The sequence below is a fragment of the Novosphingobium guangzhouense genome (assembly GCF_002896965.1).
GTDB lineage: Bacteria > Pseudomonadota > Alphaproteobacteria > Sphingomonadales > Sphingomonadaceae > Novosphingobium > Novosphingobium guangzhouense.
This window is the reverse complement of record NZ_LYMM01000022.1, coordinates 57,214-112,229: the sequence shown is the minus strand read 5'-3', so window position 1 is coordinate 112,229 and position 55,016 is coordinate 57,214. Positions and strand designations below refer to the sequence as shown.

At 64.2% G+C, this 55,016-nt stretch carries 63 protein-coding genes and 1 tRNA gene (2 of these 64 only partly in view); 37 read left to right on the top strand and 27 right to left on the bottom strand.

The features are described from left to right. The 19 genes from A8V01_RS06120 to A8V01_RS06035 all read right to left on the bottom strand — a co-directional run. On the bottom strand, nucleotides 1-1,204 hold the 5' portion of the coding sequence (locus A8V01_RS06120) for a hypothetical protein (RefSeq protein ID WP_103095046.1). 53 nt of this gene lie to the left of the window's left edge; only the first 1,204 of its 1,257 coding nucleotides appear in the window; its start codon is at nucleotides 1,202-1,204; its stop codon lies beyond the left edge, outside the window. Nucleotides 1,205-1,207: 3 nt separating this feature from the next. Further along, nucleotides 1,208-1,498 (bottom strand): helix-turn-helix domain-containing protein, encoded by a 291-nt coding sequence (locus A8V01_RS06115; protein ID WP_103095045.1) that lies wholly within the window; start codon nucleotides 1,496-1,498, stop codon nucleotides 1,208-1,210. A gap of 84 nt (nucleotides 1,499-1,582) precedes the next feature. After that, entirely contained in the window at nucleotides 1,583-2,434 is an 852-nt protein-coding gene (locus A8V01_RS06110; protein ID WP_103095044.1) for a hypothetical protein, read from the bottom strand. A 52-nt stretch (nucleotides 2,435-2,486) separates the two neighbouring features. Next, nucleotides 2,487-2,936 carry a hypothetical protein gene (locus A8V01_RS06105; RefSeq protein ID WP_103095043.1) on the bottom strand — a complete coding sequence of 150 codons (450 nt, stop codon included), beginning with the start codon at nucleotides 2,934-2,936 and terminating at the stop codon, nucleotides 2,487-2,489. An 88-nt stretch (nucleotides 2,937-3,024) separates the two neighbouring features. Further along, nucleotides 3,025-3,927 (bottom strand): DHH family phosphoesterase, encoded by a 903-nt coding sequence (locus tag A8V01_RS06100; protein WP_103095042.1) that lies wholly within the window; start codon nucleotides 3,925-3,927, stop codon nucleotides 3,025-3,027. After that, nucleotides 3,924-4,481: a hypothetical protein gene (locus tag A8V01_RS06095; RefSeq protein ID WP_146037201.1), complete on the bottom strand. Its 558-nt coding sequence runs from the start codon at nucleotides 4,479-4,481 to the stop codon at nucleotides 3,924-3,926. The genes A8V01_RS06100 and A8V01_RS06095 overlap by 4 nt, the downstream gene beginning before the upstream one ends. Nucleotides 4,482-4,650: 169 nt before the next feature. Next, the gene (locus A8V01_RS06090) at nucleotides 4,651-4,875 is read right to left on the bottom strand and encodes a hypothetical protein (protein ID WP_146037200.1); all 225 of its coding nucleotides are present in this window, start codon (nucleotides 4,873-4,875) and stop codon (nucleotides 4,651-4,653) included. After that, nucleotides 4,875-5,156, bottom strand: a complete 282-nt coding sequence (locus tag A8V01_RS06085) for a hypothetical protein (protein WP_146037199.1) — start codon at nucleotides 5,154-5,156, stop codon at nucleotides 4,875-4,877. Before A8V01_RS06085 ends, A8V01_RS06090 begins: the two co-directional genes overlap by 1 nt. An 11-nt stretch (nucleotides 5,157-5,167) precedes the next feature. Next, nucleotides 5,168-5,395, bottom strand: a complete 228-nt coding sequence (locus tag A8V01_RS06080; RefSeq protein ID WP_146037198.1) for a hypothetical protein — start codon at nucleotides 5,393-5,395, stop codon at nucleotides 5,168-5,170. After that, nucleotides 5,379-5,879, bottom strand: coding sequence for a hypothetical protein (locus A8V01_RS06075; protein WP_103095037.1), 501 nt, complete (start codon nucleotides 5,877-5,879; stop codon nucleotides 5,379-5,381). Before A8V01_RS06075 ends, A8V01_RS06080 begins: the two co-directional genes overlap by 17 nt. Further along, entirely contained in the window at nucleotides 5,879-6,115 is a 237-nt protein-coding gene (locus A8V01_RS06070; protein WP_103095036.1) for a DUF2312 domain-containing protein, read from the bottom strand. Before A8V01_RS06070 ends, A8V01_RS06075 begins: the two co-directional genes overlap by 1 nt. A gap of 121 nt (nucleotides 6,116-6,236) precedes the next feature. Then, entirely contained in the window at nucleotides 6,237-6,644 is a 408-nt protein-coding gene (locus A8V01_RS06065) for a hypothetical protein (RefSeq protein WP_146037197.1), read from the bottom strand. Nucleotides 6,645-7,014: 370 nt separating this feature from the next. Then, nucleotides 7,015-7,200, bottom strand: coding sequence for a hypothetical protein (locus A8V01_RS06060; protein ID WP_103095034.1), 186 nt, complete (start codon nucleotides 7,198-7,200; stop codon nucleotides 7,015-7,017). Then, nucleotides 7,197-7,487 carry a hypothetical protein gene (locus A8V01_RS06055; protein ID WP_103095033.1) on the bottom strand — a complete coding sequence of 97 codons (291 nt, stop codon included), beginning with the start codon at nucleotides 7,485-7,487 and terminating at the stop codon, nucleotides 7,197-7,199. The genes A8V01_RS06060 and A8V01_RS06055 overlap by 4 nt, the downstream gene beginning before the upstream one ends. Then, nucleotides 7,484-7,726, bottom strand: coding sequence for a hypothetical protein (locus tag A8V01_RS06050; RefSeq protein ID WP_103095032.1), 243 nt, complete (start codon nucleotides 7,724-7,726; stop codon nucleotides 7,484-7,486). The genes A8V01_RS06055 and A8V01_RS06050 overlap by 4 nt, the downstream gene beginning before the upstream one ends. Next, the gene (locus A8V01_RS06045; protein ID WP_103095031.1) at nucleotides 7,723-8,022 is read right to left on the bottom strand and encodes a hypothetical protein; all 300 of its coding nucleotides are present in this window, start codon (nucleotides 8,020-8,022) and stop codon (nucleotides 7,723-7,725) included. The genes A8V01_RS06050 and A8V01_RS06045 overlap by 4 nt, the downstream gene beginning before the upstream one ends. Then, the gene (locus A8V01_RS06040; RefSeq protein ID WP_103095030.1) at nucleotides 8,022-8,393 is read right to left on the bottom strand and encodes a hypothetical protein; all 372 of its coding nucleotides are present in this window, start codon (nucleotides 8,391-8,393) and stop codon (nucleotides 8,022-8,024) included. The genes A8V01_RS06045 and A8V01_RS06040 overlap by 1 nt, the downstream gene beginning before the upstream one ends. Nucleotides 8,394-8,457: 64 nt before the next feature. After that, complete coding sequence (locus A8V01_RS28080; protein ID WP_146037196.1) at nucleotides 8,458-8,841, bottom strand: hypothetical protein; 384 nt, start codon at nucleotides 8,839-8,841, stop codon at nucleotides 8,458-8,460. Further along, a complete protein-coding gene (locus tag A8V01_RS06035; protein ID WP_103095029.1) occupies nucleotides 8,838-9,188 on the bottom strand; it encodes a helix-turn-helix domain-containing protein in 351 nt (116 codons plus the stop codon). The genes A8V01_RS28080 and A8V01_RS06035 overlap by 4 nt, the downstream gene beginning before the upstream one ends. A gap of 92 nt (nucleotides 9,189-9,280) precedes the next feature. Here A8V01_RS06035 and A8V01_RS06030 point away from each other — a divergent pair, with 92 nt between their 5' ends. After that, on the top strand, nucleotides 9,281-9,484 hold the full coding sequence (locus A8V01_RS06030; RefSeq protein ID WP_103095028.1) for a helix-turn-helix domain-containing protein: 204 nt from the start codon (nucleotides 9,281-9,283) through the stop codon (nucleotides 9,482-9,484). 425 nt (nucleotides 9,485-9,909) lie between these two features. Here A8V01_RS06030 and A8V01_RS06025 read toward each other — a convergent pair whose 3' ends face one another. Beyond that, a complete protein-coding gene (locus A8V01_RS06025) occupies nucleotides 9,910-10,167 on the bottom strand; it encodes a hypothetical protein (protein ID WP_103095027.1) in 258 nt (85 codons plus the stop codon). A gap of 87 nt (nucleotides 10,168-10,254) precedes the next feature. On the opposite strand from A8V01_RS06025, the gene A8V01_RS06020 reads away from it, so the two are divergent. The 27 genes from A8V01_RS06020 (at nucleotide 10,255) to lysC (ending at nucleotide 40,474) form a co-directional block, all read left to right on the top strand. Then, nucleotides 10,255-11,388, top strand: coding sequence for a DUF7146 domain-containing protein (locus A8V01_RS06020; RefSeq protein WP_103095026.1), 1,134 nt, complete (start codon nucleotides 10,255-10,257; stop codon nucleotides 11,386-11,388). 150 nt (nucleotides 11,389-11,538) lie between these two features. Then, nucleotides 11,539-11,610: transfer RNA gene (locus A8V01_RS06015), tRNA-Met, on the top strand. A 68-nt stretch (nucleotides 11,611-11,678) separates the two neighbouring features. Then, nucleotides 11,679-12,128 (top strand): hypothetical protein, encoded by a 450-nt coding sequence (locus A8V01_RS28075; protein WP_146037195.1) that lies wholly within the window; start codon nucleotides 11,679-11,681, stop codon nucleotides 12,126-12,128. Continuing rightward, nucleotides 12,125-14,110 (top strand): hypothetical protein, encoded by a 1,986-nt coding sequence (locus A8V01_RS06010; protein ID WP_103095025.1) that lies wholly within the window; start codon nucleotides 12,125-12,127, stop codon nucleotides 14,108-14,110. Before A8V01_RS28075 ends, A8V01_RS06010 begins: the two co-directional genes overlap by 4 nt. Nucleotides 14,111-15,358: 1,248 nt before the next feature. Continuing rightward, complete coding sequence (locus tag A8V01_RS06005; RefSeq protein WP_103095024.1) at nucleotides 15,359-16,030, top strand: hypothetical protein; 672 nt, start codon at nucleotides 15,359-15,361, stop codon at nucleotides 16,028-16,030. Further along, a complete protein-coding gene (locus A8V01_RS06000) occupies nucleotides 16,027-17,583 on the top strand; it encodes a hypothetical protein (RefSeq protein ID WP_103095023.1) in 1,557 nt (518 codons plus the stop codon). Before A8V01_RS06005 ends, A8V01_RS06000 begins: the two co-directional genes overlap by 4 nt. Nucleotides 17,584-17,587: 4 nt before the next feature. After that, a complete protein-coding gene (locus A8V01_RS05995; protein ID WP_103095022.1) occupies nucleotides 17,588-17,836 on the top strand; it encodes a hypothetical protein in 249 nt (82 codons plus the stop codon). Between the two features lie 15 nt (nucleotides 17,837-17,851). Next, entirely contained in the window at nucleotides 17,852-18,625 is a 774-nt protein-coding gene (locus A8V01_RS05990) for a hypothetical protein (RefSeq protein ID WP_103095021.1), read from the top strand. Nucleotides 18,626-18,669: 44 nt separating this feature from the next. Continuing rightward, entirely contained in the window at nucleotides 18,670-20,316 is a 1,647-nt protein-coding gene (locus tag A8V01_RS05985) for a portal protein (protein ID WP_103095020.1), read from the top strand. Beyond that, nucleotides 20,316-20,654: a Bbp19 family protein gene (locus tag A8V01_RS05980; RefSeq protein WP_103095019.1), complete on the top strand. Its 339-nt coding sequence runs from the start codon at nucleotides 20,316-20,318 to the stop codon at nucleotides 20,652-20,654. The genes A8V01_RS05985 and A8V01_RS05980 overlap by 1 nt, the downstream gene beginning before the upstream one ends. Further along, entirely contained in the window at nucleotides 20,638-21,639 is a 1,002-nt protein-coding gene (locus A8V01_RS05975) for a hypothetical protein (RefSeq protein WP_103095018.1), read from the top strand. The genes A8V01_RS05980 and A8V01_RS05975 overlap by 17 nt, the downstream gene beginning before the upstream one ends. 229 nt (nucleotides 21,640-21,868) lie before the next feature. Then, a complete protein-coding gene (locus A8V01_RS05970) occupies nucleotides 21,869-22,786 on the top strand; it encodes a phage capsid protein (RefSeq protein WP_103095017.1) in 918 nt (305 codons plus the stop codon). Between the two features lie 4 nt (nucleotides 22,787-22,790). Next, nucleotides 22,791-23,228: a hypothetical protein gene (locus tag A8V01_RS05965; protein WP_103095016.1), complete on the top strand. Its 438-nt coding sequence runs from the start codon at nucleotides 22,791-22,793 to the stop codon at nucleotides 23,226-23,228. A gap of 111 nt (nucleotides 23,229-23,339) precedes the next feature. Then, a complete protein-coding gene (locus tag A8V01_RS05960; protein WP_103095015.1) occupies nucleotides 23,340-23,540 on the top strand; it encodes a hypothetical protein in 201 nt (66 codons plus the stop codon). 19 nt (nucleotides 23,541-23,559) lie between these two features. Continuing rightward, nucleotides 23,560-24,183: a phage connector family protein gene (locus tag A8V01_RS05955; protein ID WP_103095014.1), complete on the top strand. Its 624-nt coding sequence runs from the start codon at nucleotides 23,560-23,562 to the stop codon at nucleotides 24,181-24,183. Then, nucleotides 24,183-26,444 carry a phage tail protein gene (locus A8V01_RS05950; RefSeq protein WP_103095013.1) on the top strand — a complete coding sequence of 754 codons (2,262 nt, stop codon included), beginning with the start codon at nucleotides 24,183-24,185 and terminating at the stop codon, nucleotides 26,442-26,444. The genes A8V01_RS05955 and A8V01_RS05950 overlap by 1 nt, the downstream gene beginning before the upstream one ends. Further along, on the top strand, nucleotides 26,437-26,961 hold the full coding sequence (locus A8V01_RS05945) for a hypothetical protein (protein ID WP_146037193.1): 525 nt from the start codon (nucleotides 26,437-26,439) through the stop codon (nucleotides 26,959-26,961). The genes A8V01_RS05950 and A8V01_RS05945 overlap by 8 nt, the downstream gene beginning before the upstream one ends. Next, entirely contained in the window at nucleotides 26,954-27,400 is a 447-nt protein-coding gene (locus tag A8V01_RS05940; RefSeq protein WP_103095011.1) for a hypothetical protein, read from the top strand. The genes A8V01_RS05945 and A8V01_RS05940 overlap by 8 nt, the downstream gene beginning before the upstream one ends. Next, nucleotides 27,400-29,397, top strand: a complete 1,998-nt coding sequence (locus tag A8V01_RS05935; protein ID WP_103095010.1) for a hypothetical protein — start codon at nucleotides 27,400-27,402, stop codon at nucleotides 29,395-29,397. The genes A8V01_RS05940 and A8V01_RS05935 overlap by 1 nt, the downstream gene beginning before the upstream one ends. Continuing rightward, complete coding sequence (locus A8V01_RS05930) at nucleotides 29,370-32,036, top strand: transglycosylase SLT domain-containing protein (RefSeq protein WP_146037192.1); 2,667 nt, start codon at nucleotides 29,370-29,372, stop codon at nucleotides 32,034-32,036. The genes A8V01_RS05935 and A8V01_RS05930 overlap by 28 nt, the downstream gene beginning before the upstream one ends. Next, entirely contained in the window at nucleotides 32,033-34,468 is a 2,436-nt protein-coding gene (locus A8V01_RS05925) for a hypothetical protein (RefSeq protein ID WP_146037191.1), read from the top strand. Before A8V01_RS05930 ends, A8V01_RS05925 begins: the two co-directional genes overlap by 4 nt. Nucleotide 34,469: 1 nt before the next feature. Continuing rightward, nucleotides 34,470-37,619 carry an FAD-dependent oxidoreductase gene (locus A8V01_RS05920; protein WP_103095007.1) on the top strand — a complete coding sequence of 1,050 codons (3,150 nt, stop codon included), beginning with the start codon at nucleotides 34,470-34,472 and terminating at the stop codon, nucleotides 37,617-37,619. A gap of 11 nt (nucleotides 37,620-37,630) precedes the next feature. After that, nucleotides 37,631-38,767, top strand: a complete 1,137-nt coding sequence (locus tag A8V01_RS05915; RefSeq protein WP_103095006.1) for a hypothetical protein — start codon at nucleotides 37,631-37,633, stop codon at nucleotides 38,765-38,767. Between the two features lie 23 nt (nucleotides 38,768-38,790). Then, nucleotides 38,791-39,486: a glycoside hydrolase family protein gene (locus A8V01_RS05910; RefSeq protein ID WP_245892347.1), complete on the top strand. Its 696-nt coding sequence runs from the start codon at nucleotides 38,791-38,793 to the stop codon at nucleotides 39,484-39,486. A gap of 13 nt (nucleotides 39,487-39,499) precedes the next feature. Next, nucleotides 39,500-39,868 (top strand): phage holin family protein, encoded by a 369-nt coding sequence (locus tag A8V01_RS05905; RefSeq protein ID WP_103095004.1) that lies wholly within the window; start codon nucleotides 39,500-39,502, stop codon nucleotides 39,866-39,868. Continuing rightward, a complete protein-coding gene (locus A8V01_RS05900) occupies nucleotides 39,865-40,254 on the top strand; it encodes a hypothetical protein (RefSeq protein WP_103095003.1) in 390 nt (129 codons plus the stop codon). The genes A8V01_RS05905 and A8V01_RS05900 overlap by 4 nt, the downstream gene beginning before the upstream one ends. Then, complete coding sequence (gene lysC, locus A8V01_RS28070) at nucleotides 40,184-40,474, top strand: Rz1-like lysis system protein LysC (protein ID WP_146037190.1); 291 nt, start codon at nucleotides 40,184-40,186, stop codon at nucleotides 40,472-40,474. Before A8V01_RS05900 ends, lysC begins: the two co-directional genes overlap by 71 nt. A 578-nt stretch (nucleotides 40,475-41,052) precedes the next feature. On the opposite strand, the gene A8V01_RS05885 is transcribed toward lysC, so the two are convergent. After that, the gene (locus A8V01_RS05885) at nucleotides 41,053-41,385 is read right to left on the bottom strand and encodes a cell division protein ZapA (protein ID WP_103095000.1); all 333 of its coding nucleotides are present in this window, start codon (nucleotides 41,383-41,385) and stop codon (nucleotides 41,053-41,055) included. Next, nucleotides 41,385-41,636, bottom strand: coding sequence for a hypothetical protein (locus tag A8V01_RS05880; protein WP_103094999.1), 252 nt, complete (start codon nucleotides 41,634-41,636; stop codon nucleotides 41,385-41,387). Before A8V01_RS05880 ends, A8V01_RS05885 begins: the two co-directional genes overlap by 1 nt. A gap of 238 nt (nucleotides 41,637-41,874) precedes the next feature. On the opposite strand from A8V01_RS05880, the gene tkt reads away from it, so the two are divergent. From tkt to A8V01_RS05855, 5 genes are all read left to right on the top strand, one after another. Beyond that, entirely contained in the window at nucleotides 41,875-43,863 is a 1,989-nt protein-coding gene (gene tkt / locus A8V01_RS05875; RefSeq protein ID WP_103094998.1) for a transketolase, read from the top strand. 15 nt (nucleotides 43,864-43,878) lie between these two features. Next, nucleotides 43,879-44,886 carry a type I glyceraldehyde-3-phosphate dehydrogenase gene (gene gap, locus A8V01_RS05870; RefSeq protein ID WP_103094997.1) on the top strand — a complete coding sequence of 336 codons (1,008 nt, stop codon included), beginning with the start codon at nucleotides 43,879-43,881 and terminating at the stop codon, nucleotides 44,884-44,886. 146 nt (nucleotides 44,887-45,032) lie between these two features. Continuing rightward, nucleotides 45,033-46,232: a phosphoglycerate kinase gene (locus A8V01_RS05865; RefSeq protein ID WP_103094996.1), complete on the top strand. Its 1,200-nt coding sequence runs from the start codon at nucleotides 45,033-45,035 to the stop codon at nucleotides 46,230-46,232. Nucleotides 46,233-46,383: 151 nt separating this feature from the next. After that, nucleotides 46,384-47,463 (top strand): acyltransferase family protein, encoded by a 1,080-nt coding sequence (locus A8V01_RS05860; RefSeq protein ID WP_103094995.1) that lies wholly within the window; start codon nucleotides 46,384-46,386, stop codon nucleotides 47,461-47,463. An 89-nt stretch (nucleotides 47,464-47,552) separates the two neighbouring features. Beyond that, on the top strand, nucleotides 47,553-48,464 hold the full coding sequence (locus A8V01_RS05855; protein ID WP_103094994.1) for a fructose bisphosphate aldolase: 912 nt from the start codon (nucleotides 47,553-47,555) through the stop codon (nucleotides 48,462-48,464). Nucleotides 48,465-48,525: 61 nt separating this feature from the next. Here the strand turns inward: A8V01_RS05855 and A8V01_RS05850 are convergent, their stop codons facing one another. Next, on the bottom strand, nucleotides 48,526-49,134 hold the full coding sequence (locus A8V01_RS05850; protein WP_245892346.1) for a hypothetical protein: 609 nt from the start codon (nucleotides 49,132-49,134) through the stop codon (nucleotides 48,526-48,528). A gap of 105 nt (nucleotides 49,135-49,239) precedes the next feature. On the opposite strand from A8V01_RS05850, the gene thiE reads away from it, so the two are divergent. Beyond that, nucleotides 49,240-49,887, top strand: coding sequence for a thiamine phosphate synthase (gene thiE, locus A8V01_RS05845; protein ID WP_103094993.1), 648 nt, complete (start codon nucleotides 49,240-49,242; stop codon nucleotides 49,885-49,887). Nucleotides 49,888-49,952: 65 nt separating this feature from the next. On the opposite strand, the gene A8V01_RS05840 is transcribed toward thiE, so the two are convergent. Genes A8V01_RS05840 through npdG form a run of 4 tightly spaced genes read right to left on the bottom strand, consistent with a single transcriptional unit; the run spans nucleotide 49,953 to nucleotide 53,022 of the window. Beyond that, nucleotides 49,953-50,873: a TIGR03619 family F420-dependent LLM class oxidoreductase gene (locus A8V01_RS05840; RefSeq protein ID WP_103094992.1), complete on the bottom strand. Its 921-nt coding sequence runs from the start codon at nucleotides 50,871-50,873 to the stop codon at nucleotides 49,953-49,955. Between the two features lie 24 nt (nucleotides 50,874-50,897). Further along, nucleotides 50,898-51,755 (bottom strand): SDR family NAD(P)-dependent oxidoreductase, encoded by an 858-nt coding sequence (locus A8V01_RS05835; protein WP_245892345.1) that lies wholly within the window; start codon nucleotides 51,753-51,755, stop codon nucleotides 50,898-50,900. A gap of 38 nt (nucleotides 51,756-51,793) precedes the next feature. Then, entirely contained in the window at nucleotides 51,794-52,375 is a 582-nt protein-coding gene (gene cofC, locus A8V01_RS05830; protein WP_103094990.1) for a 2-phospho-L-lactate guanylyltransferase, read from the bottom strand. Continuing rightward, a complete protein-coding gene (gene npdG / locus A8V01_RS05825) occupies nucleotides 52,372-53,022 on the bottom strand; it encodes an NADPH-dependent F420 reductase (protein ID WP_103094989.1) in 651 nt (216 codons plus the stop codon). The genes cofC and npdG overlap by 4 nt, the downstream gene beginning before the upstream one ends. An 82-nt stretch (nucleotides 53,023-53,104) precedes the next feature. Between npdG and cofE the strand changes: the two genes are divergently transcribed. The 3 genes in view from cofE to cofH are tightly spaced (at most 2 nt apart) and all read left to right on the top strand, a layout consistent with a single transcriptional unit that may run on beyond the window. Further along, nucleotides 53,105-53,887, top strand: coding sequence for a coenzyme F420-0:L-glutamate ligase (gene cofE / locus A8V01_RS05820; protein ID WP_103094988.1), 783 nt, complete (start codon nucleotides 53,105-53,107; stop codon nucleotides 53,885-53,887). Next, the gene (cofD, locus tag A8V01_RS05815; protein WP_103094987.1) at nucleotides 53,884-54,834 is read left to right on the top strand and encodes a 2-phospho-L-lactate transferase; all 951 of its coding nucleotides are present in this window, start codon (nucleotides 53,884-53,886) and stop codon (nucleotides 54,832-54,834) included. Before cofE ends, cofD begins: the two co-directional genes overlap by 4 nt. Before the next feature lie 2 nt (nucleotides 54,835-54,836). Further along, nucleotides 54,837-55,016: the start of a 5-amino-6-(D-ribitylamino)uracil--L-tyrosine 4-hydroxyphenyl transferase CofH gene (cofH, locus tag A8V01_RS05810; RefSeq protein WP_103094986.1), read on the top strand. 2,166 nt of this gene lie beyond the right edge of the window; only the first 180 of its 2,346 coding nucleotides appear in the window; its start codon is at nucleotides 54,837-54,839; its stop codon lies off the right edge, out of view.

Genomic DNA, 55,016 nt, shown 5'->3' with positions numbered 1-55,016 from the left:
GGTCGATCGGGCCGTACACCTTCAGCATCGCTTCGATCGCGGCCAGGCTGTGGCCGGTGATCGACGCAATCATTTCCTTGGGCATCTTGCGCCGGCGCAGGCGGACGACACGGGTGCGGCGCAGGTCGTGCCATACCAGTTCGTTCATGCTGGTGCGTCCGGTCATCTTCACCGCGTGATCGATCACCTTGTTCCAGCGGCGGATGAAGCGGCGCTCATTGAACGGGATGCCGTCGTTGTCCTCATCGACAATGACGTACGACAATAGGCGGCGCGGTTCGGCTGCGCGATCGCGGGCGCGATTGGTGCGCAGGGCCGTCTGCACCTTCTCGAGGATCTTCGGCTCCAGCGGGATTTCCATCCACACGTCCATGTCGGCGTCGCTGGTCTTCTGCTGGGCGAAGCTCCAGCCCATTACCTTGCCGTCAGGCCCGGCCAGCATTTCGCGCGTGGAGCGTTCGAACACGTCGAGCTCGGTCAGCTGGCCTTCGGTGAAGGCGATCAGATCGCTTTCGCGCTGGGCGGTGAAAAGGGCGATCTCGCGCGCAAGTGCCATAGAGGGCAGGCCAAGGTCATAGGCGGCCGCATCGAATGCCGCATCATCCTCTGGCGTCCAGATCGTCTTTCGTGCCGGCGGTGCGCCCAGGCCGAAGTTGGTGGCCGGGTTCGATCCCTTGGCGATGATGTCTTCGCTTTCGGCAAACGCCATGACGACGCGCAGGGTCTTGAGCAGGTGATGGGCGCCGGCGTGGCCGAGGCCGCCTTCCGCGATCGGCTTGGCTATCGCCTTGCGCAGTGCGGTGACGCGGGCGGGCGTGACGTAGGCGACGGGGTGCTTGCCTGCCCACTCCTCCAAGCGCCGCAAAGAGGGCTTGTAGGTCTTGATTGTGTTCGGCTTGAGCAATGGCCTACCTGAGGCATCCTTGCCCTCCAAGCGCTCCCTACGGTATCTCTCGATGAGAGCGCCGAACGTGCCGGCCTGCCGGCGGGGGGCGATCTGCGCTACCTGCGTGCCGCCGGCCTTCCACTGATCGACCTTGGTGTTCTCGGCCTCTGCAGCGAGCATTGCGGCCGTGCGGTTCTTGCCCAGGGAAATCGCCTTCCATCCGGCGTCCTTCAGAGTCTTGCTGGGTTGCCAGTACCAGCTGGTGATGCCGGCCTTGTTCGTCTTGCCTACCAGGCAGGGGATGCGAATGTCCGCCATGGATCAACCCTCCTGATGGCGCGTGCGGCGGCCGTCCTGCTGCGCCTGGCCTTCGACCAGGTTGGACGGGAATGCCGGCGACAAGTGACGTTCCAGCTTGCGGCAGCGATCGGCATGCTCAAGCAGCGCGGCGGCAATGTCCTTCAGGAAGCCTTCGTGAAGCTTGACCTGGCCGGAGGTGAGGCGGCTGACGGTCTTTTCCGAGCAGCCCAGTGCGCGGGCGGCGCTGCGCGTTCCGCCAAGGGCATCCACCGCCTGGCTGAAAAGTTCAATCTGGTTTTCGGGTGTGGTCATTACCGGGCCCTTTCTGCCCAGGAGCCAGCCCCATGCCGGCGTCCGTTGGGGCGGACTATGAGTCCGCCCCATGGAGTTGTCAATTCAGACTATTGCGAGCTTAGGTACCGCGCGAATGAATGAGAGCCCTTGCTTATCGCAGTACCGTTTGAAGGCTGCTTCATGAAGCTCGCCGGGCAGCATTTCGATGCTGTGGCCTACAGTGCCCCCTTTCCAGGAGCCTTTCCGCCTTCCGACTTCGGATGAGAAACGAAGGTCCAGTGAACGGCTAATCTTGTCCGGCCAAAGCAGAGAGAGCCATTTGAACTTGCCCTCGCCCCGCTTCCACTGCCGCTCCTCAATCCTTGTCGTGGCAGTAATGAGTTCGCCATCGAAATCCTTGAACTGGAAAGAGGACGTCGGACAGGCATCCTGCAGGGCTCTTTCGGCGTCCCAGTGATTTCGCCACGCGCCATCGCCGATCTTGGTGCGCCTGCCGCGTTCGGGAATGGTGGCAAAATGATCGCCGTTGAGATCGTACAGGCTGTGGCGAACATGCCTCCATGCCTTCCAAGGGAAAAACCAGACCTTCGATTTGGTGCTTTCGCTGCTATGGGTTTGTGCCCCGTAATGAGTATGAAGCGCGCCATCTACAGCGGAGAGCCCATATTCCTTGCGGTACTCGTCCCAATATCCACCGGCCGGCGATTTGCTCCACTCGTAGTGTGAGGTATCCACCCACTGTCTGTAGGGCTTGATGATGGCGGGAAGGGCTACGATCAGCGTGTGGCCGAAACCCCGGAGGCGCAAGCTGCACTCCAGATGTTCTTCTTTGCCGGACACCAGCATGATGCCGAAAGGCCGATAATGCCTATCATCTCGGCTGTAGGTGAATGGTCCGAAGTAGCGGTCGTTGTCCGACCATCGAGCGCGGTATCGGCGCTTACCGAAGGCCATGGGGATCCTCCTCAGTTAATTCCGGCATCCGGCCGGCGCGGGTCTCGTTGGGTCAATCGCCCGCTCCGTCCTCGGTGAAGGCGGCCGCACATGCGGAAAAGCCGTGTCCGTCCACGTGAAGGCGATCTTCCGGACAGGGTAGGTCGCAGGCTTCGCAAACGGATGCCCGGTCATGTGATATTGCTTTCCGCCACGCTGACGCTCGAAGGTCTTCCAGTTCCCTACTCGTTAGCGTCTGGTAATTGCGGGCGCTGACTTCGAGCGTGCCCGCCTGCAATTCCGCAAGAACTGCGGCCGCACCGTCCGGGGTCGAAACATCGTAAGGTATGCCGAAGATGCGATTGTGCCGCCCCCGCACCGCTTGGTTTAAATCGACAATGGAATAGAGGTAGGTTCGGCGGGCATTGAAAGGCTTTACGAGGATCGCGAACCTTTCGTCTTGGGCCACGACGGTGTAGCGCTGACGCTCATCGTCGAACTTGATCTTGTCGCCAACGCTCACGCTTACCCCCAAATCCAGTAGCCGACGAGAACGCCGAAACCGAAGATCCCGCCATTGACTAGAAGGATGGCCATCAGATCATCATCGTTCATGCGGGCACCCTGAACCCGGCAGCGTTGCGATGGCCGCCTCCACCAAACTTGGAGGCAAGGGCGCCCACGTCCTCGCGTTCGTCTTCGGAGCGAAGCGAGAACGTGACGGAATGCTGGCCAGCCACGCGCAGAGCGGCAAATGCCGCGCCGGGATAGCGGTCGAGCAAGCGGTGTCCTGTCTCGCTGACCAGCAGGTAAGGGCAGTCGACCGTCACCGCGGGCAGTCCGTCGATCTCTGTCATCCAGGCGCGGTCCATGATCTCTTCGATCAGGCTGTCGCGATAGGCGGCTATGGATGCACCGGTGCGAATGAAGTTCGCGGTGTTTTCGGCTGCGGCTTCCCAGCGTTCGAACGTCTTGGGCCCCGACGAAAGCGCGAGGTGAAGGTGGTCGGCCGCTTCGGGCCGATCGGGGCGCCAGAGGTCGCGCGCTTCGACCAGGTCGATCAGGGCAGGCCGACCAGCGTCGCGGCCGAACGTAAAGTCCCACGCCATGCCGGCGCCAGATCGGTCCATATCGAACAGGGCGATAATCGGCGGCCGCCCGTTGAGCTCGTTGAGATCGCGGAGCATGCCGGGGATATCACCAGGCGCTATCGTTCCAGGTGCACTCTCCCTGAAGCGGAAGGGCTCTAGGGCCTGCTCGGCAGTCTTGTGATGATCGAGGATAACGATCGATGCGACGCCATGCCGCCAGATCATGTCGGCAAGCATTTCCTGCGGGAAGCTGAAATCCACGATCAGGACGTGCTTACCGCGCGCATCCTCCAGCCCCGGGCCCATCCCGTAATTGCGGGCGATGTAATCGGCCTCGGGCCACCGGCGCTGGCAGCACCATGCGGCCGTGAAGCCGTCCATGCACTTGTCGTGATAGATCACGATGTCGGGTTTCCACGTCAAAGCGCCATCTCCTGTTGCGCAACGCCCGATCGCGCGGCGATTTCTGATTCGATTGCCATCCACTCTTCGCGGGCGGCGTGTTCCTGCTGCGCGGGGGTGGTGGTCGACCAGTGCGGCCATGCACCGCTTTCGGGTCGCCAGTCGTAACCCAGTTCGTAAAGGGCGCGCATGCATTCCAGGCAGTGGATGCGGCGGCGGGCGGCGTCGGCCGTCAGCCGGGCATTCTCGACCATGCGGGGATAAGTGCGGCGGCGGTAGTCAAGCTCAAGCGCGATCGCGCGGCGGCGTTCGTGCCAGCTGAAGCGGTGCGAGCGTTCCACCTTGAGCGGGTTGATTGCCGGCTTGCCTTCCGCGATCGGCGCGCGGGACTGGCGAAAGCGCACCACGTCCTCAAGGATGGCGGCGAACATGGTGATCTGGCGATCCGCTTCGGCCTGGCTGAGCCCTTCGCCTACCATCTTTGGCAGGGTTGCCTTGCGGTGTTCCAGTTCACGCGAGATCTCCGATCGGAGATCCGGCCAGGACACGTCGGGAAAGGCGTGGTGCGGGGTCACTGCCTTGGCTCCGAAGCCATCAGCATAAGCGGCGCAGATCGCTGGCAAACTTCGTGGAAGAACCGTAGTTCATCATCTGTGAGAGGTCGAGAAAACGCAACCATGACGACCCTGTCGTTGTCGGCAGTGCGGCTCACCCCCGAGCATTTGAGCGCGATATCTGTCGGCTTCATGCCGCCAATCTCCGCGCCTGAGTGATCGCGGCCAGCAGCTTGGCGCTGCCGCGCACGATCGCCGCGTTGTTGATCCGGCCCATGTTGCCGGCGTCGTAATAGGTGACGGTCCGCTTGACCGTTGCGAACGACAGGGCGAGATCGCGCGAGATCTGCTGCATCGAGCGGACGGCTTCCCACCGGTCCATGATGCGGATCTCCTGCGGGGTGAGGTGCGACATCAGCCGGCCCACGCTTCGATGTGAGTAGCGGCCGCGCGGCGCAGGTGGTCGACGGCGAGGATCTCTTCCGCGATGGACGGATTGCGTTCGCGCAGCTGCTCAAGGTGGTCGATCTCGATGTCGCATGCGAGCTTCAGGGCTTCTGCAAGGAAGCAAATCACCGCCACGTCATCGAAGGCGCGAACTGCAGCCGGGCCTTCGGCGTGGAACCGCATCAGTTCGACCATGGCGTTCCCGGCCTGAGTGGCTGCGATCAGGCTGGCCCGATCGTTCCTGGTCATGGAAGTTCCCATCAGTAGGGGATCTCCTCTTCGTCGATCCTGTCCGGATCGATGCAGGTGGCGACGCAAACGGGCTGCTGTTCGATCGTGAGTTCGAGCGTGGCGCCGCAATCGCATTTCACGATCTCGTCTTCGCCGTCGCAGTGGTCCGCGTAGCAGTTGGGGCAGGTCCAGCGATCGTCGACGCCGGGGTTTGTAAGGCGGTGGTCGCCACTGATCGGATTAGAAGGCAGGGGCATCGTCGTGCCTCCGAAGATCTGCGGCAGCCAGGCGACCATCGGCGCGGCGCGCGCGTTCGGACGGGTACGGCTCAAGCCATTCGTAGAACTCCGGCCATTCCTCCCACGCGCCGCCAGTGCGCCAGGCGCGCAGGAAGTCGATCGCTTCTCCCGGATCGCTGTAGACATCGAGGGCCCATTCGAGCGCCTGCGTTGCCGTACCGTGATCGCCATAGGGTCTGCCGGTGTTGGGGTCGAAATCCTCCCAAGGCGGATCGACGAAAGACACGGGCGCGCCATTCAGCCTGAAGATGCAGCGCGGCGATATGTCATTGCGTGACTTGCTGCAGGCCCAGTTGCCCGACCATCCGGTGAAAGTGGCGGTGCGTGCAGTACCGGGGCAGCTGGTGAAGGCGATGCGGTCGCCGGGCTTGAGGGCGGCGCGGGCGCGGTCGATGGCGCGGATGTTCTGCGCGCGGAACAGGAGGCCGAGCGGGGCAACCATCAATCGATCCCCAGCGCGGACTTGTACGTGTCCATGAGCATGTCGATTTCGCGGCGATCGTCGGGCTTCATCTTGCGCAGGCGAACCATGGCGCGCATGATCTTGATGTCGTAGCCGACCGCCTTTGCCTCGTTGTAGACATCGCGGATATCGTCGCTGATGCCCTTCTTTTCCTCCTCGAGCCGCTCGACGCGTTCAATGAGCAGGCGCAGGCGCTCGTCGGTGTTTTCTGCCATGGTTCCCTCTCAGGCGAAGATTGCGCCGGCCATTGCGGCGGCGACGATCAGGGCGATGATCCAGTGTTCGGGCTGGATGCGGTGGTTGCGGTCTTCCAAGTGCCTCTCCCGGGCTTATGGTTCAGAGGAAGTCGTCTTCGCCCGGATCGTCGGGCGGGCGGGCCAGCTCCTCGAGCTCGGCATCGATCCAGTCGATCGCGGCCAGGCACAGGGCGGCAGTGTTCACCAGCTGGCGGCGGGCGATATCGTGCGCACCATGGCCGCGACTGGCGTATTCGATGGCGGCGGACAGGCGCCGGGTGATCTGGTGCATCAGGCTGGGCTGGCCGTTGGGGCCGAACTGCCGTGCACTATAGAGGGCGGTTTCCCGATCGCGTTGCGGTGTGTGGCCGTACTTCAGGATCTGTTCCATCCGCGCGGCCATCACGTCTTCGATCGCGCGCACGGGCACGCCGCTGAAAGTTGCCCCTCCCGCCGGCGCGCCATGGGCAAACGCGCTGACGGGAGGGGAGGCGGGCGCATCGTCCACCGCGGCGCAGGGGGCGGCCGGTTGGGTGGTGGTGGGCGATGCGCCTTCCCTGGTGCGACCCGAGGGAAACTGGGGAAGGCTGCCGTCAACAGCTTCGGCGCCGGATTTAACCGAACTATGTACCGGGCCCGCCTTGCCTTGGGCCAAACCGTCTTGCGACCCGGCGGGCGCTGCTGCTCCACCCGCCGGGCCTTCCTTTCCCGACGCTTCTCGAGGCGACCCAACAGGGTTACGTGCGCAGTCGGCGGGAAGGGGATCGTTGAACATCGTCAGTTGCTCGCCTGCAGGATGGCGAGGTGGATCCGCGCGGCGATGGCGCCGATCAGGATGCTGGCGGGCATGGCCAGCGCGAAGAACTTCACGATGGTCTTCATCGCCAGGCACCCTCTAATCCGCAAAAGTGGAGGAGGGGCCGGATCAGCATCAGGCCAAGCGCCAGCCCGCCGATTGCGCCGCCGATGCCGCCCGCTGCGGACTGCAGCAGGTGGCACTGGATCATCTCGTGCGGTCGCTTGCAGTCGATGCGATCGATCCAGGCGGTGACGCGGCGGCTCACTGGAGCACCTGCGGCAGATCGAAATCGCCGCGCTCGATCTGCGCGATGACTTCGCCAAGATGATCATAGATCTGGCGCGCGAAACGAAGCGGGGTGACCGCGATGGTCGACGTTCCGTCCGGGTGCTTGACGCCAATAGCCAGTCCTGCGCCCGCATTTGGAACGTGCAGGCCGCCAGCGACGATGTGTGTAACGCCGTCCGCGCTTGATCCGGGCGCACATATGAAGTCCGTGCCCACCGCACGAAAGCCCTTCATTTCGGGGGCGATGGCTGAAGTCGCGCTCATGCCGCTTCTGCCGGAAATGGATGAACGCGATCGAGCAGGTAGCACCCGCTGATGCCGTGCACCCAGATGACGGCCGAGTGGCCGGACAGCACCTGTGCGACGGACAGGGTTTCGCTGACGACAGCTTCCCCATTGTCGCGGACGACGGCGCAGGTTGTGCCGACCGGGTATTCGGCGTTGAAGCGGTCACACTGCAGCTGCAGGGCGTCGCGGTGTGGATCGGGAAGCACGTTGGTCATGCTGCCAGCGCCCCCTGTCCGCAGTGATCGCAGTAAAAGGTACGATCGCAGCAATCCGCCCAGGCAGCGACGTGCAGTTTGGAGCCGTCATTAAAGGTGACAGAAATCCCGGTGGCGTATTCCATCTCCATGTCCCGGATTTCGTCGCGCCAGTCGGTGCGGGCGATTTCCTCGGCTCGGTAAATGTGCAACCGCTGGCTGTCTTCGCCAGCGAAGGAGAACTGCGCCAGGTCGGCGATCGACGTGACACTGCCGAAGATTTCGGCGGTGTTGTCGACAGAAAGGTGCAAGCCCATCAGCCCCGCCCCCCGCGAATGAGGCGGAAGTTGCCGAGGCAGGCGGCGGCCTGGTCCATTTCGTGGGCGGCAGCATCCTTCGCGGCATTGTCAACGCTGATGGCGTTGTCGGGCGGAAGGAAGTCGTTGAGCCAGGCGTCGACCGCGTTGCGCAGCCACTGGCTTTTCATGGTGACGTCTTCGACCAGATGGCCGCGCACCATATCGGGCAGCGGGGGCGGGAAGCCCTTATCGCGCACCAGCAGCGTGACATACTGGACTATCCGGCGATCCTTGAAATCGATGCGGCCAAGGCGGCGCCGGATGTAGTGAATGCTGACCGTTCCCGCGTCAGCAGCTCCCTGCAGAGGGAGGATCGAGTGTACGGACACATAGGCCTCCGTTCGTGTGAACGGGGCCTTTCTAAGTCTAAATGACTTAGTATGTCAAATAGTCTTATTTGGGGGCGTCGATTTCACGTTCTAGCGCGGTTAAAGCGGCGTAAGCTTCGGGGTGTCTTAGGTGTAAAATGGTTCCAACCGACCGCTGCTTGGCTTCCGCCTTAGCTCCTTCGAGATAGCTGTGCGCAGCAGCAACCGAAGCGGCGCGCTCTTCGCCGCGTCCCTGGCTGAATTTTATCAGGTCCACGAGAAAGATGCGTTCTTTCGTTCGGCAATATTCGAGCGCCCCTATTGCTAGGCTTAGGGGTTCTTCTGGGAGATGGCTGAGCTGTCGAGAGGAAAGGTCGACGCACGAGAACCACGCGTTCCCGCTTTCGATCGACGCTGCATCTAGATCCGAAATTGGCGATGCCGCCAGTAGGATCGCCGCGCTAATCAAGCGACCTTCTTGCCCTCGCCAAGGTCGCGGATTGGCTCGACTACGCGGGCTATCATCTGTCGCTGAAGTGGTTCGGCTTCCCGGAATTTGTGGACGAGCTCACGTTCGTCCTGTTCCAAGCGATCAGGATTGTCTTCATCGCTAAGAAGATCAACCATTCTAACATCGAGGGCCTTCGCAATCCGACGAGCCCACTCGAAAGTGAGGTTGCGGCCGCCGTTCTCCAGATTTCCAATCTGGGTCTGGTGAAGGCCCACGCGTTCGCCCAGCTCGGTCTGAGAAAGACCGGCTTTCTTGCGATACTCACGGATGCGGTTGTCCGGAAACATGGCGATAACGTAAGTCATACCGACTTAGTGTGCACTGCAAAACTTGTCTTGTCCATTGACGTGATAAGTCCCATTGTCTTATCCATGGCGTTCGCGAGGAGTGATACGTTGTGGCCTACGGCGATGCGCTGAAAAAATGGCGGGAAAGCACGGGCAAGACGCAGGCCGAGCTGGCCTGCGAAATCGATGCTCACCCCCAATACGTCAGCGACATCGAGCGTGGTGTGCGGCGTCCAGGCATGCGGGTAGCAATGTCCATCCGTCGCGCAACGAACGGTGCTGTCGGCCTCGACCTCCTTGATGAAGCTGCCTGAGCCATGTCCGGGCATGCTTTCCCCCTAACAGCAACCGTCCCCCTGACGGCACTTTCCGTGAGGCCAAAGCTGGCGGGCAACTCTGTTAGTTTGGTTAACAAACGTGGTAACCATGTTGGTTTTCCCGCTGATCTTGCGGGATTAAATTCCTGTAACCGGGCGTCCTGACGTGAGCGGGGGGGGCAAGTCATGGCGATCAGACGGCGTGCACCGGCAGCCGCTACGCCTGCGTCTGGCAGCATGGCGGGACCGCGAGAGGCAGCGTCGGTCCATCGCGCAAATGCCGCCCGAAACCAGAGCGCGCGCCGAACGAGTGGCGGCCGTGATGCGCCGGGTCGAGCAGATCACCCCTGTTGCCCATATCGGTGATGGCGCGTCATGGCGGAGGGAAGGGTTGGCCGGCCTCCGCCTCGATCGCGACTTGCTTATCGCGCAGGAGGTGGGGCGATCGCGTCCCGGGCGTCCAGCAGGATCCGGCCCATCTCGTCCAAGGCCCGAACCATGTTAGCGCGGTATTCAGCGCTGAAGTCTTCGCGCGCTTCAAAGGCGGCGACCATCGCTTCGTTCCAGCGCTCGATCTCTGCTCGATCGAACTGGCGCGCTGCTAGGCGCGCTGTGACCAGTTGCATTACTCGCAGTTCCGCCCACATGCGATTGAGCTCGCCGCGCAAGTCCTCGTCCATTGCAATATCCTGTCGTGCTGGTTGTGGTGATCGCACGATGACCGGAAGCCGGTCCGCCCACAAGGCGGGCCGGCGGAAGGGCTGTTGATGGCGGTCTATTCCGTTCCCGAGATCGCAGACAAGATCAATGCGCTGGCGCGCGAGCTGGCGCAGGAGTTGCTGCCGAACGGCCATTTCAACCCGAACCGCACGCGCTGGTTCTTCAGCGGCATTCCCGATACCGGCAATGGATCGAGCGCCTATGTGGAGCTGGCCGGCGCCAAACGGGGCAAGTGGTTCGATTACGGCAATGCGGCGCCCGGTGAGGACAAGGGCGACATGCTGGACCTGCTGCAGCTGAAGCTGGGGCTGGTCGACAAGCGCGCCGCGATCGAGGAAGCGAAGATCCGCCTTGGCATCCAGGACGACTGGAAGCCGGGCAAGCCTGCCCAGCTGAGCCCGGAAGAGCGCACGCGGCGGGCGGAGGAAGCCCGCGAACGGGCGGCGGCGCGCGAGGCGGAAGCCGACAAGGATCGCCAGGCGAAGGCGCGGGGCGCGAAATCCCTGTTCCTGAAGGGCGGGCCTATCGCGGGATCCCCGCCCGAGGCGTACCTGCACGGCCGCGCGATCGACGGCGGGGCCAAGTGGCCCGGTGCGCTGCGATATCATCCCGAGGTGTGGAACCGTGCCGCGGGCTGCAAGGTGCCGGCGATGCTGGCGGCGATCTATCGCGCCGATGGCGAACAGGTGGGAACGCACCGCACCTATCTGCAGAACGATCGCGAACGGGGCTGGTGCAAGTTCGACTGCGGCGATGCCAAAATGGTGCTGGGCAACATGTGGGGCGGGTTCATCCCGATCCACAAGGGCGCCAGTGGCCGGTCCATGGCGAACGCCGTGGCCGGTGAGCCGGTCTACGTCACCGAGGGGATCGAGGATGCCCTGGTGGTGCGGATGATGAAGCCCGATGCCCGGATCGTTGCGGCGATCAGCCTGGGCAACATCGGCGCCATCGTGCTGCCGGGCGCGATCGAGCGCCTGGTGATCGTGGCCGACCGCGACACCAACGCCAAGGCGCAGGAGCAGCTGGAACGGTCCATCGCGCAGCAGCAGGCGCGCGGGCTGGACGTGCGCCTGGTCATGCCGCCGGCGCATTGGGGTGGCGAGCCCGTGAAGGACATGAACGATTGGCTGGTGGCCTGGCTGAAGGGTGAGCGCCGCCGGCGGGAGGCGATGGCATGAGCGGGCTTACGCGGTGGGGCTTCGATCGTGCGACGGGGCGCAGGAAGCGGCCGGTGCCTCTGGTGCGGCCCGTCCTGCTGCTGGCGCGGATCCGCACAGCTATGGCTGCATTCAGCCCTGAGATCGAACGCCTTGAAATAATCGCCAGTTCGCAGGGTAGGGCAGCGGCAGCCCGACCGGTTCATGTCCGGAAGGTCGCAGGTTCGAGTCCTGCCCCTGCAACCGCCATCCATGCGAAAGCGCGTGTTGAAGCGCCGGCCCCGATGCTTGAACGGGCTGGCGTGGAGCGCGTGAGTAGGCCCGCTGCAGGGCGGTCTGCAGCTGCAACGTCTGAGGTTATGGACGTGACAGCCGGAGAGACGGCACCCGAATTCGAAACCTCGAAAGTCGGCGTAGAGGCCGCGACGTGCAACCCTGCTGCGTTCGCGGAAGAGCCGGTGAGTAGGCCTGCCGACGGGCTTTCGTCGGCCCCGGAGCGGCGGATTACGACCCCGGCCGCTCCGGGCCCTGTACCTTATTCCCATCCCAATTGGACCGCGCCTGCCTGCCGCATCGACATATCGTCGGTGCCGAGCGGCATGGAGCGCACATTCAAAGGCAAGCCCATGGAACGCACCCCGACCCCCGCGATGGCGCAGGGCATGGCCTATTGCCGCTGCCATCCGGAAGGGCTGGTACCCGAATGGTTCGGGCGTGACTGCATCGAGGCGCGCTGCGGCCTGAAGGTGCGCGGATCATGAGCAATCCGCTGCAGGAAGCGCTGGACAACCCGTTCGAAGCGCCGGAGTTCGCCCAGGCGGGTGACACCGGGCCCGAACTGGATCGGCAGGGCGAGGACGATTACGAGCGGTTTCCGCCTGGGTGCCCGGTGAAGGTGCTGGGCAATCAGCAGGACATCAGCGGCAAGCAGACCTGCTATTACCTCAACTGGAACGGCCAGCTGGTGGGTCTGGAGGCGGGTAATCGGCATGGCAAGCTGGGGCTTGCGGCGCTGTTCGGCCCGTCCATCGGGTGGCTGGAGGCGCATTATCCGATGTGGTCGAAGCCCGTGCGCGAGCAGATCGACGGCAAATGGGTGATCGTGCAGGAAAGCAAGGTCATCGGTTTCGACCAGGCCAAGGCGGCCCAGTCGCTGGTGATCGAGGCGGTGCGCAAGGGTATCTTCGACCCGGCCGGGCGCATGCGCGGGCGCGGTGCGCATCGGCCGGAGAAGGGCGCGGGCGGGCTGGTGCTCCACTGCGGCAACAAGATCCTGGTGAGCGTGCCCAATGCCGAAGGCGGCATCAAGGACTGGCGCTGGATCGATGCGGGCGAGCATGAGCGGTTCGTCTACCAGGCCGGTGAGGCCACGCCCCGGCCCTGGCACGGGCGCGCCAGCGAGAAGCATGCGCGCAAGCTGCTGAACCTGTTGCAGACGTGGAACTGGAAGCGGCCGGAGCTTGATCCCATCCTGTGCCTGGGCGCGATCGGCGCCGGCATGGTGGGCGGGGCGCTGCACTGGCGCCCGCACGTGTGGATCACCGGCCCACGCGGTGCTGGCAAGTCGGAGCTTAACGGCAAGGATGGCGTGGTGCACCGGATCTACGGCACCGGCGTGTTCCGTACCAGCAACACGACAGCGGCCGGGATCCGATCGCACCTGAAGAATTCCACTGTGCCGGTGATGATCGACGAACGCGAGGCCGAGCGGGACAACCGCAAGAACGACGAGATCATCGAGCTGGCGCGTATCGCATCCAGCGGTGATACGGCGACGCGCGGATCCAGCGACCATTCGGGCGTGGAATTCACGCTGCAGAGCTGTTTCTGGTTTTCGTCCATCCTGATCCCGCCGCTGTTGCCGCAGGATCGCAGCCGCCTTGCCATTCTCGAGCTCAAACCCATCCCGGAAGGGGTGGCGCCGCCGCCGGAGCTGCGCACCACGGACTTTGGCGACATGGGCCGCCACCTGATGCGGCGCATGGTCGATGGCTGGGCGCGTCTGCAGGATACCAAGCTGAAGTTCCACAAGGCACTGGCGGCGATGGGGCATGACAACCGTGCCTGCGACCAGTTCGGCACGCTGCTGGCCTGTGCCGACGTGCTGCTTGCCGATCGCGTCGACGTGGTGCCGTCTGATGAGCTGATTGCCGACTGGGTGGCGTACTGCCGCCCGCAGCGCATGTCTGAGGTGACGGACACCACGGCCGATCACGATGCCTGTCTGCAGCACATCCTGACCAGCATGGTCCAGGCGCGCGGCGGTGATGAGCGTGAGCAGCTGGCGACGTGGATCCACCGTGCGATGGTCGCCTCGTCCAATCACATAATGGAGAGCGGCGCGGTCGAGAAGCTTCATGACAAGCTGCACCAGCTGGGCCTGAAGCTGGTGAACGCCAAGCGGCATCCGGAAGCTGTGAAGGACGGCAAGGTCACCCCGGCCCGCTGGGGGGCGCAGACATTCTCCAACGCGGCGCCAGGCTATCTTGCCGTGGCCGCCGGGAAGCATGTGGCGCTGCTCAAGATGTTCGAGAACACCGAATGGTCCGGGGCTGTCTGGAAACAGTCCCTGGAGCGCGTTCCGGGCGCCCTGGGCGTGGATGGGGTGAAGTTCGGACATCACAAGTCCCGCGCTGTCCTGGTGCCTCTGGCGGCCGTCTTCGACGAAGAGGATCTGCCCACCGAAAGCAGGCCGGATAAGGCATCGGACTGGCTGCGCGAGCAGCTGCAGGAGCACGGCTGATGCATATCTTTGCGGCATCGTCAATGCACTATAATATGACCATTAAAGCGGACATACATTCGCTATTGACACAGCCTTTGAAGCCATTCGCGATAGCTGTCGTCGCATCCGCGTGTCGCGGATTTGCGGCAGGGCTTTACCTGGCCGAATGCGCGCCGATCGAAGGGCTCGCTACACCGATCGGCCGGGCGCCTGCGTGCGGCCGCAGCGGCGCCGCAGGCGACGCGAACAGCGGCCGCTCCTTCTGTCTCTCCCCCGCCCCCGCCGGCATCCTGTGGGCTGGCCTGGAGCCGCTGAGCGCGCGCCCCGACCCGTCATCTCGCTTGACCCCGGCCCGTTGGCAGTCCAAGAGTTTGGATGGCCAGTCGCGGAGCCCAAACGGGGCAGGGATGGCGGTTCCAAGCGGAACCGTGCTGGAACTTCCGTGGAACTGCCAACTCACTGACATTGCTGCATTTTCTTGCTGGTTCCAGAGGTTCCGGATTTTCCCTCGCGTACATGTGTGCGCGTGTGTGTGCGCAAACGCGCGCGTATATGCGCGAGGGTCATTTGCTGGAACTCTGGAACTTCATAACAATATCTATGTATATCAGATAGATAATGGTTCCAGAGAAGTTCCAAAGCGGTTCCGGGCTGGAACCGGCATAGCGGCACGGCTGGCGTTCGGCGGAAAGCCTAGCGAATTCAATATTCTAGCCGGTGGATATTCGGCTCACCGGGCGGAATGGGCCTCCAGGGCCGTAATGCACGGGGGCGCACGCAAAACTTTCGGGATCGGAAACGCCCAGGCGGGGGCGGGCGGGGTGCGCGGGATGGGCTGGCGAGGCGTCGGTCTGGTCGGATCGGCCACCTCGACCAGACGCGGGCAGAATGGCGGAATTCCGCCGTTCTCGGGCACTGCTCCGGGGGCTGTTGGAAAGGCGATGTTGGAAGGGTCGCACGAAAGGCGCGGAAATGCGCCATTCTGGCGGGTGCGTCGGATGCCTGTCAGGCCTACGCACGGCACCCCCTGGCAGGCCCCCCGGGGGCCTCGATCGGCCTCCGCACCCCCCATCGCCCCCTTCGCGACGGCTCCGCTGCCGTGCACCCTGGCGCACGATGGTTTCGGGATTTCGGGCCGGCTGGCGATCCTTGATCACGGACACGTGCGCAGGCTTCTGGCCCAGCGCCATCCTAGGGGTGGCGCGATCGGGTCGGGGTGTGGGGAAGCCGGGCCTAAGACCCGCGATGCGACTGCGGGTCAGGGTGATGGCGATGCTCTGCGGGGAAATCCGCGGCGACCTGGGCACCGTAGAACGGGAGGTGCGTGTGTCAACTAAGCCCGGTGGAAAAGGTGAGGCCGACGACATGATCGGGCAGGCCAAGTCCATGTTCGAACTTGCCCAGGCGGAGGAGGAGCAGCTGAGCCTGCTGGACCCCGTGACGCCGGAGGAGATGGCGGACGCGCGCGAGCGGCTTGGGCCGAATGCGGGCAGGCTGGCGGTTCTGCGCGCGGCGCGCGAGCAGCGGGGGCGCGGGCGCCCGAAGGGTGCGCGGAACAAGCGCACCGAGGATTTCGCGCGGTACCTGCTCGGCTTCGGGCAGCACCCCGCGATCACGATGATGCAGATCCAGTCGACGGATCCCGAAGTGCTGATCCAGGCATCGGAACAGGAAAAGGTCCATAGCTTCCGCAAGGACGGCACCCCGAACGTCGTTACCGAGCGCATGACGTATGAGGCTGCCCAGGCGCTGCGCGTGCGCTGTGCGGAAGGCCTGCTGCCCTACATCGAGAGCAAACGGCCGGTCGCGGTCGACATGACATTCTCGAACCTTTCCGACCTCATCATCGCTGGTGAAACCCATAGCGAGGACCATGTGCGCAGCATCATCGACGCCGAATTCACGCCGGTGGATACCGATGGGGAGAACGGCGAGTGAGCGAGGGTGCCAAGCCGCGCATCATGCGTTCCCCCGGGCCGGTGGCGGACGCGTTCCTGCGATCGCGGGCGTTCATCAAGATCTGCCTGGGCCCGGTGGGTTCCGGAAAGACGATGGCGATGCTGAATTCGGGCCTGATGGTCGGCGCCCGTCAGGGGGCGGTCGAGGGGCCAGGCGGTATCCTGCGGCGCTCTGCACGCATCGGCGTGATCCGCGAAACCTATCCTGCGCTGAAATCGACCACGCTGAAGAGTTGGTTCCGTATCGTCCCCGAAAGCGAGGGGGTGTTTAACTGGACGCCACCTTACACGCACAAGTTTTCCAAGATTATCCGGCGCGACAAGAAAACGAACAACCCGCTTGAGATAGTCGATCTGGAATTCGAGTTCCGCGCGATCGGTGATCAGTCGGTGGAGGAAGCCTGCCGAAGCTGGGAGGTCAACGCGGCGCTGGTGGAGGAGCTGGATCTGCAGCCGCCGGATCTCATCCCGTTCCTGACCGGGCGTGTCGGCCGTTTCTCGGATCTTGACCCTAGCCTGGTCGTGGATCCGCAGATTGTTGCGGTGCTCAACATGCCCGACGTGGAAAGTCACGCATACCAGCTGGCGATGGATCGTCAGATCGAGGGGCTGTCCGACGATGAAGCCAAGTTGCTTGAGGAGACGCTGCAGGGCCGCAAGCTGATCGATACGTACATCCAGCCCGGTGGGATGGAGCCGGATGCTGAGAACCTGCACAACCTGCCGGGCGGCCGGGGTTACTACGTGCTGCAGATCGCGGCGAACAAGAACAAGCCGGGCTATGTCGATCGCATGGTGCACTGCAAGCCGGTGCCGTTGATGCACGGCATGCCCGTAAATTCGGGGTTTGTGTTCACCCGTCATGTCCGCGAATGCCAGTGGGACCGCCGGCGCAAGCTGATCGTGGGTATCGACAACGGCTTGTTCGCCGCTGCGGTCTTCTGTCAGCGCAATGAGCTGGGGGAATTTCGCACTTTGGGCGAGGTGGTCAACCTTGCGCCTGGCGGGAAGGGCCTGCTCAAAGTTGGCCCGACCGCCTTCGGCAAGAAGGTTAGGCAGGCGCTGCTCGATCAATTCCCGGGGATCACGGCCGAGGACGTGAAGCTGGTGGGCGATCCTGCGATGTTCGCGGCGGCCGACCGGACCGATGGCGAACAGGACTGGCGCAAGGCCGTTGAGGTGGCACTTGATTTTGGTCGGATCCACAAGGCCAAGAGCAATCGGCAGCTGCTGCGCAATACCGCGATCTGGAACGCGCAGGGCGAGCAGGACGGGTATTACATCGATCCGCGCTGTAAGCATCTGATCAAGGCGCACATCGGCGGATATCGCTACCAGAAGGCGGAGCTTGGCACGGGTGAAACGCGTGGCGAGCTGGAGATTGCCGAAACCATTTACACCCACGTTGCCGATGCCGAGCAGTACGCCGCGCTGGAGGGCGAGCACGTGATCTCTGACATTCGCGGGCAGCCCCGGGGCGGTGGCCATGCTGTGGTGAATGAAAGTGATTTTGACGTTTTCAGCGGGAGTTAGATCGATGGGTAAGATCGTCAAAGGGATCGGCAAGTTTCTGGTCGGCGGGGTGGTCGGCGGCCTGCTCGGCCTGGGTGGCAAGGCCAAGACGCCGCAGGCGATGGCGACCCCCACGCGCGATGACGCGCTGGAGCAAATCCAGGATGAGGACGAACTGCGCCGTCGCAAGGGGGCCGCGTCCGACATCCTCAACGGATCGACGGGGGCGCAGGCGGCGATCTCCTCGGTGGGCCGCTTTGTGCCCGGTAGCTGACAAGGGAGTTAAGTTATGTCCGATAAACAGGAACAAGATGGCAGCGCCGAAAGCGCGGAAGCGGCCATGAAGGCGGCCTTCGCGCGACTTGGCATCGTGCTCGACGAAGAAAACGGCGGCGATGCGGAAATGCAGGTTGCGGCTCTTAACGGGGTTGCCGATCGTCTTGACGCGATCACGGCCGAGCGGGATGCGGCGCATGCCAAATTGCTCGACCTGGACGTGATCACCGCCGAGCTTGAAACCGTGAAGGCCGGGGCGGCCGAGACGGATCGGGATCTTGCCAGCCACGTGGTGCAGCTGCGCGACGCCAATATCGAGCTGTTGTCCTTGCGGCGCCAGGTGGCTGCGCAGAAGGGCCAGGCGACGCGGGCCAAGGCTGAGCAGGCCGAGACGGCGGAAAAGCTGGCGGAAGCTGTAGCGCGAAGCGGGCAGACAGAGCCGCGCGTTCTTCCCGGTGCACGGCCGGTCCTTTCGAGGATTGATCGGCCGACGGTTATGGCGCTCGTTGCGGATGCTGACAAAGTCGAAATCGTGCCGGTGGCTGACGATCGCGAGGAAATCGGGCTTGGTGTTCTGGTTGTGTCGGGCGGCGTCGATGCATTTGTCCTTGGCCGCTCTGGCATCGGTCTTTCGGTCGATCGCTGGGAGGTCACTGGTCCAGGCAAGGTCACCGGCTGGGCCCTTTACCTCGATGGCGAGCTTGCCGCGTACCGCGATCGGTCCGGCGGGCAGCTGACGATCGGTAATCACCAGACCTTCAACCTTGCCAGCGACGTGCTGTTCTGAACCAGCCCGCCCGCGCCGGGGCCTGCGATGTGGAGTGATAGACGATGAATGAGCAGTTGCAGGACGGCGATCTGGCCAAGGCGGATATCCGCAACCATGATCGGTTGAAGTCGATGCGCGCGCCATGGGAGGCGACGTGGCAGGAAATCGACGAGCGGTTCCCCAATGGCGCGGGCGGGTTCAAGCAACAGACGCCGGGCCAGATCCGTGGCGCGCGCAATTACGACACCACGCATATCAGCGCGAACAAGCGCTTTGCGGCCGCCGGCGTTGCTATCACGACGCCGGAAGAAAAACAGTACATCCGCGTCAAGTTCCACGACAAGGATCTGATGAAATCGCGCATGGTCCAGCTGTGGTGCGCGCGGGCCAGCCAGCGCATGTACGAGATCCGGCATGCGGTACATACCGGCTTCAACGTGGCCGCGAACGAAGACTGGGACCAGCTTGGCCGTTATGGCACGTCGCCCATGTTCGTCGACGGGAAGCCCGGCAGGGGCATGTCGTACCAGACCTTGCACCTGTCGGAAGTTTACATCGATGTCGGTTATGGCGGCCGCACCGATACCGTCCATCGCCTGTACAAGAAATCGGCGCGCCAGCTGGAGGAGGAGTTCGGGCTGGATGCGCTGACGCCCAAGATGCGCGATGCGCTGCGGCAGCCTGGCAAGGAAAACACCGAATTCGACATCCTGCACGTGATCGAGCCGAACCGGTCCTGGGATCGCGAGAAGCTGGACTGGCGCCGCATGCCGATCGTGTCTCGGTATCTGGCGGTGGATGAGAAGATCTACCTGCGCCGCGCCGGGTTCTTCACCCATCCTATCCCGGTATCCCGCCATGCCACCAGCGCGGGCGAGATCTACGGGCGATCGCCGGCGATCGACCAGATGCCGACGATCCAGGGCGTGAACGCGATGCGCAACACGCTGCTGCGCGCCCTGCACAAGGCAGTCGATCCGGCGATCATGTTCAGCAACGATGCCGGCATCACGAAGCTGGTGACGCGGCCGGGTGGGCTTAACCCCGGATTGTGGGAGGACGGCCGGCCGATGGCGGGGCGCATGCCGGGCGGCGAAAACGGCATCCCGCTGGCCGACAACGCCATCGAGCAGGAACGCGCCGTCATCCGCATCGAGTTCCTGGAGGAATTTTACAAGATCCTGACCGACCCCAATTCGCGGATGACGACAACGGAAGTGCTGGAAGTGATGGCGAAACAGGGCGTGCTGGTGCGGCCCTTTGCAAGCCGATACGCCACCGAAAAGCAGGATCCGGTTTCGCAGCGCGAGTTGGATTTGTGCATCCGCTATGGCCAGCTGGATCCTTTCCCGCCCGAAGTGCTTGAGGCCGGGGCCTGGCCGCACATGGAGTACGAAAACCCGCTGGCGTCGATGGCGCGGGCGGAGCGTGTCACCAAGGGCATGCGCTTTGTGGAAGCCATCACGCCGCTTGCCCAGCTGGATGGCGGCGCGGTGCTGGATTACATCGATTACGACACGATGGCGCCCGGCATGGCCGAGGACATCGGCGTGCCGCCCGAATGGATCCGCGACCAGGCCGCGATCGCGCAGCTGCGTGAGCAGCGCGAAGAGGAGAAGCGGGCTGCGATCGAGGCGGAAATGCTGAAGGCCGCATCGGGTGCGACGCTGGACTTCGCCAAGGCTGGCCAGATTTCCGAGGCTGCGTGATGGGTGTGCAGCTCAACCAAGTCCGGCAATGGGCGATCCGCCGCGCGCGGGTCTACAAGGATTTGTTCGCGACCGCGCTGGTGCCCAAGGGCTGGCTTTACCGCTGGCTGTTTGGCGACGGGAAGGGCGGGATAAACGTGGTTGGCGAGATGGTGCTCTCCGACCTGCGCGGGTTCTGCCACGTGGCCGACCCGACAATCTTCGACAAGGATCCGCTGGTGATGGCCCGCAAGGAGGGCCGCCGCGAAGTGTTCGTGCGGATCCAGAATTTTCTCAACCTGGACGAAAATGCCGTCCGCCACCTCATGGAGATAGAAGACGATGACAACGGGATCTGAAGGCGCGGACGGCGGCGCTGCAGCTGCCATCCTGGGGGGCGCGGCACCCGGTGGCGGCGCCGTCGATCCGGCTGCTGCTGGTGGTGGGCAGGGCGGCGGACAGCAGGGCGGTGCGGATCCGAACCTTGCTGCCGACCCGGACTGGTGGGGCACCCTGTCTTCCGCTGCAGAGGGCGAGGGCGCATCGAACCTGGACTGGGTGAAATCGCGCGGGACGAAGACGCTTGACGATCTGGTCAAGGGTTTCCGGGATACGCAACAGGCGTTTCACGATAAAAATGCCGGGATGGTCAAGGTGCCTGGTGAGGGCGCAAGTGCCGAGGAAATGGCGGCCTACCACAAGGCGATCGGCGTGCCCGAGGATGTCAGCGGCTATGCGCTGCCCGAGGTCAAGGACGCTGACGGCAACGTGATCCCGCTGGATGACAGCCTGCTGGGCAAGCTGCTGCCCAAGGCGCTGGAGCGCGGGGTTCCGGCGGCGGCGATGAATGGCCTGATCGCGGATTACGTTGCCCTGCAGATGGACGACATGGCCCAGTTCGATAGCGACACCAAGAAGGGCGCGCAGTCCTGGGTGACGGCGCAGGGGGCGGAAGCGAACGCGAAGCTGGCGGCGATCGATCAGGCGGGCCGGGCGCTGGGCTTCGACAGCAAGGACGTGGTTGCCATCCGCAATGCGCTGGCGGCCGCCGCGATCGAAAAGGGTGGCAGCGCCGGCGACGGTGTATCCAAGATGCTGGACGCCTTCACGAAGCTTGGCCAGGGCATGGCGGAGGATACGATCATCACCGGCGGCAAGGGCCGTTTCGGCGTGACCGGCCGCGAAGCGCAGGGCGAGCTTGACCAGATCAAGCAGCGCGTCGGTTCCGACAAGGCATTCGCGACGGCGACGAATACGCCGGGGACGCCGGAGAACGTGCGGTACAAGCGCCTGCTTGAGGAGGCCGCATCCTATGCTGTGGAACAGTCGCGATCGGCAGCATGAAACCGGCTTGACATCGCGAGTCGCTCGACTCATTTTCAGCACAGCCGAGCCCGGGGAGGGTCAAATCCTTCCCGGTGGTAGGCCAGTCCTGGACTCGCCTCGATACGCCCCGGGCCCTGTGTGGATGCACCGCCGATCCGTGGCGTTGTTACGGTAGAGAGGCCGGGCATTCGCCCATTCGCCCTTCGCAAGCAAACCCCGGTTTTGTTTTCGATGGAGGGCAACAGCTATGTCTGCGGCCGAAGCAGCACAAGTAAAATTCCTGAACAACCTCGAGATGGAGCTGCAGCTGCAGTCCAATCCGCTCGAGGCCGCCGTGACCGTCCAGGACGACGCCAGCGCAGAGCTGGTGAAGGTCAAGGATATCGCCGCGAACAAGATGGGCCAGGAAGACGACGAACGCGGCGGCGACACCAAGTGGGAGCCGACGCAGTACGACGGTATCTGGATCCCGAAGAGCAACGAGATCTACGACGCGGAAATCGTCGAAAATTCCGATCAGCTTTCCACGGCCATCGATCTGGGCGGCACCGCGGTGAAGAATGGTGCCGGCGTGATCGTGCGCGGACGTGTGCGCCGCATCCTGGAAGGTTTCTTCGGCCCTGTGATTTCGGGCAAGAAGGCGACCATTTCCACGCCGTTCCCGGCAGGCAACATCCTGGATGCCGACATTGGCGGTTCGGGTGCCACCGGCATGAACACGCAAAAGCTGATCGAGGCGGGTACGTTCCTGACGGAACAGCATGTGCCCGATGAGCTTGAGCGGTTCATGATCCTGACTGCGCAGGACAATGCCAAGCTGCTGCGCGAAGTGCCGGCGACCAGTTCGGACTTCAAGGGCGCGTTCGGCGGTGTGTTCAGCAACGGCAAGATCATGCAGATGCTGGGGTGGAATTTCATCCACCTTGAGCTCGACAATCCGCTGCTCAAGACGGTGCCGGCGCTGGCGACCGATGCCAACGGCTATCGCCTCAATCCGTTCTGGGTGAAGCAAGGGGTCATCCTGAACTACTGGCAGCGCCAGCGCACCGAGGTGGGCAAGATCCCGCAGAAGCGCTTCATGCCCGGATACCTGTCCGGGACGACCTGTTCGGCGACGCGCGGCCAGGCCGGCATGTCGGGCGCAATCCGCAACGTGAAGGGCTGAGGAAATGGCGAAGCACTATGTCAAACAGCAGCGCGGCGTGTCGGACGGCACCGAGATCCCCGCCAAGAAGGCGGACGGGCGCGAGGTCAACGCGGAAAAGCGCGTCATCCTTGCCAGCAAGGTTACCGGCACCGCCTGGGCATCGGGCGATACCGTGGTTCTGGGCAAGAAGCCGGTGGGCTGCAAGGTCACTGCGGTTCGTCTTACCACGGGAACTTCGCTGGGCACGTCCACCGTGTCGATCGGCACGGCCGCCGCGCCGGCGAAGTACGTCAACGCAGCGACGCTTACCGCGACGAACGTTCCCACGGTTCTCGGCCCGCTTGCGTCGACGCTGGACGATGACCCGGGCGCCGAAGAAGAGCTGATCGCGACGATCGGCGTGGCGGCGATCGTTGCCGGCACCGAACTGACGTTCGAGATCGAGCACTGCGGCATCTGAGCCGCTGACGAATTGCGGCCCTGGTGACTTCCTGGGGCCGCAGCGGGGAGCGCAGCCGCGGCGACACCGGAGGCGCTCCCCGTATTCCTTTTCCCTGATGGGGTAACTGCGATGGCTTTCACTGCAGCACTTACGGTCAAGCTTGGCGCTGGCGGCAAGCAGGACGTGGCGATCGGCGCCGGCGCGGCGGAGGCCGCCCGCGACCAGATGACGCTGAACATCGACGCGACCAAGATGAGCAAGGGCGAGGCGATGGAGCTGGTCGACAAGATCCGCGACGCGATTTTCGCGGCCGACTGGCCGATCAACTAAGCGCAGGACAGGCAGCGCCGTGGCCGACCAGACTTCCGTTGCCAATCTGGCGCTGATGTTCATCGGCACCGAGACGCGCCTGATGTCGTTGGACGACGAAAAGGATGCCGCGCGTTCGCTGAAATCGGTGTGGGACATTCAGCGCCAGGCCGTGATCCGGGGCAACGCGTGGAACTGGGCGACGCGCCGCCATGCGTTGCCGGCGCAGGATGTGGAGGTGATGCCGCCTTTCACGTTTTCCTACAAGCTGCCAGCGCGGGTGCTGCGGCTGATCGAGGTGTTCGATCCCAGCGGCCGGTATACGGCCAGCGATTACCAGCTGGAAGGCCGCAGCGTGCTGACCGCGCGCAGCGGCCCGCTGTACGTGCGCTGCCTGATGGACATCCCGGAAGTGGCGGAGTGGGATCCACTGGCGGCGGTCCATTTCGCCGGCGCGCTGGCGCTTACATGCGGGCGCAGGGTGGCCGGGTCGGCATTCGACCGTGCCGCGACCGAGGAGCGCTATCGCGAAGCGACGCGTGCAGCCCAGTCGACCGATGCGATGGAGAACCCGCCGATCGACCAGGTGGAAAGCGAGTGGGTAACCGCGCGATGGGGCGGCGCGAACCCTTCCGCGCGTGAACCGGGCTGGGAAATCAACTGATGGGCGATTTCCGCAAGCTGCTGACGGGCTTCCTCGCCGGCGAGATAGACCCCATGTTGCATGGGCGCGTCGAAACCGACCAGTACACCTATGGCCTTTCGACCTGCGAAAACTTCGTGCCCACCAATGAAGGGCCGATCGTCAAGCGCCCCGGGTTCGAATACATCTGCGATGCAGACGATACCGCGTCCTGGCTTGGTGCTTTCCGCTTCTCGATCAATCAGGAATATCTGATCGAGTGGGGCGAACAGAAGGCGCGGTTCTTCACGCTGGGTGGCCGGATCGAGACCGCGCCTGGCATTCCGTTCGAAGTGACGACGCCCTATGCCGCCGGGGACGCGCCGCAGCTTTCAACGGTCCAGAGCTATGATCGGCTGTATATCGATCATGGCAGCCATCACCCGGCATCGTTGACGCGCACGAGCGCCGTCACGTTCACTCACGCTCCGCAGGAATTCCTGAACGGTCCCTTCAAGGATCGCAATGCCGACAAGGGTGTGACGGTGCAGGCCAGCGCTGCGACCGGCGCCGCGATCACGCTGACCGCGAATTCGGCCATCTTTCTTCCCGGACATGTCGGCGCGCTGTTCCAGGTGGAGGCGATGGATTACGCCACCGTGAAGGCGTGGGAAGCCGGGATGGACAGCGTTGCGGTGGGCACGCAGATCCGCTCCGACGGCAAGATCTACCGCTGCACAAGCACTGGCGGGGGCAACCGCACCGGTACGAACCCGCCAACTCATACCGAAGGCGCGGAATGGGATGGCCTTGGCGGCAAGGATATCAACGACAAGGGCCCTTACGGGGTTTTGTGGGAGTACCTGCACGATCGGTTCGGCCAGGTTCTGATCACGGCCGTGGCAGGCAGCGGGCTTACCTGCACCGCCACGGTCCAGCGTCGCCTACCCGACCAGGTGACCACGGTGCCGACGTATCGCTGGAGCCATGCGCTGTTTTCCGATGTGGAGGGATGGCCTTCGTTGGTCGGCATCTGGCAGGGGCGCCAGTTGCACTTCAGGATCTTCGAACTGGCTGCCAGCGTGGTTGGCGATTACGGCGGCGGCAGGGTCAATTTCCAGTCATACACGGATGCGGGTACGCTGGCCGCCGATCTGGCGTTCCGCCGCACGATGTCCACCGAAAACCCGCCGCTGTGGGTGGCGGCCGATCGCAAGCTGCTGGTGGGTACGGCGGACAAGGAATTGCTGATCGGGCCGCTGAATAGCGCGCAGGCTGTCGCCGGCGACAACATCAGCCTTGAACCGCAAAGCTTCTATGGCAGCGAGGCGGTGCGGCCGTTGCAGATCGGCACCCAGACGCTGTTCGTGGAACGCGGCGGCCGACGCCTGCGCGGGGCGGGTTACGATATCGGGCAGGATCGGTACGTGCCCGAGGATCTGACGTCGGGCGCCCGGCATGTCACCATGTCCGGCGTCAACTGGCTGGCGCATCAGCGCATCCCGCGCGCGATGGTCTATGCCGGGCGCGAGGATGGCCAGATCATTGCGCATGCAAGCACGCGGCTTGAAGTGAAGGGGTTTTCGCGCATCGTGCCGGGCGGGGATGCGCGCGTGATCTGCGGCCAGGTGATCGTTGGCGCAGACGGCAAGAGCGACGAACTGTGGGTGCTGGTGGAGCGCCAGCGCGCCGATGGCCTGAAGCGTGAGATCTGGCGCCAGTGGGCATGGCGGGAACTGGGCGAAGATCAGCGCGCGGCGTTCTTCGTGGATTGCGGTACGCAGTTCACTGCGGCTGCCGGTCAATCGACGTTCACCGGTTTCATGCACCTGGCCGGCCAGGCCATTGCCGTGCTGGCGGCGGGCGGCGTGATCGAGGGCGTTACCGTCGCGGCGGATGGGTCGTTCGTCCTGCCCGAAACATCGGTGCCGGCAGAGCCGTACACCCTGACGGTTGGCCTTGGCTATACTGCCCTGGCCGTCACGCTGCGGCCGAACATCGATACGCGCAACGGGCCCTCGCAGGGTCTGAAGCAGCGCGTGCGCAAAGTGGTCATGCGCGTGCTGGAGACGCTGGGGATCCGCGTTGGCGATTACGCCGGTGGCGATCTTGAGCACGTGATCGAGCGGCCGGTGGGTGCCCAGATGGACAATGCGATCCCGGTTTTCACCGGCGACACGCCCGGCACGATCAGTTCCGACATGACCCGCGACGGTCGCGTGCGCTGGGTTTCTTCCGACCCGCTGCCCGCGATCATCAACGCGGCGATGCTTTCCCTTGAGCTGGATGAAGACGATGCCTGAGGCCGTCACCTTTTCCCGGATGCTTGCCGACGACATGCTGGAGATAGAGCGCCAGCCCAGCCAGGCGCGCGTGCTGGGCGCGCATCCCGACGATATCGATGCCGATACGGCCGAGGTGCTGGCATCGCAGCCGGCGGCATGGGCGGGGCGGCAGGGCGGCCGCCTGGTGGCGCTGCTGGGCATAGGCGAACATCACCCCGGCGCGCATGGCGTGGCCTGGGCGATCCTTGCCCCGCACCTTGGATCGGCGCATCTGGCCGTGACGCGCAAGGCCCGCGAAATCGTTTGGCAGAGCGGGCTTAACCGGGTGGAGCTGATTGCGCGCGCAGCCGACACGCCGTTCCATCTGCGCCGCGATCGGGCAGACATGCGCTGGGCGCTGGATGCCAAGCGCATCACGCCGGAATGCCGATGGGCGCTGATGCTGGGTTTCACGGCGGCGCACCTGATGCACGGCTATGGCCCCGATTGCGAAGCGCACATGCTGTTCGAATGGTTCGGGGGGCAGCATGGCTGAAGTTGCGGCCGTGGCCGGGAACGTCATCAAGGGCGTGGGCGGGTTTGTTGCAAGCCGTCAGCAGTCGAAGGCGCTGAAGCGCCAGGCGCGCGAGGAAGAGAACGCCGGCGCCGCGCAGTCTTTGCGGATCCGCGACCAGGCGCGCAAGGCCATTGGCCAGCAGCTGGCGGCGCAATCATCGAACGGGTTCATGGGCGGCACCGGATCGGCGCTGGATGCGCTGACGGAAAGCCAGGTCAATGGCGCGCTGGATGCCATGACCGTGATCCGCGATGCAGGCACTAAGGCGCAGGCCCTGCGGTATGAAGCCAAGATGCGCCGGACGGAAGGCAATTTCGCGCTGGCATCCGGGCTTGTTGGCGCGGCCAGTTCGGTATCCGGCATGAAGGATGACTGGGCGCAGGCGCGGCAGGGCCAGTCATCCGGGGCGGGTGCCTGATGGCCGACGAACGCGGATACGAAGCGCGGGTAATGCCGCAGGCGGCCGCCCCGCTGCCGATGGCAAGCGCGCGAACCTATGGCGCCGAACTGGGTGATGCGATCGAAAACGTGGGGCAGGATCTGCACCGGCGCGATCTGCGCGCGTACCAGGTGCAGCGGCAACAGCGCGCCGATCAGGAGGCGAGCGATTTTGCCCATCGCTATGCCCTGCATCGCGAGAACATGGACGGCATTGTCCGGCAGCTGCGGGCCAATCCGACATCGCCCGATTACGCCGAACACGTTGCCCTGGTGGAAAAGGCGGACGATGCGGCGCGTGAAGGGCTGCTGTCTGGCATCTCGGAAGACAGCCTGCGCCGCCGTGCGGTGCAGCAGCTTGACGAATTCCGCGTGCGCCTTGGCACGGGAGAAGCCGAATTTGCCGAGGGCCAGCGCGTTGCCAAGACGACGCTGGATGCAAAGGCGGTCATGGATCTTGGTTCCAACCGGGTCCGCCGCCTGCAGACGGGCAGCGAGTATGCCGGAGAAGTCCAGGACTGGTACGGCTATGTCGACGGGCTGCAGGGGCTTACCCCGGTGGCGAAACAGAAGCTGCGGCTTGAAGGGGCGCAGGAATACACCGTCGCCTTCGTCAACCATCTGAACGATACGAACCCTGCTGCCGCGATCGCGATGCTGGATGCGGGCACGTTCGATGAAATGCTCTCGCCCCAGCAGGTCGAGCAGCTGCGCAATGGATCGCAGGTGGAGCTGCGTCGTGCGGAGGCCCAGCTTGTTCACCAAGCCAATCTGGAGAAGGCGGCTGCGAAAGAGGAAATCGCGACCGCAACGGAATTGTCATCGCAAGGGATCGATGTTTCCGAGCAGCTGCCTGGCCTGATCGCCAAGGCGGCCGCGATGGGTGACACGTCTACCGTGGCCAAGCTGCAGGGTATGGCCCGTGACAGCGCCTTTGCCCGCGTGTGGGGCACTGTGTCTCCGCTGCAGCGCCAGGCGCGGCTGCAGGCTCTGCAGGCGATCCCGGAAGGCAAGCGGACCGAAAACGACCAGGCGGAGCTCAAGTGGCACGAAGGGCCTGGCCGATCTGCTGATAGCCGGTTTACGGCAGATAAGGCCGGTTTTGCGCTGGAAACAGCCCCGGCCGGAATGGGGCCGCCGGCCATCGAAAATTGGGGAAATGCTTCAGAATTAGTCCGTCGTGAAAAGTGGATGCGGGGCGCTGTGGATACCTATGGGTCAATGGATCCTCTCACCGGTGCTGAGGTGAAAGCGCTGCAAGATCGTGCGAGTGGATCGGATGTTGGCTATCGCGAAGTGTTATCGTCTCTTGGTTCTGGCTTCTCTGGTCGTACCGCAATGCAGGCTGTCCGCCAGGTGCTGCCCAGCGATGCGTTTGCGCAGTCGGTTGTTGCACTGGCGCCGAATGTTCAGCGCCAGGCGCTCGACGGCCGGAACGAGCGCAAGTCCTTCCCGCAAGTCTTGAAGCCGCGCCTCGGCGCGGACGGCAAGCCAGACGACGAAGTGGTGCGCGATCTGTCGGGGCTGCGTGCCGGTTTCGCACGCGCGCTGGGGAATGTCCCTGCCGCGCAGCGCAATGGCATCCTCGAGGTGGCCGAGGCGATCGCGGCGAATGCCCTGGTCAAGAATGGCCAGACCAGCGACCAGCTGGATGGCGCCATGTTCGCCCGCGCCCTCGATGCGGCGCTGGGGTCGACCGGATCGGGGCCGACGAAAAAAGGCGGCATCGGATGGTGGGGTGGCTCAATGTACCTTCTGCCATCGAGCGTGTCGCAGTCTGGCTTCGACACGCATATCTCGAACTGGCTGCGCGCGCATCCTGACCAGGCGCCGGTCAACCCGGACGGATCGCCGGCGAACGTCCGGGCAGCGCGGCCGCTGGCGATCGGCGGCGATCGCTACCAGTTCATGGTAGGCAACCGTGTCCTGATGGGCAAGGACGGCAAGCCGTGGATCCGCACGGTGACAGCGAAATGAGCGTTGCCGACACCCTTGAATTCGATCCGCAGCGCGTTCGGCCGCAAGGCCCCGCCGATACGCGCCCGGCGCCGGGCTTTCTCGATACCGCTGCGGCCGCGTTTCGCTATGCCCGTGATGATCAGACGGGCCACACTGACGAAGAACGTCAGACGGCCTATGGTCCTGTTGTCACCGCGCTGAAGGAACGCGGCTATGATCCGCGTCGCTACATCAACCCCTATGGCGCGGAGCCGGTCAATTATGATGCGGTGTGGCGGGACATTGCCGCTGCGCGCAAATCCGACCCCGATGCCTTCAAGGAAATTGGTGATCGCGCGGCCTTCGAAGGTGGCTGGCGATCGAACTTTGCGGCGCGACAGGCGCGCGATGCCCATACGATGGAGCGCGGGGGCCTGGCCGGCCAGCTGGCGGGCGGCCTGGTCGGAAGCCTGACCGATCCGGTCAACGTCGGCGGTATGGTGCTGACCGGTGGCTGGGGTGGCACGAGCATCGCCGGACGTATGCTGGCGGAGGCCGGTATCAACGCGGGCATCGAATTGCTTGAGACGCCGCTGACGGCTGCCGAGCGCGCGAAGCAGGGGCGCGAACTGACCGCCGAAGAGATCGCCATGAATGTCGGCTTTGCCGCTGTGGGCGGTGCTGCATTCAAGGGGCTGGAAATCGGTGCGCCCAAGGCGCTTGCCGCCGGGGGTCGCGCGGCGGGGAAGGCTGGTGAGTGGACGCTTGATCAGCTGCCCACCGATCTGCAGGCGGCTATCACGCTGCGGCGGGCAAAGCCGGACTTTGCGATGACGCCGGGCGAAGCGGCCGCGTTGCATGTCGTCGCGCGCGGTACCGCGATCGATGCGACAAACCCTTTTGCGCATACCTATGACGGCCTCGAGGCGCATGCCGCAAGGATCGACCAGACGATCGCCGCGATGGCGCGCTGGCCCGAGGCTGCAGCGGTGCAGGCGTTGGCGCCGGCGGCGCGCCGCGCGGCCGTGCCTTCCGGTGTATCAGCCGACTTCGCCGGCGCCTGGCGCGCGATCATCGGTATCGAGGGCGGCACGAACCGCGATGGATCGTTCCGCACTTCCCCCGCCGGCGCGATCGGCCCGGCGCAGGTCATGCCCGACACCGCTCCGGAAGCGGCGCGCCTTGCGGGCTTGCCGTTCGATGAGCGGCGCTATCGCAGTGATCCCGCGTACAACGAGGCGCTTGGCCAGGCGTACTATCGCGAGATGCTGCGCCAGTTCGACGGCGACGCGGAAAAGGCCGCGGCTGCCTACAACGCCGGCCCGGGCAGCGCGCGTAAGGGCACCGGCCTGCGCGGTGCGATGGCGCGGGCGCAGCGTGCCGGGGTGCCGAACGACTGGGTATCTTTCCTGCCAGCAGAGACGCGGGCCTATGTTGCCGACTTCCGCCGGCGCACCGGAGGGCAGGGCGGTGACCTGATCGATATCGCGGATGGGGATGGCATTGCGCCAGCCCGCCCTGCGGCGCTGGATGCGGAGCGGCCGCTGGTTGAGCGATCCGATTTCGACGTTGCCCCCGATCGCGACGCGCCTGCATCGCCGGATCTGCCGGAGCTGCGCCGCGACATGTTCGCCAGTGATGCCGAATGGCGGCGGGCACAGGGTGAAATCGATGCGGAGGCGTTCGGCATGGACCCTGCCGGCGCGCGCCGGGCGGTGTGGATCGAGGCGCGCGACCAGCTGATGGGCGAGAGGGGCGGCGAAGTGCCGGGCGCGCTGTGGCATCAGGATGTCGGTTCCATCGACGTGAAGTGGGGGAACGACAAGGGCGGCCTGTCCAAGATCGCGGAGAAGCATCCCGAAGTGCTGGAAGACTTGCCCGCGCTGCTCGAAGCGATGGGGGTCAAGAGCCGGTCCGACAATCGCATCGTTCTGCAGAGCCTGGACCACAAGGCTGTTGTGCGGCTTGACTATGACGGGCAGGCGCAGACGTGGCTGCTTTCAGCGTACCAGGTGAAGGGAAAGGCCCCGCCGCGTGCGGACTACCGAGGTGCCAGCGGTGGTGCGCAGGACCGCTCCCCTGCGCTCGGAGCCGGTGCTGATATAGGCGGTAATGCAGACGCGGGCAAGGTTGCCGCCGGCAACGCTGTGATCCCTGCTGTGCGTCGCGGTGATTTCTATGAGGTGACCGGGCCGGATGCGCCGGCGATCGCCAAGGCCCTGGGCGTGGCAGTCACCAAAACGCGCGAGGGCGAACCGCTGGTGGGCATTCCCGCGCATGCCTTCGACAGCTGGGCGGCGGATCTGGCCGACAAGGGTTTTCATCTTGATACCGGCGACGGTGCTTCGCGCGCACGGGGCGATAGCCCGGCGTTGCGTGACGAGATGGAAGCGGAAGGCGGCGTGGGGCCTGCGGTTGCCGATGCCGACGCCGGCAAAGCTTTCGATGATCCGTCCGGAGATCCGGTTGGCAGGGTTGCGGATCTGGCCTGGCACGATGCCCAGCGAGCGGCCACCGCACGCGAGGCGCCCGAGCAACTGACCTTCGACCTGGGCGACGGCAAGGGCGAGCGCACGATAGCCGATATCGAGGCGGAGCTGAAGGCAGACGAAGACGCGATCGCGACGATCGAGAGCTGCCTGCTGCCTGTGGCGCCGGCGGCAGGGGGTGCGCCATGAGTATTTCGGTTTGCGTGCAGGGCCTGGTTGCAGAGGGCAGGATATCAAAGGGGCAGGCGGCCGAGGCTGATCGGCTTTACAAGCGCCACCTGGATGGCCTGCAGCGCGACATGCCGATGATGGCGGCCGCCAGCCTGGCCAGTGATCGCACGATTGCGGCGATGCGCGCGCAGCTGAACCGCAGGAAGCATCTGGCCGCGCTAGCCGTTTCCTCCCGCCAGCGCATCGAAGCAGACATCGCTTCTTTCAACGGCGGCAAGGGTGGCGGCCCGGCCGGTGGCGGTGCGACCATCGATCCTGCGGCGGGCCCGGCGTTTCTGGCTGCCAGTGACAAGGCGAAGTATTCCAACGTCGACGGCCGGATGCGGGCGATCCGGGGGCGTGCCCACGGGATCATGAACCAGATCCTGGCTAAGCATTCCAGCGATCTGATGGGCAAGGTGCGCGCCCCGGCCGAGCTGGCCGACATCGTGCGCGAACTGTTCAAGCCCGGATCGACCGGCAAGGTTTCTGCGCGCGAGCTGGCCGACGCCTGGACGCAGACGGCCGAGATGCTGCGCCAGCGCTTCAATGCTGCCGGCGGCGATATCGGTCACCTTAAGGATTGGGGGTTGCCCCAGTATCATGATCCGCTCCTGGTGCGGCGCGCTGGATACGAGGCATGGCGGGGGGCAATTGCTGATCGCCTTGATCGCACGCGGATCCTCGACGTTGAAACCGGACGCCCGCTGAACGACGCGGAATTCGAAAAGGCGCTGCGCGAAACCTTCGATCGGATCCGGTCGGACGGGTGGAGCAAGCGCGATCCGGGCGTGCAGGGATCATCGATCCTGGCGAACCGCCGAGCGGAGAGCCGCTTCCTGGTCTTCAAGTCGGCCGACGACTGGATGGATTACCAGTCGCAGTTCGGCGCCGCGACCGCGTTCGATGCGATGATGGGGCACATTGACGGCATGGCGAAGGATATCGCCATGCTGGAGATCCTTGGACCGAACCCGGGCGCGACGATCGGGTGGCTGAAGGATACGATCGAGAAATCGGCGGCGGTTGATGCGGCGCCGGACAGCAAGGCGGTGGACGCGGCCTTCGGGGCGACAAAGCAGATAGATCGCCTGGTCAATGAAATTACCGGGGCAAGCCAGCGGCCAGAGAACAGGACGCTGGCGCTGGGTTTTTCCACGCTGCGCAGCTGGCAGACGGCGACGAAGCTGGGCGGGGCGTTCCTTTCCGCCGTTACCGATCTTGCCTTCGGTGCGACGACGCGCGCGTTTAATGGCCTACCTGTGCGTCGGATGATGGGCGACTATGTCAAGCTGTTCAAGCCGGGCTCGATCGAAGATCAGAAGCTGGCCGTTCGGCTTGGCCTCATCGCGGACGAATGGAGTTCGCGGACGGCGGCGCAAGGGCGGTTTCTGGGCGAGGAGCTGACGGGGGAAACTTCGCGCCGTCTGGCTGAAGGCGTGCTCCGCGTATCGGGCCTGTCACGTTGGACGCAGGCCGGGCGCTGGGCGCATGGCATGCAGTTGATGGGCGCGATCACCGATGCGCGCGGGCGGGCGTTCGGAAAGCTCGACGACGGGTTTCAGCGCATGCTTCAGCGTTACGGCATAGGCGCTGATGAGTGGGATCAGATCCGCGCCACCCCCGTTGAACGCGATCGCGGCGTGGACTGGATATTCCCCGCGAACATCGAGGATCGCGAACTTGGTGACCGCCTGCTGGAGATGGCTGCGCGCGAGGCGGATTTCGCTGTGCCCACGCCGGACGTCGCAACGCGGGCCATCATCAACGATGTCGCTCCACGAGGCACCTGGCACGGCGAACTGATCAAGAGTGCATTCCTGTTCAAGTCGTTCGGCATATCCCTGTTGCTGCAGCATGGGGCACGCACGATGCAGCTCGCCGGCGCGCAGCGTCTTCGCTACGCGGGCGGCCTGGTCATCGGCACGACGGCGATGGGTGCGCTGGCAATCTGGCTGAAGGACATTGCTGCGGGCCGCGATCCGCGCGCGGCTGATAATGTCGGCTTTTGGGGGCAGGCAGTCGCGCAGGGCGGTGGCTTCGGCATCTTCGGAGACTTTGTGAAGAGTGCGGAAAGCCGTGCCGGCGGCGGCCTTGCCGGGACGCTGGCGGGGCCTCTTGTCAGCGACGTGGAGGCGATCGCCAACATCTATCGCAACAGGAACCACTCCGGTGCGGCATTTCGTTTCGCGCGCTCGCAGATCCCCGGGGGAACCCTTTGGTATCTGCGCACGGCGTTCGATCGCGCCATTGCCGACCAGATCCAGGAGGAGGTTGACCCGACTTATCGTCAGTCCTGGCGCCGGGTCCAGAAATGGGCCGATGAGCAGGGCACAGATTACTGGTGGGCCCCGGGCGACGCCGCGCCCGATCGCGCGCCTGAATTTTCCAACATAGCAGGGGATCAGTGAGATGACCGTCGCGGCGAAAACCCCGTCTTCCAGCCATATCGAGGACGGCGTTTCAAAGAACTTTACGCTGGATTTCCGGTTTCTTGACGTCAGCGACGTGCGAGCGGTGCGGATCTTTGCCGACGGATCCACCGTGGATCTCGTCGCCGGCATCGATTTCACCGTGGCGGGCGGCGAAACGGATGCGGGCGGCACGCTAACCGTTGCGGTCACGGCGGCGGCAGGGACGCGGCTGCGCGCCTGGCGCGTGACGCCGCTGGATCAGCAGGCCAAGTATCCGACCAGCGGCACCTTTCCGGCTCAGAGCCATGAAGAGGCGCTCGACAAGCTGTCAATGACGACGCAGGAATTGTCCCGGGATATCGATCGAGCGTTCAAGGTGCCGATGGGCGGTGAAGGCCTTGAGGTTGCGAACGTCGACGATGGCCAGGTGCTCGCGCTGGTGGATGGGAAAATCCAGGGCGTGGCCAATGATCCGGCCTTTGCGGAGGACGCGGCGCAGCGGGCGGCGATTGCCAGGGCCGAGGCACAGCTGGCGCGCGATGGTGCATTTGCGGCAAAGGAGGGGGCTGAGGCTGCAGAAGCTGCGTCTGAACTGAATGCCGATCGTGCGGCGTCGGCGGCTATTTCGTCTCAGGGGTACTTCCCCGGCGCCCGTACCTACGTGCCGCGCGGGGCTGCGACCGGGGCGCTTGCGATTGGCGCGGCCGGCACTGGCGGAACGAACGGCACATTCGATCTTGCATTCACCGGCGGTAACTTCACCGTCAACCCTTCCGGCACGTTCACGGTGGCGGGCGGCGTGGTTACCGCCATCACCATCACCGGCCCCGGCCTGTATGTGGGCAACGGGCTCGCCGCGCCTGCATTGTCGTTTGCCGCGTCAGCGGGCCTGACCGGTGCTGCTGCGGCGCTGACCACGCGCTATCTCAAAGGGGCGGGTGAGTATTATCTGACCGAAAGCAGCGCGGGCGAGGATTACGTCGCGCTGTTCCAGAACGTCGGGAACGTCGCCACGTTGATAGACGATAAGCTCGACTGGGCCAGCGCGGGTGCGGCGCGGGGATACTCGGAAGTTGCAGAGGCGGCGGCCGATGAAGTTTCCCAGTATCTGACGAACTACCCTGCGGCAGTGATCCCCGGCTATCCGGATTTCAATGTTGCCGGTGCGGAGCTGTTCGAAAACGGCCAGATCGCCAGCTTCACCACGACGGATGGGGTGCAGTACCTCATGGTCAACGGCTCGCCTGAGCGCGTGCAGACGGACGTTGATCCGAACGATAAGGTCGTCTTCATTCCCGGCTTTGCGGGCACGGCGGTCAAGGTAACCGTATTCACAGACGGCCGGATTTCATCGGTGATCGACGATCGCGGCCGCCGCTGGTGGTACGGCGACGATGGCTGGACCTACGGTGTCGCGACGGCATCAGGCAGCAAGCACTTCGATGCCGTGATATATGGCTCCAACACGGGTGGGCTCACTGCGACAGCGCGGCTCAAGCTGCAGGGCAAGAGCGTCTGCGTGCTTGAGCCTTATCCGGCGTTCGGCGGCATGCATGCATGTGGGCTTGGCATGGTCGACCGTCCGACCAATCTGCAGGGCGGTGTCGATAGCGTCAACTGCATCGGCGGCCTGACTCGCTCGCTGTACTTCCAGCGCGTTGCGGACATCGTTGGCACGGCTGACGTGGAACTGAAGTATCAGGCCGCAGCGCACGTCTACGAGCAAGTCGCACAGAACATTCTCATCGACTACGCGGACCTTGCCCTGAAGGATGTGCAGATTGACGGCCCGCGCAGCCTGCGGGTGGATATTGATGGGCTCACCGGCGACAAGATCACTCGCGGCGTCTTCATGCGTGACGGCTATATCTCCGGCGACGTGTTCATCGACTGCTCGTATGAGATGGACCTTGGCGCGGCCAAGCTGGGGCCGGCCGGTTATCGGGTGGGGCGCGAGAGCTTTGCCGAGACTGGCGAGCCATGGGCGGGCGTGTCGCCTCGCCATGTGTTCGACAAGACTAGCACAGATTATCGGTATTATTCCGGGTCTGGCTCAGCGCTCGATTTCGCATCGATCCCGACCGATCTGCCGGTGCTGCTCGATGATCCGCTAGCGACTGCCGGGCAGGCCGATGGAAACTACCAAGCTTACAACTTCCGGCTTAATCTCACGCGCGATCCTTCCATCTATGTGCCGTTCGAGAAGCCAGAGGGTTACGATTATCGGTACTGCCTGCCGTTCTTCGAGCGCATCGTGCAGCGCATCAATCTGCCCACGTCGGATGGCGCGCACATGGAAGCGACGATGGGTCGAAACAATGACAGCTTTGGTTTCCGATACCCGATGTTCACGGCAGGCGGGGTAACGAACCGCTCCCAGTTCAATGAACTTGATCTGTTGAATTTCCAGCGCGGCTACGCCACGGCCAATTGGCCGAAGCGTATGACGATGCTCCTCAACAGCGTGTTCATGTTCAAGAGCTTGCTCTGGTTCATGGCCTTCGACCCTATGGCCCGTGAATATGGGCTTGCAGGCCTACAGGACGATCTCAACGATGTGACCCGTCCGGAGGGGTTCGCCTATCAAGGTCCGATCGGCCTTTGTGGAGATGAGTTCCAGTCGTCCCGGTTCGGCGCTGGTTTCTCGTATTACATGTACGTCCGTGAAGCGCTCCGCCTCGAAGCACAGTACGTGATGAGCTACTTCGATCAGGCGACCGTTGGGATGGGCGGCACGCCTACCAAGGCCCACAGCATTGGCAAGTGGGGCTACAGTTGGGACATGCACCCACTGCTGCGCCAGTGGATACGCAACCTCAGCACTGGTCTGAATTACAACGACCGTATCGCTGTTGAGGGGCCGTGGGCGGGGCAGGAAGTCAAAACCGCGCTCTACCAAATGCCGATGGAAATGATGTGGCCTGCGCTCTCGCTCAAGAGCCGCAACCTCATCGTGCCCGTGTGCGCGGGCAATACCCACTTGGCATGGGCGCCCGATCGCCTTGAACCGAACTACGGCATTCGCGGCGAGGCCGCTGGCGAGAACGCCGCCTGGTATCTCGACAACATTGATAGCGGCCTCGCTGTCCATGACCACCCGTATGCCGACCTTGCTGCGCGACTGCTTGCGCGCGGCTCTATCCTCTGAGGAGCAATTCCATGGCTACTGTCCGACACAACAATGCTCCTTCCGCCAACGAGCGTGCGCCGGCGCTGGCGCTAAGCACCGCCGTCGCGGCGCTGCTCGCCGCCGGAAATATCACCGCATGGTGGGATGCCACCGGAATGGTGGAAGGCGTAAAGGCGGGGTCCACACTGCCGGTGCGTTGGAAGCATGCATTGGATAGCCAATCCTTCCCAAACAGTTTCATACCGGCAGGCGATGCGATGCCTGTGCATTTGCATGACAATGCGATCGGCAGGGATTTCCTGCGGTTCGGCTATGACGGTACGCGCCGGACGCTGACGCTTGCAGGTCTGTTCACGGCGGCCGGTGGCGCGGGGTACGCGCTTGGCGATACCGTCGAACTGACGGGCGGCGTGGTGATCCGCAAGACCGGCTCAAACACGGTCGGACCTTTCATTAACGAAGCCAACTTCGTCATCGAGGATTACGGCTCGTTTACGGAGCAGCCTACCAGCCTTCTGGAGCAGGTATCCACCAACGGCACTGGGAGCGGTGCCACCTTCCTGCCGATGATGGCGACGGACTGCGGATCTCTTGATCTGCTTCCGACTGCGCAAATGATCCCGGACAGCAGTTTCTCGATCATCACGGTATTTCGTTGCCCCACGGTCGAGGAGCAAGCGGAGAGCGGCGGTTTTCTGTTCGGCTCGCAGTTGCAGGAAAGTGAGGTCTATCACACCGGCAATGCCCGGTACTGGGGCATGCGGGTTGGCAACCAGGCTGCAGGCGAGGGGGTGCTCAATTTCCACGACAAGGGCGATGGGGCGCGCTCATCGGTCGGCGGTGACAAGCGCGATGGCCTTTGGCATGTCGCGATCGGCTGCATACCGGCTCCGGGATCGCCTCCACGGCTTTGGGTGGATGGCGTCCTCAATGACAACCGTGTTGGGGGCAACTTCACCAGCCTGAACGCAACGGCAGGAAATCGCTATCTGCGGGTCGGTGCGGCCGGTTTGCCCACTCAAGGTCCGACCGGCGGGTTCTGCGGCGACATCGCATTGCTGGCGATTGTGCCGTTCGATTTGAACCTTGCCGCGAACGCGGCGCTGCGCATCGCGATCACGCAAGCATTGCTCGACATCTACAAGCCGGGGCTGCTGGCCGCCTGACGATATCGATGGGGACACCGAATATGACGCATAAACTCGGCACGGCCGGCGCAGCGCTGATCAAGAAGTGGGAAGGCTGCGAGAAGAAGCGCGCCGATGGCCGCTTCGACGCCTATCCCGATCCCGGCAGCAAGGATGGCAAGCCTTGGACCATCGGATGGGGTTCGACCGGGCCTGACGTAAAACCCGGCACCATCTGGACGCAGGCGCAATGCGATGCGCGCTTCGACGTAGATATCGTGAAGTACGTCGAAGATGTCGCCATGTTCCTTGGCGCAGCACCGACGACGCAGGCGCAGTTCGATGCGCTGGTGTCTTTCCACTACAACACCGGGGCCATCGCGTCCGCGACGCTGGGCCAGATGCACAAGGCTGGCCGTTTCGACGATGCCGCCGATCAGTTCGCCCGCTGGATCTACAATGACGGCAAGCCGATGAACGGCCTCAAGAGCCGTCGCGCCGACGAAGCGGCGCTGTATGAGAGTGCGGTGCCGTCGTGCGTCAAGCAGCCGCTACCGATCGCGACGGCTGACGTGCGCGTCGTCAACGCCGGATCAGGCCTCAACGTGCGCATTGGCCCATCGACCGGGGCGGCGAAGCTGGGGGCGTTGAAGCGCGGCGCGGCTGTCACCGTGCTGGAGGATACCGGCGACTGGGTTCGCATCACCTACCAAGGCAGGGCGGCGTGGGTGAACGATCAGTTCCTCACCGCCGCGTGAGGAAGTCAGGGGCATGATGGAACACGTCGATTGGGGGCAGTGGGCCAAGGGGCTCTTCTTTATGGCCGTTGCCGCTGCCGGTGGCGGGCTTGGGCACGTGATGCGTGAAAGCGACAAGGGCAACAAAATCCTTCGGTGGCGGGTGCTGCTGAACATGGCCGCGTCGGGCTTCGTCGGCTTGCTGGTGACGTTCCTGTGCCAGGCGGTGAAGCTGGACGATCTGTGGACCGGCTTCGTCGTGGGCGTATTCGGATGGCTAGGGGCCACCGTCTCGATCCAGCTGCTCGAGCGGATCGTCTACAAGAAGTTCGGCATTCCGCTGCGGGCAAACACCGACAGGCGGGTGGACGGTGCAAAAGCGCAAGAGGAGGAGCGGCCATGAAGTGGCTGGGCAATCTACTTACGTCGATCAAGTCGGAACTGTTCGCCATGGTGGGCGTGCTCGCCGTTTGCGGTATCGGCGCCGGCATCGTTGGGTGGATGCACATCCAGCGGCAGGATGATCAACTCGCGACCAGAGATGCGCAAATCAGCCGGCTTGCCGAGGCGAACAAGAACTGGGGTGCCTGGGAGCGTCGGCAAAACCAATTGCGGGATCTGGAGCAACGCAATGTCCTGCTCCTCCAGGACAAGCTTGCGCTGATCCAGAGCCAGAACGCCGCGGCCGCGATGCAGCTGCAGAAACTGAGGGATGAAAATGCTGAAGTTCGGGAATATATGTCTCGCCCTATCCCTGCTGAGCTGCGCAGGCTGCTCAACGCCAACTGAGATCGCCAGTGCGCCGCAGCCGTCGACCTATCGCGGCATGCCGGCAGGCCTGCTGGAGCGGTGCGATACGCGCGACATTGAGTTGGTGCAGACCGGCGATATCGTGACCAGCCGGAACCTCAATAAAAAGAACCTGAAGGAGTGCGCTGAGAAAGTGGACGCGATCCGGGCCCATGACGCTCGGGCGCGGCAGGTCAACGGGGCTTCCCCGAATCACTAAAGGGTGCGCATGCATGTTCCATGTTTGTTCCAGCATGGAGTTTGTTGTGGAAATATCCCGCCCCACGCCTCATCGCCTCAACCAGCTCGCCATCACTGCCGTTGAGCAGGCTTCGGAAGCGGCGTTCAAAGAGCCGATCCAGGCAGGGCCAGGTGTGCGGCTTGCGCTCGCCTGGCTCTCTCTGAACCGCGTCGTTCCCGAGCAAGAGATAGCAGATTTCTGGTTGAACCTAACCAAGCCTGCTCGCCCTGGCGACGCTGACGGCTACTGCCGATCCCGCGATCTCACGGTGTTCGTTAACCGGTGCAAACACCTAAGCGGGGTGCGCCGAAGGTAGCAGTCAGACGATGCTTGTTGGAATTCCAACATTGGAAATGTTGGAACGGTGAGGCTAAGTTATTGGAAACGGTGACGGAATCCACCATGGGTCGTTTCCTAGAAATCCTCTGACGCCTCGACGTCAGGTGGGGACCATGTGTTCCGGACCAGGATCCGGGCAGGGACAGCCCCCAATGGATTGCTTATAGCCTCAGGGATGTTCGAACGGCACGTGCCGGGCAGATCCCGTCGCGCCCTATCTAGGCGTTTGCCGCTTCAGTCTCAAGAAGGTCGGCAAGATTTTCGACACGCGCGGCGATGCGGGCCAGCCTTTCCGCGAACTGCGGGGGAATCGCCGGGACTTCGATGGGAAGAACCGCCTGCGGTTCGGGCCGCGATCGCAGCTCGTGAAGTTCGTCGGCCATCATCAGCGCGGCGAACAGCAGCATGCGCGTTTCCGTCTGGCCGACCGCGCCGGATGCGGTGGCCTTCGAATCGATCAGCCGGGCAAGGCGCAGGATGTGCGCCTCCTCGCCGTCGGCACAGGCCAGCATGAATTCGCGCCCGCCGATCCCAAGGGTGACGTTGCCCATCAGTCTTCCTCCACCGGAATTCGCCGGGCAAGCAGGTCGTCCAGCCCTGACAGCGACTGTGCGACGCTGGCCTTGAGGTCTTCATGGCGACGGCGCAAGTCGGCGCTCTGGCCGATGCAGGCGGAAGCGGCATCTTCGATCCGCGCCAATGCGGCCTCGATCCGGTCGAGTGCAAGCAGGGAGATGGCGCGCGTGGATGCGCTTTCCTCGGCAACCGCGCCGGTCGCCCGATCCATAAGCGGGTGTTCCATGTTCCTGCGCTGCGCCGGTTGGCGCGTTCCGGCAAGCACTTGGCGGGGGTTGTTCACAATCTTGTCACCTGCTTCTGCCTGAATGGTGCGAGAGGTGCGGCGGGTCGCATGAAGAGGTGCAGTCCTGCGTCCGAAGAGCGGGAAATCCGGCGGTGAACTTGACGGGAGGCGACCTCTCCCTAAAGGGGGTCGCAATAGACGAATCGTCCTGCATTCTTGCGTACTCCGGAGTAATCCCATGACCCTCGCTTCCGACCGTCTTGCGCCGATGGCCAACGCCATCCGGGCGCTTTCGATGGATGCGGTGCAGGCTGCCAACAGCGGCCATCCCGGCATGCCCATGGGCATGGCCGATGTCGCCACGGTGCTCTTCGCCAAGTTCCTCAAGTTCGATCCCTCGGCCCCCAAGTGGGCGGACCGTGACCGCTTCGTGCTGTCGGCGGGCCATGGCTCGATGCTCATCTACTCGCTGCTGCACCTGACCGGCTATGCCAGCCCGACGCTGGAAGATATCCGGAACTTCCGCCAGATGGGTTCGGTCTGCGCCGGCCACCCCGAAAACTTCCTGATCGAAGGCGTCGAATGCACCACCGGCCCGCTGGGTCAGGGTGTGGCGATGGCTGTCGGCATGGCGATGGCAGAGCGCCACCTTGCGGCGACTTTCGGCGACGATCTGGTTGATCACAACACCTGGGTCATCGCCGGTGACGGCTGCCTCATGGAAGGCGTCAACCACGAAGCGATCGGCCTTGCCGGCACGCTCAAGCTGGGTCGCCTGAAGGTGCTGTGGGACGATAACAAGATCACGATCGACGGCGATGCATCGCTTTCGACCTCGGAAGACATTCCCGCACGTTACCGCGCGTCGGGCTGGGACGTGTTCGAATGCGACGGCCATGACTTCGCCGACATCGAGCGCGCGCTGGGTCAGGCTGCCGCTTCGGACAAGCCCACGCTCGTCGCCTGCCGCACGCTGATCGGCAAGGGCGCCCCGAACAAGGAAGGTGGCCACGACGTCCACGGCGCACCGCTGGGCGACGCCGAAATCGCCGCCACCCGTGAAAACATCGGCTGGGCCCACGCTCCGTTCGAGATTCCGGCCGAGATCCTTGCCGATTGGCGCTCGCTCGGCGAAAAGGGCGCGAAGGCGCGCGCCGAATGGGAAGCCCGCCTTGCCGCATCCGACAAGGGCGCGGAACTGACCCGCCGCATGGCCGGCGAACTGCCTTCGGGCGATGAAGCCGCCAAGACCTTCGCCGGCTGGCTGGAAAGCGAAACCACCGTCGCCACCCGCAAGGCATCGGAGAACGTGCTCAACGTCCTCGCGCCGCTGGTGCCCGAAATGCTGGGCGGTTCGGCCGACCTTACCGGTTCGAACAACACCAAGGCCAAGTGCCAGTCCGCTTTCAACGCTGACGATTATTCGGGCCGCTACGTCTATTACGGCATCCGCGAATTCGGCATGTCGGCGGCGATGAACGGCATGGCGCTGCATGGCGGCGTGATCCCTTACGGCGGTACGTTCCTGATCTTCTCGGACTATGCCCGCAATGCCATCCGCATGTCGGCGCTGCAGCAGACCCGCGTGATCTACGTGCTGACGCATGACAGCATCGGCCTTGGCGAAGACGGCCCGACACACCAGCCGGTCGAGACGGTCATGTCGCTGCGCCTGATCCCGAACCTCAACGTGTTCCGCCCGGCCGACGTGATCGAAACCGCCGAGTGCTGGCAGATCGCGCTGGAAAGCGCGGAAACGCCGTCGGTCCTTGCGCTGACCCGCCAGAACCTGCCGCAGCTGCGCACTTCGGGCACGATGCTCTCGGCGCGGGGCGCCTACACGCTGCGCCGTGCAGAGGGTGGCCGCAAGGTGATCCTGGTCGCCACCGGTTCGGAAGTCGAACTGGCAGTGAAGGTGCGCGATGCACTGCAGGGCCAGGGTATCGGTGCGGATGTCGTCTCGATGCCGTGCATGGAACTGTTCGAGGCGCAGGACGCCGCGTACAAGCATGAAGTGCTGCCCAACGATCCGTCGATCCTGCGCGTCTCGATCGAGGCGGGCGTGACTCACGGTTGGGAACGCTTCACCGCATTCAGCCGCAATGGCGGCCTCAATATCGGCCTCGACCGCTTCGGTGCGTCGGCGCCCGCCAAGGTGCTGTTCGAACGCTTCGGCTTTACCGTCGATGCGATCGTGCCGCAGATTCTCGAAAAGCTCAGCGTCTAAGAGGAGATAAGGATTATGGCGATCAAGGTTGCGATCAACGGTTTCGGACGTATCGGACGCAATGTCGCCCGCGCCATTCTGGAGCGTACCGACCATGACCTCGAGCTGGTGTCGATCAACGACCTGGCCGACGCCAAGGCCAATGCGCTCCTCTTCAAGCGCGACAGCGTCCACGGCACGTTCCCGGGCGACGTCGAAGTCGACGGCAGCGATCTGATCGTCAACGGCAAGCGCATCAAGGTGACCGCAGAACGCGATCCCGCGAACCTGCCGCATGCCGCCAACGGCATCGACATCGCGCTGGAATGCACGGGCTTCTTCGTCGACAAGGACAGCGCTTCCAAGCACCTGACCGCCGGCGCCAAGCGCGTGCTGATCTCGGCCCCCGCCAAGGGCGTCGACCTCACCGTGGTCTACGGCGTGAACCATGAAGAACTGACCGCCGACCACCTCGTCGTGTCGAACGCTTCGTGCACCACCAACTGCCTCGCGCCCTTCGCCAAGGTTCTGCACGAGAAGATCGGTATCGAGCGTGGCCTGATGACCACGATCCACTCGTACACCAACGACCAGAAGATCCTCGACCAGATCCACAAGGATCCGCGCCGCGCCCGCGCCGCCGCGATGAACATGATCCCGACCAGCACCGGCGCCGCCGTTGCCGTGGGCCTCGTGCTTCCTGCGCTGAAGGGCAAGCTCGATGGTTCGTCGATCCGCGTGCCGACCCCGAACGTGTCGGTCGTCGACCTGACCTTCGTGCCCGCGCGTGACACCACCGCTGAGGAAGTCAACGCGCTGCTCAAGGCTGCTGCGGAAGGCGAGCTCAAGGGCGTGCTCGGCTATACCGAGGAACCGCTGGTCTCGATCGACTTCAACCACGATTCGCACTCGTCGACCATCGACAGCCTCGAAACCGCCGTGCTCGAAGGCAAGCTGGTGCGCGTGCTTTCGTGGTACGACAACGAGTGGGGCTTCTCCAACCGCATGATCGACACGGCCGGCGTGATGGGCGGCCTGCTCTGAAAATGACTATGGCGGCGGATCTTTCTGAAGGTCCGCCGTCCTTGCTGTCGCCGCGAAAGTCCATCATTGGACTTTCGCGGCGCTGCATATTCCGGGACCATGAACGGCGGCTCGCGCGCTGCCGGTGACGAGATGAGGATCGAGAGATGAGCGCTTTCAAGACCCTGGACGATCTTGGTGACGTGAATGGCAAGGTCGCGCTGGTGCGCGTCGACCTCAACCTGCCGATGCAGGATGGCGCCGTAACGGACGACACCCGCATCCGCGCCGCGGCTCCCACGATCCTTGAGTTGAGCGAAAAGGGCGCAAAGGTTCTCCTGCTTGCGCACTTCGGACGCCCCAAGGGTGAACGCGTGCCGAACCAGTCGCTTTCGATGGTCGTCGGCGCGGTCGAGACGACGCTGGGCAAGGAAGTGATGTTCGTGCCCGAGGTCACCGGCGACGTGGTCAAGCAGGCCGTCGGCATCCTGCGTGCGGGCGACATCGCAATCCTTGAGAACACGCGTTTCTGGAAGGGCGAGGAAAAGAACGACCCCGAACTCGCCGCAGCGATCGCCGCCAACGGCGACTTCTACGTCAACGACGCCTTCTCCGCCGCGCACCGCGCCCATGCCACCACCGAAGGGCTGGCCAAGGTGCTGCCTGCTTACGCCGGTCGTTCGATGCAGGCTGAGCTGGAGGCGCTGGAAAAGGCGCTCGGCACTCCTGAAAAGCCGGTCGCTGCCGTTGTCGGCGGGGCCAAGGTTTCGTCCAAGCTGGACGTGCTGAAGCACCTCGTCACGCAGGTCGATCACCTCATCATCGGTGGCGGCATGGCCAACACGTTTCTGGCCGCAAAGGGCGTGGACGTGGGCAAGTCGCTTTGCGAGCACGACCTGACTGACACCGCCAACGAGATTCTCGCCACGGCGGATGGCGCAGGGTGCACGGTCCACCTGCCGTATGACGTTGTCGTCTCCAAGGAATTCGCGGCCAACCCGCCCAGCCTGCGCACCTGCAACGTGCATGAAGTGGCGGCGGACGAGATGATCCTCGATGCCGGTCCGAATGCCGCAGAAACCCTGGGTGACGTGCTCAAGAACTGCCGCACGCTGGTGTGGAACGGTCCGCTTGGCGCGTTCGAGATGGAGCCTTTCGATGCCGCCACCGTGGCGCTGGCAAAGACCGCTGCGGCGCTGACCGCAGACGGCTCGCTGGTCTCGGTCGCAGGCGGTGGCGATACCGTTGCGGCGCTGAACCACGCAGGTGTTGCGCAGGACTTTTCCTACATCTCGACGGCGGGTGGTGCCTTCCTCGAATGGATGGAAGGCAAGGAACTGCCCGGCGTTGCGGCGCTGGAAGTCTGACTTCATTGCGGCCCCGGCATTCGTCGGGGCCGCTTGCTGTCTTTAGAAGGGTGCTGGCCGCTGCAGGCCCGGCTGCAAGCCGGGGCACGGCGGCCGACAGCTCCGGATCAGGTCCGGGGCTACTGGGATTGTTCGAGAAGATGGCCTGCGAATGACCGCCCGTGATCGCACCGCACCGCCCTGGCAGGGCCGGTACGTCACGCTGGACGGCATGCGGGGCGTTGCCGCGCTGGCCGTGGCGCTGTTCCACTACAACATCTCGCAGGCACCGCACGGCTACGTCGCGGTGGACTTCTTCTTCGCACTGTCCGGCTTCGTGCTGTGCCGCACTTATCTGCCGCGCTGGCGAGGCGGCTTGACGACCTGGGCGTTCATGAAGCAGCGGCTGGTGCGGCTTTATCCGCTGTTCCTTGCGGGTCTGGTAATCACCACGCTTTCGGCGATATCCAATCACTGGACCGGCAAGGGCGACTTCTACAGCTTTGCCAAGATCGGCAAGTCGCTGCCGCCCAACCTGCTGATGCTGCCGTCGCCTTTCACGCACACACTGTTCCCGACGAACGTGCCGGCCTGGTCGCTGTTCTTCGAACTTGTCGCCAGTCTTGGGCTGGCGCTGGTGCTGTTCCGCATTCCGCGCATGGCGCAACTGGCCGTAGCGCTCGCAGCTGCAGCATTGTTCGTGCCCGAAGTGCTGGCGCGTGAAGGCGGCAACATCGGGCCCCTATGGAGCCAGATGGGCCTGACGATGCTGCGCACCACGATGTCGTTCACGGCGGGCGTGCTGATCGCGGGACTGCCGGCGAAGGATGTGCGCCACCCCGGATGGCTGGGTGTACTGTGCCTTGTCGCCATCGTGACGATGCTGGTGGCGGACCCCGCCTTCATTCCCAAGGGCTGGTACGACGTAACTTGCGCCGTGCTTGTTTCGCCGCTGCTGGTCTGGCTCGGATCGCGCGGGGAACCATCGCGCGTCCTGATGCCGGTCGCGTGGTTCCTTGGCGAAGTCTCATATGCGGTTTACGCCGTGCACTGGGCGCTGATGGAGCCGCTGCGCTACTTCAAGGACGATCTGGGCTGGAACGAAGTGCTGATGGGCGCGGTCTACCTTGCGGCATGTGTCGGGCTGGGCTGGCTTTGCGTGCGCTTCGTGGACATTCCGCTGCGCCGCCGTCTGAACGTGATGCTGCACGCGCGCAGCCGTAACGTGCCGCCGCGCGCGATGCCGGATTGAGCGTCTCATGAACTATGCCGCAGTTGCGAAGTGAGGGAGCGCAGCGTAGGCTTGATTTCAAGTTGCCGAACAACTCAGGAGGAGAAACCATGCAGTATTCGGAAATGACGGCCAAGATAGCTGATGGTGACGGCTTTATCGCCGCACTCGACCAGAGCGGCGGTTCGACGCCCAAGGCGCTGAAGGGTTACGGTATCGAGGAAGGTGCCTGGTCGAACGAGGAGGAGATGTTCGGCCTGATCCACGAAATGCGCGCGCGGATCATTTCGTCGAAGGCTTTCACCGGGGAGAAGGTCATCGGTGCGATCCTGTTCGAACGCACCATGGACGGCACCGTCGACGGCGTGCCGACCCCGCAGGCGCTGATCGCCAAGGGCGTGGTCCCCTTCATCAAGATCGACAAGGGCCTGGAGGATGAGGCCAACGGCGTTCAGATGATGAAGCCGATGCCGACGCTGGACGAACTGCTTGCCCGTTCGAAGGCGCTGGGCGTCTACGGCACCAAGGAACGTTCGGTCATCAATTCGGCCAATGCCGAAGGTATCGCGGCGGTCGTCAAGCAGCAGTTTGCGATCGGTGCGCAAGTGCTGTCGCACGGGATGATGCCGATCATCGAGCCCGAAGTGAACATCAAGAGCGAAACCCGTGCGGAGTGCGACAAGCTGCTCCTTGCCGCGATCCTCGAAAACCTTGATGCGCTGCCCGAGGGGCAGAAGGTGATGCTCAAGCTTTCGCTGCCGATCGTGCCGGGCACTTTCGATGCGCTGGTCGATCACCCCAAGGTGCTGCGCGTGGTGGCGCTTTCGGGCGGCTATTCGCGTACCGATGCCTGCGCCGAACTGGCAAAGAACAAGGGCATTATCGCCAGCTTCAGCCGCGCGTTGCTTTCGGACCTGCGCTCGCAGATGAGCGACGCCGAATTCGACGCCGCACTCGGCGAAGCGATCGACGAGATCTACGCCGGTTCGACGCAAAAGGCGGAAGCTGCCGCTGCAGCCTGAGCCTTTCTGCACGAAACATGATGAAGGCGGCGCTCGAAAGGGCGCCGCCTTTTTCGTGCGATCAGTACCCGCCCATGAAGCGGAAGCCGAAACGATAGGCGGATTGCGCGACGGTGCCGTGATTGTCGCCGCCCGCGACCTTGTCGGGCCTGACGTCAACCAGTTCGAGCGTGCCGTCCGCCACCGTCACGGGCTTGCCTGACGTTACCTCCACCTCGCCGCCGCGACCGCTTTCGACACGCACGCGCAGGCGGACCTGCCCGGCCCAGACGCAGCGGGCGTTCATGGGGCAGCGGCTGTCTTCCAGCACGGCAACCGGGGTGATGCGCGGCCCTCCGACGGTCACCGTCTGGCCAAGCGTGGCATAAGTCAGCGGCGGCTGCGGCGTTGCGGGGGGGAGTTCGGACGCAGGCGCATTGCTCTGTACCGGGCTCTGTACCGGGCTCTGTACCGGCGCATAAGGCGGGGTCACCGCGGGGCCGGCATAGGCGGGTGCCTGCGTTTGTGCTGCTGGCGGGGCCATGGGCGGCGGTGCGGGCTGTTGCGCCGGCGCGCCCGCTTGCGGATAGGCCGGGGTATACGATTGCATCCGGGCCGGATCGGCGGGGGGTATCACGGTGCAGCCGGAAAGGGCGGCACCCGTCAGGGCGAGCGCTAGGGGGATCCTCATGACCCGCGATGCAACACGCCTGCGCCTGAATGGTTCCCGAACGTGGGTAACGACATGGCTCCGGGTGACTTGGCGTAGCGCCTTTGCGCGGCTAGAGCGTTCGGCATGAACGACGAAGCCGACATTCCGCGCGAACCCACGCAGCTTTACCTGATCTCGCCGCTCGACGTTGGCGGGGCATTCCCGGAACGCCTTGCACGCGCGCTCGACGCCGGGCAGGTCGCGGCTTTCCAGTTCCGCGTGAAGGACGTGGACCAGCACGAAGCGGCGCGTCTGGCAGAGCCGTTGCAGAAGATCTGCGCGGATCGCGAAGTGGCCTTCATCGTCAACGATTCGATCAGCCTTGCCAAGCGTCTGGGCGCAGACGGCGTGCATCTGGGGCAGGAAGACGGCACGGTAGAAGAAGCGCGTCAGGCGCTGGGCCGCGATGCGCAGATCGGCGTGACCTGCAACAACAGCCGCCATCTTGCCATGGAAGCGGGGGACAACGGGGCGGACTATGTCGCGTTCGGGGCGTTCTTTCCGACCACGACGAAAGTGACCAAGCACGTTGCCGGGCTTGATCTGCTGGAATGGTGGCAGTCGATCTTCGAGATTCCCTGCGTTGCCATCGGCGGTATCACCCCCGACAATTGCGGCGATCTTGTCCGTGCGGGCGCGGATTTCCTGGCTGTATCGGGTGCGGTGTGGAACGGCGACGAGGAAGCGGCCATCCGCGCGTTCCACGAAGCGCTGGCGGCGGTTCAGGGCTGAGAGCCAGCGGCAGAACCGCAGGTCCGGAACCTCAGGCCCGGAACCTGAGGTTCTGGCCCGGCGCGTCAGAAATCGATCTTCGCGATGACGTCTTCGCCGAACTTTTGCGCCTGTTCCAGATATTCGGCGCGCGTATCGGTGTAGATCGTCGCGCCGGAACCATCGACGCCGAGCGACTTGAGGTTGGCGAAATGGTCCAGCGCTTCCTGCGCATTCCAGCCGGCCTTTACCGAATACGTCGATGAGGCGATGACTTTGGGTGGGGTTTCGCGCCCCACCTTTTCGCAATGCGCGGCCATGTAGGCGATGGCGGCAAGAATATCGTCATCCCCTTCAAGGTTCGCGGTGCGGGCGGTATCGGTTACTGCCTTGGGCACGAAGAAGGGGTGCCAGGCATCACCCAGTTCCACCGCACGGCGAAGCGCGCGCCTGGAATTTCCGCCCACCAGAAGCGGTGGATGTGGTAGCTGCGCGGGCGTGGGCAGCACGCGATTGCCCAGCGCCGTGTAGCCGTTGCCCTCGAACGTGAAATCCTTTCCGGTCCAGGCCAGCTTCATGGCCTTCATGTATTCGTCCATGATGTCGTTTCGGCTGTCGAAATCCACGCCGAGCGCCTTGTATTCCGCCTTCATGTACCCCGCGCCAAGGCCAAGGATCACGCGCCCGCCAGTGAAATGATCGAGGCTGGAAACCGCGCGCGCGGTGATGAACGGGTTGCGATAGGGCAGGACAAGGATGTTGGTCTGAAGCCGCAGCGTGGTCGTGGCGGCGCCCAGCATCGAAAGCATGACGAAGGGGTCCTGCGCATAGTGCCCGCCGTTGTCGAGCCAGCGCGAGGAGGGCACCGGATGATCCGTGACCGTGCCTGCATAAAAGCCCGCTGCCTCCACCGCTTTCGCGATCTGATGCAGCGCTTCCATGGTGCCCCATTCCTGTGGCTTGTCGATATGGTCGAAGGGCAGGCTGGTGCTGAGGGTGAAGGTCATCGCTCTCTCGTTTTCGATCTGCGGTTATTCGGTGACTTCGGGCGGGAGCACCCATGCGTCGTCGCGGTTGCGCACCCAGCCGCCGGATGCCCATGAGCCGCCATCGACGGGGATGATCGTGCCCGTCACGTAGCTGGCCATGGGCGAGGCGAGGAACACCGCCACGCGGCCGCATTCCTCATCGATCCCGGCGCGCCCTGCGGGGATGCGCTTGCGGATGCCTTCGACTTGCGCGGGGCTGGGCTGGAACCACGCGGATTCGTCTACCGGGCCGGTGAACTGCCCGCGCGTTCCCGGTGTTACCGTGTAATCGGGGGCAATGGTGTTCACGCGAATGCCGTGCTCCGCAAACTCCAGGGCAAGGGTGCGTGTCAGGTTGTTGATCCCCGCCTTGCATGCGGCATAGACCGCATAGCCGGGCGCCGCGCGGCTCGCCTCGATGCTGGTGACGTTGACGATGGCCCCGCCGCGCCCACCTGCGATCATCACCGTCACTGCCGCCTGCGTCGCGGCAAGGTTGCTGACGAGATTGAGGTCGATGTGCCGCCGCCAGTTCTTCTCGGCAAGGTCCAGGAACCCGCGCCGCGTTACGCCGCCAGCGTTGTTCACCAGCACGTCGAGCCGCCCGAAAGTGTCTGCCGTGCGTGAGATCGCATCTTGCAGCACCTCTACGTCCATCACGTTGCCGGGGATGCACAGCGCCCTGCGGCCGCGCGCCTCGACCAGCCGGGTGACTTGCTCGCACCGTTCGGGGATGGCGTCGATAATCCCGACATCGGCACCCATGTCCGCCATGCACAGCGCGATAGCGCGGCCGATCCCGCCGCCGCCGCCGGTTACGAAGACCACCTGTCCGGTCAGGTCGATGTCGCTTGCCTGCACTTGCCTCTCCATCGCCGGGCCGTATGCGGCCTCTTCGATCAGTTCGCCAATGCGAATGTAAGTTCAGCATCCTTCAGGTCGGATGGATCGTCTATATCTTTCGCCAGACCCGGCAAGGTGATCGTCACCGCGTTCAACCCAAGCGCCTGCGCAGCCTTGCGATGCAGCGCCGCGCTACTGGTGCCGTAGTGGAAACGAAAGCCTGCAGCCTCAGGCAAGGGCAGCGACAGCGCGTTCGTGCCGGTGCTGTGCCGGTCGGTGGCGATGCCGATCGTTCCGGCAGGCAGCGCGGCCAGCGTGCGCACTTCATCGGCGGTTAGCGTGGGCAGGTCACCGGCGATGACAAGCAGGCGCGCAGGCGCGCTGCCGCCGTTCACGATGGATGCCAGCGCCTTGTCGAGCGCGGCGTTTAGGCCATCTCCGGTATCGGTGATGGCGGCAAAGTGGCCGCGCGCCGGGCCGAGCAGGATCGTGCGCGCTACCACCGCCTGCGTCGCAGCCGTCACCCGCCCCAGCATCGCTTCGACAAGCTCGTCGCGCTCCTGCGGCGACAGGACAGGGGCGAGCCGGGTCTTGCCGCGCCCCTGCTCCTTGATCGGGATGAGCGCCCAGATGGTCACGGGATCGCCGGTGCTTCGGCAAGGTTGGTAAAGCGGATACCGGCACCGTCCGCCTTGTAAGTCTTGTTCATGTAGATGAGGATCGAGGTCAGCGCCTCTGCCGCGGCCGAGTTGGCAAGCGCACCACCCGACAGACCGCGCAGGCCCATGCCGGGGCACAGGTCAACCACCGTCTGGCGTGCGGCAACGTCGTCCGAGAATACCAGCACGTCGCAGTCGATCGCGTGGTCGGAATCGAGGTGATGGGCCGAAACGTTGTGGAACGCGGTCACCAGTCGCGCATCCGGCTCAAGGTGGGCGCGGGCCTGTGCTGCGGCGCTGCCTTCGGCGGGAAGCTGGACGCGCATGACCTTGGGCGGGACGAGCGGGACGGTGGTGTCCACCACCACCGCATCGCCAACCCGGTCGCGGATCTGCGCCAGCGTGTCGCCCTGCGATGCGTGGGGCACGGTAACGATCACGATGTCCTTGCCTTGCGCCGCATCGGCGTTGGCCGCGTACCCTGCCGCGCCAAGTTCGTCGGCCGTCGCCTGCGCCTTTTCGGCTGAGCGCGAACCGATCGTTACTTGGTGCCCTGCCGCCACCAGCCGGCGGGCGATGCCTTTGCCGAGAGCCCCGGTGCCGCCGATGACTGCGATACTTGCCATGCCTTTATCTCTCCCGCGAAGTTTCGCATCTTGCGATTGTCGTCGTCGGCGGCAGCCGTACAGTGGCGTTCGGGAGAACAGGATGAACACCGTTCAGGAACTTACCGTGCGGCCGCTGCCGGGATTGCCCATGTTCGCCGTGGGGCAGCCGATTGCGCAAGCCATTTGCAGGGCTCTTGCAGATACGGGGGACAGCTTACGCGATGGCGATATCTGTGTGATCGCGCAGAAGATCGTCTCCAAGGTGGAAGGGCGCACGGTCGATCTGGCCTCTCTGGAACCGGGGGAGCAGGCGCAGGCACTGGCCCGGCGGACGGGCCGCGATCCGGGCATGGCGCAGGCGATCCTGGATGAGAGCGCGGAAATCATGCGTCCTCATCCCGCGGCGATCATCGCCCGGCATCGCACCGGCCACGTGCTTGCCAATGCGGGTATCGATGCCAGCAACGTCGCGGGCGGAGACGAGGGAACGGTGCTGCTCTGGCCGGTCGATCCTGACGCTTCGGCAAGGCGGCTGCGCGCCGATCTGGTCAGGGTCAGCGGTGCGCGGGTGGGCGTGGTGATCGCGGATTCCATGGGGCGCGCCTGGCGCATCGGCACCGTTGGCACGGCCATCGGCTGCGCGGGACTTGTGGTGCTTGAGGATCGGCGCGGGCAGGGCGTGGACCTTTACGGGCGCACCTTGCAGGCGACGGTGATCGCCGTGGCGGACTCGATCGCGGCGATGGCGTCGCTGGCGATGGGCGAGGGGGATGAAGGCACGCCGGTCGCCATCGTGCGCGGCGCGTCGCGGTGGGTGTGCGGGGATGACGGCGCCGGCGCGGTCAGCGGCTTGCGGCCGGTGGAACAGGACATGTTCCGATGAGCCGCCATGTCCTTGCCCTCAGCGGTGGTGTCGGCGGTGCCAAGCTGGCCGCAGGGCTGGCCGCAGTCCTTTCGCCGGATGACCTGACGCTGGTGGTCAATACCGGCGACGATTTCGAACATCTGGGCCTGACTATCTGCCCGGATATCGATTCGGTGACTTATGCGCTGGCGGGCCTGAACGACACCGTGCGCGGTTGGGGCGTGAAGGATGAGACGTGGCAGGCCATGGCCATGCTGCGCGCGCTGGGCGAAGCGGACTGGTTCAATCTGGGCGACCGCGACATGGGCATGCATATCGCCCGTTCGTGGCGGCTGCGCGCGGGCGATACCTTGTCACAAGTGACAGCGCGGCTGACCGGCGAGCTGGGTATCGCGCACGCGATAGTTCCCATGAGCGATGCCCCCGTTCGCACGCAGATCGGCACTGCGCAGGGGTGGCTGGATTTCCAGCGCTACTTCGTTGCCGAGCAGTGCCGTCCGGTGGCGACAGGCGTACGATTTGAAGGCGCTTCGGACGCAGTACCGTCGCCTGCCTTCGCGGCTGCACTGGCGCGTGAAGACCTTGGCGCGATCGTCGTTTGTCCCTCGAATCCGTACCTCAGCGTGGATCCGATCCTCAGTCTCGACGGTGTGCGCAGTGCTCTGGCCGGGCGGCGCGTGCCGGTGGTGGCGGTGTCGCCGCTGGTGGGTGGAGCATCGCTGAAAGGGCCGCTGGGCAAGCTGCTGGGGGAACTGGGGCGGCCCGTTTCCAACGCGTCCATTGCCGATCACTACGGCGATCTTCTTGACCATCTCATCATCGACGAGGCCGATGCTGCTGACGTGGGGGGCTTGCGGGACAGGGGCCTTTCGGTCACCGTTTGTCCAACAGTCATGTGCCACGCCGGTGACCGGGAGAGGCTTGCGCGCGTAGCACTGATCGCAGCCGGTATCGAGACAGGATGACCATGGCACGCGACGATGACGCACTGATAACCCGACTCCTTTCCACGCCCCTCGATGACCTGCTTGGCGAGGCGCGGGCGCGGCGTGACGACCGTTTCGGACCGCTGACCCCGGCGCGGATGACTTATTCACGCAAGGTCTTCATCCCGCTGACCCGCCTTTGCGCGGACGTGTGTCACTAC

Coding starts and splice junctions, on each gene's coding strand:
- A8V01_RS05880 (WP_103094999.1), bottom strand. CDS start 41,636: ATGGAACACCCGCTTATGGATCGGGCGACCGGCGCGGTTGCCGAGGAA.
- A8V01_RS05975 (WP_103095018.1), top strand. CDS start 20,638: ATGACAACGGGATCTGAAGGCGCGGACGGCGGCGCTGCAGCTGCCATC.
- tkt (WP_103094998.1), top strand. CDS start 41,875: ATGACCCTCGCTTCCGACCGTCTTGCGCCGATGGCCAACGCCATCCGG.
- gap (WP_103094997.1), top strand. CDS start 43,879: ATGGCGATCAAGGTTGCGATCAACGGTTTCGGACGTATCGGACGCAAT.
- A8V01_RS05990 (WP_103095021.1), top strand. CDS start 17,852: ATGTCCGATAAACAGGAACAAGATGGCAGCGCCGAAAGCGCGGAAGCG.
- thiE (WP_103094993.1), top strand. CDS start 49,240: ATGAACGACGAAGCCGACATTCCGCGCGAACCCACGCAGCTTTACCTG.
- A8V01_RS06050 (WP_103095032.1), bottom strand. CDS start 7,726: ATGACCAACGTGCTTCCCGATCCACACCGCGACGCCCTGCAGCTGCAG.
- A8V01_RS06035 (WP_103095029.1), bottom strand. CDS start 9,188: ATGACTTACGTTATCGCCATGTTTCCGGACAACCGCATCCGTGAGTAT.
- A8V01_RS06045 (WP_103095031.1), bottom strand. CDS start 8,022: ATGGGCTTGCACCTTTCTGTCGACAACACCGCCGAAATCTTCGGCAGT.
- A8V01_RS05865 (WP_103094996.1), top strand. CDS start 45,033: ATGAGCGCTTTCAAGACCCTGGACGATCTTGGTGACGTGAATGGCAAG.
- A8V01_RS05840 (WP_103094992.1), bottom strand. CDS start 50,873: ATGACCTTCACCCTCAGCACCAGCCTGCCCTTCGACCATATCGACAAG.
- cofD (WP_103094987.1), top strand. CDS start 53,884: ATGAGCCGCCATGTCCTTGCCCTCAGCGGTGGTGTCGGCGGTGCCAAG.
- A8V01_RS05970 (WP_103095017.1), top strand. CDS start 21,869: ATGTCTGCGGCCGAAGCAGCACAAGTAAAATTCCTGAACAACCTCGAG.
- A8V01_RS06115 (WP_103095045.1), bottom strand. CDS start 1,498: ATGACCACACCCGAAAACCAGATTGAACTTTTCAGCCAGGCGGTGGAT.
- A8V01_RS05960 (WP_103095015.1), top strand. CDS start 23,340: ATGGCTTTCACTGCAGCACTTACGGTCAAGCTTGGCGCTGGCGGCAAG.
- A8V01_RS06080 (WP_146037198.1), bottom strand. CDS start 5,395: ATGCCCCTGCCTTCTAATCCGATCAGTGGCGACCACCGCCTTACAAAC.
- A8V01_RS05915 (WP_103095006.1), top strand. CDS start 37,631: ATGGCTACTGTCCGACACAACAATGCTCCTTCCGCCAACGAGCGTGCG.
- A8V01_RS05985 (WP_103095020.1), top strand. CDS start 18,670: ATGAATGAGCAGTTGCAGGACGGCGATCTGGCCAAGGCGGATATCCGC.
- A8V01_RS05995 (WP_103095022.1), top strand. CDS start 17,588: ATGGGTAAGATCGTCAAAGGGATCGGCAAGTTTCTGGTCGGCGGGGTG.
- A8V01_RS06005 (WP_103095024.1), top strand. CDS start 15,359: ATGGCGATGCTCTGCGGGGAAATCCGCGGCGACCTGGGCACCGTAGAA.
- cofE (WP_103094988.1), top strand. CDS start 53,105: ATGAACACCGTTCAGGAACTTACCGTGCGGCCGCTGCCGGGATTGCCC.
- A8V01_RS05950 (WP_103095013.1), top strand. CDS start 24,183: ATGGGCGATTTCCGCAAGCTGCTGACGGGCTTCCTCGCCGGCGAGATA.
- A8V01_RS06025 (WP_103095027.1), bottom strand. CDS start 10,167: ATGGACGAGGACTTGCGCGGCGAGCTCAATCGCATGTGGGCGGAACTG.
- A8V01_RS05905 (WP_103095004.1), top strand. CDS start 39,500: ATGATGGAACACGTCGATTGGGGGCAGTGGGCCAAGGGGCTCTTCTTT.
- A8V01_RS06010 (WP_103095025.1), top strand. CDS start 12,125: ATGAGCAATCCGCTGCAGGAAGCGCTGGACAACCCGTTCGAAGCGCCG.
- A8V01_RS05855 (WP_103094994.1), top strand. CDS start 47,553: ATGCAGTATTCGGAAATGACGGCCAAGATAGCTGATGGTGACGGCTTT.
- npdG (WP_103094989.1), bottom strand. CDS start 53,022: ATGGCAAGTATCGCAGTCATCGGCGGCACCGGGGCTCTCGGCAAAGGC.
- A8V01_RS06020 (WP_103095026.1), top strand. CDS start 10,255: ATGGCGGTCTATTCCGTTCCCGAGATCGCAGACAAGATCAATGCGCTG.
- lysC (WP_146037190.1), top strand. CDS start 40,184: ATGCTGAAGTTCGGGAATATATGTCTCGCCCTATCCCTGCTGAGCTGC.
- A8V01_RS06070 (WP_103095036.1), bottom strand. CDS start 6,115: ATGGCAGAAAACACCGACGAGCGCCTGCGCCTGCTCATTGAACGCGTC.
- A8V01_RS05965 (WP_103095016.1), top strand. CDS start 22,791: ATGGCGAAGCACTATGTCAAACAGCAGCGCGGCGTGTCGGACGGCACC.
- A8V01_RS05850 (WP_245892346.1), bottom strand. CDS start 49,134: ATGAGGATCCCCCTAGCGCTCGCCCTGACGGGTGCCGCCCTTTCCGGC.
- A8V01_RS06110 (WP_103095044.1), bottom strand. CDS start 2,434: ATGGCCTTCGGTAAGCGCCGATACCGCGCTCGATGGTCGGACAACGAC.
- A8V01_RS05945 (WP_146037193.1), top strand. CDS start 26,437: ATGCCTGAGGCCGTCACCTTTTCCCGGATGCTTGCCGACGACATGCTG.
- A8V01_RS05980 (WP_103095019.1), top strand. CDS start 20,316: ATGGGTGTGCAGCTCAACCAAGTCCGGCAATGGGCGATCCGCCGCGCG.
- A8V01_RS06075 (WP_103095037.1), bottom strand. CDS start 5,879: ATGGTTGCCCCGCTCGGCCTCCTGTTCCGCGCGCAGAACATCCGCGCC.
- A8V01_RS05860 (WP_103094995.1), top strand. CDS start 46,384: ATGACCGCCCGTGATCGCACCGCACCGCCCTGGCAGGGCCGGTACGTC.
- A8V01_RS05940 (WP_103095011.1), top strand. CDS start 26,954: ATGGCTGAAGTTGCGGCCGTGGCCGGGAACGTCATCAAGGGCGTGGGC.
- A8V01_RS05900 (WP_103095003.1), top strand. CDS start 39,865: ATGAAGTGGCTGGGCAATCTACTTACGTCGATCAAGTCGGAACTGTTC.
- A8V01_RS05925 (WP_146037191.1), top strand. CDS start 32,033: ATGAGTATTTCGGTTTGCGTGCAGGGCCTGGTTGCAGAGGGCAGGATA.
- A8V01_RS06055 (WP_103095033.1), bottom strand. CDS start 7,487: ATGAGCGCGACTTCAGCCATCGCCCCCGAAATGAAGGGCTTTCGTGCG.
- A8V01_RS05920 (WP_103095007.1), top strand. CDS start 34,470: ATGACCGTCGCGGCGAAAACCCCGTCTTCCAGCCATATCGAGGACGGC.
- A8V01_RS05910 (WP_245892347.1), top strand. CDS start 38,791: ATGACGCATAAACTCGGCACGGCCGGCGCAGCGCTGATCAAGAAGTGG.
- A8V01_RS06090 (WP_146037200.1), bottom strand. CDS start 4,875: ATGTCGCACCTCACCCCGCAGGAGATCCGCATCATGGACCGGTGGGAA.
- A8V01_RS05935 (WP_103095010.1), top strand. CDS start 27,400: ATGGCCGACGAACGCGGATACGAAGCGCGGGTAATGCCGCAGGCGGCC.
- A8V01_RS06085 (WP_146037199.1), bottom strand. CDS start 5,156: ATGACCAGGAACGATCGGGCCAGCCTGATCGCAGCCACTCAGGCCGGG.
- A8V01_RS05885 (WP_103095000.1), bottom strand. CDS start 41,385: ATGGGCAACGTCACCCTTGGGATCGGCGGGCGCGAATTCATGCTGGCC.